This is a genomic window from Paragemmobacter straminiformis (assembly GCF_014243445.1).
Classification (GTDB): Bacteria; Pseudomonadota; Alphaproteobacteria; order Rhodobacterales; family Rhodobacteraceae; genus Paragemmobacter; species Paragemmobacter straminiformis.
The window spans coordinates 680,105-735,436 of the sequence record NZ_JACLQD010000002.1 but is presented as its reverse complement, the minus strand read 5'-3'; the positions used below and the strand labels follow the sequence as shown (position 1 = coordinate 735,436).

57 protein-coding genes and 2 tRNA genes (2 of these 59 only partly in view) are annotated in these 55,332 nt (G+C 65.3%); 26 read left to right on the top strand and 33 right to left on the bottom strand.

Translation table 11 applies throughout. The features are described from left to right. Both H7F16_RS09385 and H7F16_RS09380 read right to left on the bottom strand, forming a co-directional pair. Positions 1-19: the 5' end (the start) of a hypothetical protein gene (locus tag H7F16_RS09385; protein WP_185797292.1), read on the bottom strand. Its footprint begins 779 nt before the window's first position; the window shows 19 of its 798 coding nt (coding positions 1-19); its start codon is at positions 17-19; the stop codon falls past the left edge of the window. Positions 20-22: 3 nt separating this feature from the next. Then, entirely contained in the window at positions 23-445 is a 423-nt protein-coding gene (locus H7F16_RS09380) for an ABA4-like family protein (protein WP_185797291.1), read from the bottom strand. A gap of 101 nt (positions 446-546) precedes the next feature. Here H7F16_RS09380 and H7F16_RS09375 point away from each other — a divergent pair, with 101 nt between their 5' ends. Then, on the top strand, positions 547-1,134 hold the full coding sequence (locus H7F16_RS09375; protein WP_206682588.1) for a TetR/AcrR family transcriptional regulator: 588 nt from the start codon (positions 547-549) through the stop codon (positions 1,132-1,134). Between the two features lie 75 nt (positions 1,135-1,209). Next, positions 1,210-1,419 (top strand): hypothetical protein, encoded by a 210-nt coding sequence (locus H7F16_RS09370; RefSeq protein WP_185797290.1) that lies wholly within the window; start codon positions 1,210-1,212, stop codon positions 1,417-1,419. On the opposite strand, the gene H7F16_RS09365 is transcribed toward H7F16_RS09370, so the two are convergent. Then, positions 1,416-1,847 (bottom strand): Lrp/AsnC family transcriptional regulator, encoded by a 432-nt coding sequence (locus H7F16_RS09365; RefSeq protein WP_185797289.1) that lies wholly within the window; start codon positions 1,845-1,847, stop codon positions 1,416-1,418. The two genes, H7F16_RS09370 and H7F16_RS09365, sit on opposite strands and share 4 nt — an antisense overlap. A gap of 216 nt (positions 1,848-2,063) precedes the next feature. Between H7F16_RS09365 and H7F16_RS09360 the strand changes: the two genes are divergently transcribed. The 3 genes from H7F16_RS09360 to aguB all read left to right on the top strand — a co-directional run bounded on the left by H7F16_RS09360 (position 2,064) and on the right by aguB (position 6,458). Further along, positions 2,064-3,209, top strand: a complete 1,146-nt coding sequence (locus tag H7F16_RS09360) for a type III PLP-dependent enzyme (protein ID WP_185797288.1) — start codon at positions 2,064-2,066, stop codon at positions 3,207-3,209. A gap of 90 nt (positions 3,210-3,299) precedes the next feature. Beyond that, a complete protein-coding gene (locus tag H7F16_RS09355; RefSeq protein ID WP_185797287.1) occupies positions 3,300-5,573 on the top strand; it encodes a xanthine dehydrogenase family protein molybdopterin-binding subunit in 2,274 nt (757 codons plus the stop codon). 3 nt (positions 5,574-5,576) lie between these two features. Further along, positions 5,577-6,458, top strand: coding sequence for an N-carbamoylputrescine amidase (aguB, locus tag H7F16_RS09350; protein WP_185797286.1), 882 nt, complete (start codon positions 5,577-5,579; stop codon positions 6,456-6,458). Between the two features lie 45 nt (positions 6,459-6,503). On the opposite strand, the gene H7F16_RS09345 is transcribed toward aguB, so the two are convergent. Both H7F16_RS09345 and gltX read right to left on the bottom strand, forming a co-directional pair. Continuing rightward, complete coding sequence (locus tag H7F16_RS09345; protein ID WP_185797285.1) at positions 6,504-7,799, bottom strand: citrate synthase; 1,296 nt, start codon at positions 7,797-7,799, stop codon at positions 6,504-6,506. 84 nt (positions 7,800-7,883) lie between these two features. Further along, complete coding sequence (gene gltX, locus H7F16_RS09340) at positions 7,884-9,296, bottom strand: glutamate--tRNA ligase (RefSeq protein WP_185797284.1); 1,413 nt, start codon at positions 9,294-9,296, stop codon at positions 7,884-7,886. Between the two features lie 103 nt (positions 9,297-9,399). Here gltX and H7F16_RS09335 point away from each other — a divergent pair, with 103 nt between their 5' ends. Continuing rightward, positions 9,400-11,385 (top strand): ComEC/Rec2 family competence protein, encoded by a 1,986-nt coding sequence (locus tag H7F16_RS09335; protein WP_194308446.1) that lies wholly within the window; start codon positions 9,400-9,402, stop codon positions 11,383-11,385. On the opposite strand, the gene lexA is transcribed toward H7F16_RS09335, so the two are convergent. The 6 genes from lexA to H7F16_RS09305 form a co-directional block, all read right to left on the bottom strand. Continuing rightward, positions 11,382-12,068, bottom strand: coding sequence for a transcriptional repressor LexA (gene lexA / locus H7F16_RS09330; protein WP_185797282.1), 687 nt, complete (start codon positions 12,066-12,068; stop codon positions 11,382-11,384). The two genes, H7F16_RS09335 and lexA, sit on opposite strands and share 4 nt — an antisense overlap. Before the next feature lie 81 nt (positions 12,069-12,149). After that, on the bottom strand, positions 12,150-13,316 hold the full coding sequence (locus H7F16_RS09325; protein WP_185797281.1) for a molybdopterin molybdotransferase MoeA: 1,167 nt from the start codon (positions 13,314-13,316) through the stop codon (positions 12,150-12,152). Then, complete coding sequence (moaC, locus tag H7F16_RS09320; protein WP_185797280.1) at positions 13,316-13,789, bottom strand: cyclic pyranopterin monophosphate synthase MoaC; 474 nt, start codon at positions 13,787-13,789, stop codon at positions 13,316-13,318. Before moaC ends, H7F16_RS09325 begins: the two co-directional genes overlap by 1 nt. Continuing rightward, entirely contained in the window at positions 13,786-14,598 is an 813-nt protein-coding gene (gene trpC / locus H7F16_RS09315) for an indole-3-glycerol phosphate synthase TrpC (protein ID WP_185797279.1), read from the bottom strand. The genes moaC and trpC overlap by 4 nt, the downstream gene beginning before the upstream one ends. Positions 14,599-14,625: 27 nt before the next feature. Beyond that, on the bottom strand, positions 14,626-15,645 hold the full coding sequence (gene trpD / locus H7F16_RS09310; protein ID WP_185797278.1) for an anthranilate phosphoribosyltransferase: 1,020 nt from the start codon (positions 15,643-15,645) through the stop codon (positions 14,626-14,628). Continuing rightward, positions 15,642-16,235 (bottom strand): anthranilate synthase component II, encoded by a 594-nt coding sequence (locus H7F16_RS09305; protein ID WP_185797277.1) that lies wholly within the window; start codon positions 16,233-16,235, stop codon positions 15,642-15,644. Before H7F16_RS09305 ends, trpD begins: the two co-directional genes overlap by 4 nt. A 134-nt stretch (positions 16,236-16,369) precedes the next feature. Here H7F16_RS09305 and H7F16_RS19990 point away from each other — a divergent pair, with 134 nt between their 5' ends. Then, positions 16,370-17,743, top strand: coding sequence for a divergent polysaccharide deacetylase family protein (locus H7F16_RS19990; protein WP_185797276.1), 1,374 nt, complete (start codon positions 16,370-16,372; stop codon positions 17,741-17,743). A 106-nt stretch (positions 17,744-17,849) separates the two neighbouring features. Here H7F16_RS19990 and trpE read toward each other — a convergent pair whose 3' ends face one another. From trpE to fabI, 6 genes are all read right to left on the bottom strand, one after another. Continuing rightward, positions 17,850-19,358: an anthranilate synthase component I gene (gene trpE / locus H7F16_RS09295; RefSeq protein ID WP_185797275.1), complete on the bottom strand. Its 1,509-nt coding sequence runs from the start codon at positions 19,356-19,358 to the stop codon at positions 17,850-17,852. A 1-nt stretch (position 19,359) separates the two neighbouring features. Continuing rightward, on the bottom strand, positions 19,360-21,231 hold the full coding sequence (locus H7F16_RS09290) for a peptidylprolyl isomerase (protein WP_185797274.1): 1,872 nt from the start codon (positions 21,229-21,231) through the stop codon (positions 19,360-19,362). 69 nt (positions 21,232-21,300) lie between these two features. Further along, positions 21,301-22,479, bottom strand: coding sequence for an aminotransferase (locus H7F16_RS09285; RefSeq protein ID WP_185797273.1), 1,179 nt, complete (start codon positions 22,477-22,479; stop codon positions 21,301-21,303). Between the two features lie 192 nt (positions 22,480-22,671). Continuing rightward, positions 22,672-23,178 (bottom strand): xanthine phosphoribosyltransferase, encoded by a 507-nt coding sequence (gene gpt / locus H7F16_RS09280; RefSeq protein ID WP_185797272.1) that lies wholly within the window; start codon positions 23,176-23,178, stop codon positions 22,672-22,674. Between the two features lie 9 nt (positions 23,179-23,187). Then, positions 23,188-23,802 (bottom strand): LysE family transporter, encoded by a 615-nt coding sequence (locus H7F16_RS09275; protein WP_185797271.1) that lies wholly within the window; start codon positions 23,800-23,802, stop codon positions 23,188-23,190. Between the two features lie 4 nt (positions 23,803-23,806). Next, positions 23,807-24,634 (bottom strand): enoyl-ACP reductase FabI, encoded by an 828-nt coding sequence (fabI, locus tag H7F16_RS09270; RefSeq protein WP_185797270.1) that lies wholly within the window; start codon positions 24,632-24,634, stop codon positions 23,807-23,809. Between the two features lie 117 nt (positions 24,635-24,751). Here fabI and pdxH point away from each other — a divergent pair, with 117 nt between their 5' ends. The 4 genes from pdxH (at position 24,752) to H7F16_RS09250 (ending at position 26,616) form a co-directional block, all read left to right on the top strand. Beyond that, positions 24,752-25,354, top strand: a complete 603-nt coding sequence (gene pdxH, locus H7F16_RS09265; protein WP_185797269.1) for a pyridoxamine 5'-phosphate oxidase — start codon at positions 24,752-24,754, stop codon at positions 25,352-25,354. 117 nt (positions 25,355-25,471) lie between these two features. Continuing rightward, a complete protein-coding gene (locus H7F16_RS09260) occupies positions 25,472-26,005 on the top strand; it encodes a cold-shock protein (protein ID WP_185797268.1) in 534 nt (177 codons plus the stop codon). Then, positions 26,002-26,475: a DUF192 domain-containing protein gene (locus H7F16_RS09255; RefSeq protein WP_185797267.1), complete on the top strand. Its 474-nt coding sequence runs from the start codon at positions 26,002-26,004 to the stop codon at positions 26,473-26,475. The genes H7F16_RS09260 and H7F16_RS09255 overlap by 4 nt, the downstream gene beginning before the upstream one ends. A 64-nt stretch (positions 26,476-26,539) precedes the next feature. Next, a tRNA-Pro gene (locus H7F16_RS09250) sits at positions 26,540-26,616 on the top strand. Between the two features lie 209 nt (positions 26,617-26,825). On the opposite strand, the gene glnT is transcribed toward H7F16_RS09250, so the two are convergent. From glnT to H7F16_RS09230, 4 genes are read right to left on the bottom strand one after another with little or no spacing between them, the layout of a single operon-like run. After that, positions 26,826-28,133, bottom strand: a complete 1,308-nt coding sequence (gene glnT, locus H7F16_RS09245) for a type III glutamate--ammonia ligase (protein ID WP_185797266.1) — start codon at positions 28,131-28,133, stop codon at positions 26,826-26,828. Positions 28,134-28,193: 60 nt separating this feature from the next. Further along, entirely contained in the window at positions 28,194-29,519 is a 1,326-nt protein-coding gene (locus H7F16_RS09240) for an FMN-binding glutamate synthase family protein (RefSeq protein WP_185797265.1), read from the bottom strand. A gap of 13 nt (positions 29,520-29,532) precedes the next feature. After that, positions 29,533-30,222, bottom strand: coding sequence for a GltB/FmdC/FwdC-like GXGXG domain-containing protein (locus H7F16_RS09235; protein WP_185797264.1), 690 nt, complete (start codon positions 30,220-30,222; stop codon positions 29,533-29,535). A gap of 3 nt (positions 30,223-30,225) precedes the next feature. Beyond that, a complete protein-coding gene (locus tag H7F16_RS09230; RefSeq protein ID WP_185797263.1) occupies positions 30,226-31,122 on the bottom strand; it encodes a class II glutamine amidotransferase in 897 nt (298 codons plus the stop codon). 262 nt (positions 31,123-31,384) lie between these two features. Here H7F16_RS09230 and H7F16_RS09225 point away from each other — a divergent pair, with 262 nt between their 5' ends. Genes H7F16_RS09225 through H7F16_RS09200 form a run of 6 tightly spaced genes read left to right on the top strand, consistent with a single transcriptional unit; the run spans position 31,385 to position 34,685 of the window. Then, entirely contained in the window at positions 31,385-31,675 is a 291-nt protein-coding gene (locus H7F16_RS09225) for a hypothetical protein (RefSeq protein ID WP_338401986.1), read from the top strand. Between the two features lie 3 nt (positions 31,676-31,678). Beyond that, positions 31,679-32,059: a hypothetical protein gene (locus tag H7F16_RS09220; RefSeq protein WP_185797262.1), complete on the top strand. Its 381-nt coding sequence runs from the start codon at positions 31,679-31,681 to the stop codon at positions 32,057-32,059. A 12-nt stretch (positions 32,060-32,071) separates the two neighbouring features. Beyond that, positions 32,072-32,233, top strand: coding sequence for a hypothetical protein (locus H7F16_RS09215; RefSeq protein WP_185797261.1), 162 nt, complete (start codon positions 32,072-32,074; stop codon positions 32,231-32,233). Between the two features lie 10 nt (positions 32,234-32,243). Beyond that, positions 32,244-33,683, top strand: coding sequence for an APC family permease (locus H7F16_RS09210; protein ID WP_241741348.1), 1,440 nt, complete (start codon positions 32,244-32,246; stop codon positions 33,681-33,683). 58 nt (positions 33,684-33,741) lie between these two features. After that, a complete protein-coding gene (locus H7F16_RS09205; protein ID WP_185797260.1) occupies positions 33,742-34,419 on the top strand; it encodes a hypothetical protein in 678 nt (225 codons plus the stop codon). Then, the gene (locus H7F16_RS09200; protein ID WP_185797259.1) at positions 34,416-34,685 is read left to right on the top strand and encodes a hypothetical protein; all 270 of its coding nucleotides are present in this window, start codon (positions 34,416-34,418) and stop codon (positions 34,683-34,685) included. Before H7F16_RS09205 ends, H7F16_RS09200 begins: the two co-directional genes overlap by 4 nt. Here the strand turns inward: H7F16_RS09200 and H7F16_RS09195 are convergent. After that, positions 34,676-35,332: a helix-turn-helix domain-containing protein gene (locus H7F16_RS09195; RefSeq protein ID WP_185797258.1), complete on the bottom strand. Its 657-nt coding sequence runs from the start codon at positions 35,330-35,332 to the stop codon at positions 34,676-34,678. The genes H7F16_RS09200 and H7F16_RS09195 overlap by 10 nt on opposite strands. Positions 35,333-35,406: 74 nt before the next feature. Here H7F16_RS09195 and H7F16_RS09190 point away from each other — a divergent pair, with 74 nt between their 5' ends. Further along, the gene (locus H7F16_RS09190; RefSeq protein WP_185797257.1) at positions 35,407-36,417 is read left to right on the top strand and encodes a GlxA family transcriptional regulator; all 1,011 of its coding nucleotides are present in this window, start codon (positions 35,407-35,409) and stop codon (positions 36,415-36,417) included. Positions 36,418-36,508: 91 nt separating this feature from the next. Here H7F16_RS09190 and H7F16_RS09185 read toward each other — a convergent pair whose 3' ends face one another. The 5 genes from H7F16_RS09185 to H7F16_RS09165 form a co-directional block, all read right to left on the bottom strand. After that, positions 36,509-37,069, bottom strand: a complete 561-nt coding sequence (locus H7F16_RS09185; protein WP_185797256.1) for a sarcosine oxidase subunit gamma — start codon at positions 37,067-37,069, stop codon at positions 36,509-36,511. Continuing rightward, positions 37,062-40,007, bottom strand: a complete 2,946-nt coding sequence (locus tag H7F16_RS09180) for a sarcosine oxidase subunit alpha family protein (RefSeq protein WP_185797255.1) — start codon at positions 40,005-40,007, stop codon at positions 37,062-37,064. Before H7F16_RS09180 ends, H7F16_RS09185 begins: the two co-directional genes overlap by 8 nt. Beyond that, a complete protein-coding gene (locus tag H7F16_RS09175) occupies positions 40,004-40,303 on the bottom strand; it encodes a sarcosine oxidase subunit delta (protein ID WP_185797254.1) in 300 nt (99 codons plus the stop codon). The genes H7F16_RS09180 and H7F16_RS09175 overlap by 4 nt, the downstream gene beginning before the upstream one ends. 10 nt (positions 40,304-40,313) lie before the next feature. Beyond that, on the bottom strand, positions 40,314-41,564 hold the full coding sequence (locus H7F16_RS09170) for a sarcosine oxidase subunit beta family protein (RefSeq protein WP_185797253.1): 1,251 nt from the start codon (positions 41,562-41,564) through the stop codon (positions 40,314-40,316). Between the two features lie 152 nt (positions 41,565-41,716). Next, positions 41,717-42,577: a DMT family transporter gene (locus H7F16_RS09165; RefSeq protein ID WP_185797252.1), complete on the bottom strand. Its 861-nt coding sequence runs from the start codon at positions 42,575-42,577 to the stop codon at positions 41,717-41,719. 164 nt (positions 42,578-42,741) lie between these two features. On the opposite strand from H7F16_RS09165, the gene H7F16_RS09160 reads away from it, so the two are divergent. Beyond that, on the top strand, positions 42,742-43,137 hold the full coding sequence (locus tag H7F16_RS09160; RefSeq protein WP_185797251.1) for a response regulator: 396 nt from the start codon (positions 42,742-42,744) through the stop codon (positions 43,135-43,137). Here H7F16_RS09160 and H7F16_RS09155 read toward each other — a convergent pair. From H7F16_RS09155 to H7F16_RS09145, 3 genes are read right to left on the bottom strand one after another with little or no spacing between them, the layout of a single operon-like run. Then, positions 43,134-43,463, bottom strand: coding sequence for an Hpt domain-containing protein (locus H7F16_RS09155; protein WP_185797250.1), 330 nt, complete (start codon positions 43,461-43,463; stop codon positions 43,134-43,136). The genes H7F16_RS09160 and H7F16_RS09155 overlap by 4 nt on opposite strands. A 27-nt stretch (positions 43,464-43,490) precedes the next feature. Further along, positions 43,491-44,909, bottom strand: a complete 1,419-nt coding sequence (locus H7F16_RS09150) for a sensor histidine kinase (RefSeq protein WP_185797249.1) — start codon at positions 44,907-44,909, stop codon at positions 43,491-43,493. A 25-nt stretch (positions 44,910-44,934) separates the two neighbouring features. Further along, positions 44,935-45,342, bottom strand: coding sequence for a hypothetical protein (locus tag H7F16_RS09145; RefSeq protein WP_185797248.1), 408 nt, complete (start codon positions 45,340-45,342; stop codon positions 44,935-44,937). A 574-nt stretch (positions 45,343-45,916) separates the two neighbouring features. On the opposite strand from H7F16_RS09145, the gene H7F16_RS09140 reads away from it, so the two are divergent. Further along, positions 45,917-46,504 (top strand): acyl-homoserine-lactone synthase, encoded by a 588-nt coding sequence (locus H7F16_RS09140; protein ID WP_185797247.1) that lies wholly within the window; start codon positions 45,917-45,919, stop codon positions 46,502-46,504. Between the two features lie 63 nt (positions 46,505-46,567). Here the strand turns inward: H7F16_RS09140 and H7F16_RS09135 are convergent, their stop codons facing one another. Next, on the bottom strand, positions 46,568-47,623 hold the full coding sequence (locus tag H7F16_RS09135) for a response regulator (RefSeq protein WP_185797246.1): 1,056 nt from the start codon (positions 47,621-47,623) through the stop codon (positions 46,568-46,570). A gap of 521 nt (positions 47,624-48,144) precedes the next feature. Here H7F16_RS09135 and H7F16_RS09130 point away from each other — a divergent pair. The 5 genes from H7F16_RS09130 to H7F16_RS09110 all read left to right on the top strand — a co-directional run bounded on the left by H7F16_RS09130 (position 48,145) and on the right by H7F16_RS09110 (position 52,833). After that, the gene (locus tag H7F16_RS09130) at positions 48,145-49,281 is read left to right on the top strand and encodes an extracellular solute-binding protein (protein ID WP_185797245.1); all 1,137 of its coding nucleotides are present in this window, start codon (positions 48,145-48,147) and stop codon (positions 49,279-49,281) included. Positions 49,282-49,398: 117 nt separating this feature from the next. After that, a complete protein-coding gene (locus H7F16_RS09125; RefSeq protein ID WP_185797244.1) occupies positions 49,399-50,481 on the top strand; it encodes an ABC transporter ATP-binding protein in 1,083 nt (360 codons plus the stop codon). Between the two features lie 3 nt (positions 50,482-50,484). Continuing rightward, the gene (locus H7F16_RS09120) at positions 50,485-51,408 is read left to right on the top strand and encodes an ABC transporter permease (RefSeq protein ID WP_185797243.1); all 924 of its coding nucleotides are present in this window, start codon (positions 50,485-50,487) and stop codon (positions 51,406-51,408) included. Positions 51,409-51,420: 12 nt separating this feature from the next. Beyond that, positions 51,421-52,215: an ABC transporter permease gene (locus H7F16_RS09115; protein ID WP_185797242.1), complete on the top strand. Its 795-nt coding sequence runs from the start codon at positions 51,421-51,423 to the stop codon at positions 52,213-52,215. 96 nt (positions 52,216-52,311) lie between these two features. Next, the gene (locus H7F16_RS09110; protein WP_185797241.1) at positions 52,312-52,833 is read left to right on the top strand and encodes a prolyl-tRNA synthetase associated domain-containing protein; all 522 of its coding nucleotides are present in this window, start codon (positions 52,312-52,314) and stop codon (positions 52,831-52,833) included. Positions 52,834-52,888: 55 nt separating this feature from the next. Here H7F16_RS09110 and H7F16_RS09105 read toward each other — a convergent pair. Next, positions 52,889-52,963: transfer RNA gene (locus H7F16_RS09105), tRNA-Glu, on the bottom strand. 67 nt (positions 52,964-53,030) lie between these two features. Further along, positions 53,031-53,912 (bottom strand): LysR family transcriptional regulator, encoded by an 882-nt coding sequence (locus H7F16_RS09100; RefSeq protein WP_185797240.1) that lies wholly within the window; start codon positions 53,910-53,912, stop codon positions 53,031-53,033. 99 nt (positions 53,913-54,011) lie between these two features. Here H7F16_RS09100 and H7F16_RS09095 point away from each other — a divergent pair, with 99 nt between their 5' ends. Beyond that, positions 54,012-55,332: the 5' portion of a proton-conducting transporter transmembrane domain-containing protein gene (locus H7F16_RS09095; protein WP_185797239.1), read on the top strand. Its footprint extends 212 nt past the window's final position; the window shows 1,321 of its 1,533 coding nt (coding positions 1-1,321); it begins with the start codon at positions 54,012-54,014; the stop codon falls past the right edge of the window.

The following is a 55,332-nucleotide window of genomic DNA, read 5'->3' as shown; positions in this document are numbered from 1 at the left end:
GGGGCGTGTATACCGTCATGGTCTATCCTTTCATCCGCGAACGGGTCAGGCGCAACGCGCCAAAGCACAGGAACCCCGCAGGGCCGAACAGGAAGGTAAGCAGAAGGCAGGGCACAACCTGCCAATGCGGAATGCCCTCGGCCCGCGCCCTGCGCACCTCCCACGCCCCCACGAACAGATCGAAGGCAAGGTAATGCAGCCACCCCGCCAGCAAGAGCCACGGGTCCGAGAACAGCGCCGCCACTTCGGCCAGCGACCCGAAGCCGCCCGCCGTTCCCGCCCAGAAGGCCAGCACAAGGCCCGCATAGGCCACGGCAAAGACCAGCGGCACGACCAGCCCCGCCACCGTATCGGCGATGCGTGGCGCAAGGGGTGCTGCCAGCAGGGCGATCCAGCCCAGCAAGGCCAGCGGGCCCGACAGGGCAAAGAGGGAATCGGGTGTCATCGGCTGCGCTCCCTTATCTTGACAGTGACAAGTTGTGCGGATTCGGCCTGCCGGTCAAGAAAAATCTTTACACCGTCAAGATGGCGTCCTACCCAAGGCGCATGACCGATGAGAAACGATACCACCACGGCGACCTCCGCGCCGCCTTGCTTGACGCGGCCGAGGCCGAACTGGCCGAACGCGGCGTCGAAGGCTTTTCCCTGCGGCAGGTCGCGCGGCGGGCAGGGGTCTCCCACGCCGCACCTGCCCATCACTTCACCGATGCGAAGGGCCTGCTGACCGCGCTTGCGGCCGAAGGGTTCCACCGCTTCCTCGCCGCACAGGCATCGCGCGAGGCGCGGGCCGCGCCCGACCCGCGCGCCCAACTGCTTGCGGCGGGCCTTGGCTATGTCGATTTCGCGCTGGCCCGTCCGGCGCTGTTCCGCCTGATGTTCGGCTCTGACCGCGCCGATTTTTCCAACCCCGACCTCGACGCCGCCTCTGACGCCGCCTACGGCCACCTCATGGCGCAGGTCGCGGCCATCGGCGGCAACCAGACCGATGCCGCCGCCGTCTGGTCCTGTGCCCACGGCTTGGCCGACCTGCTCTCGGCAGGGCGCCTCAAGCCCCTCGGGGGGCTGTCAGCCGAAGCCCGCGACCTTGCCCTCAGCGCCATTCTTACGCGCAGCTTTCCCGCGCCTGCGGGCTAGGCTCCGCCCGGCCCTTGTGCCACCGCCACCGCTCTCCCATATGTCCATGGTGTAACCGGCCCCGTTCGGGCCCATATGAGTGTGCAGATGGCCATAGACATTCCCCCGATCCCCGACCTCGCCGCGATCCTCGAACCGCAGCAGACCGACCGCAACAAGCGCGGCAATTCCCGCAGGGCGGCCATCGTCCTGGGCACGATCCTCATCCTGTCCGACGGGTCGGAATGCGTGGTGGCCGGTTTCGACGCGCAGGGCAGGCCGCTCTGCCACCCGCCGCAAAACTAGACCGCGCGGTCGATCCGCGTCGACAGATGGATCAGGCTTTCCGACGATTTCACCCCCGTCATCTGCCCGATCTGGTCCAGCACCTGATCCAGCACCTGCGTGTTGGGGCAGGCGATCTGCATCAGCAGATCGAAGCGCCCGCTGGTGGTAAAGACCTTCTCCACCTCGGAAATCGACTTCAGCCGCTGCAAGACCCCGGCCTGCGCGCGCGGCTCGATCGACAGCAGAACCGAAGCCCGAAGCCGCCCCTGTTTCGCCCCTTCGCCCAGTTTCAGCGTGTATCCGGCGATCACCCCGCTGGTTTCCAGCCGCTCCAGCCGCGCCTGTATGGTCGAGCGCGCAACCTTTAGTCGCCGCGCCAGTGTCGCCACCGACATACGGGCATCGGCCCCCAGAAGCCCCAGAATGTTGCGATCAAGTTCATCCATACATTTTGCCCGCTTTTTTCGTCATTATAACGACGTTTCGCAGCATTTATACAGTTTTGTCCGGTGAAGTTGTAGCCCATATGCGGCATCCTACGTTGCAGGAAAAGGGCGGCTCATACGCACCTGGCCTGGTTGGAAAAAACCACGCAGGTGCTGCCGTCCCGTTACAGGCAACGGGGGAGGGCTTGCGTCTTGTTGGCAGAAAGGATCACGCCGATGGGACTGTCCAAAACGATCTGGACCAATCCGACCGAATTTCTCCGCAACCAGCAACCGGAAAATCCGGTGCTGTTCTTCTCGCCCTCGGCGCTGCAGGCCGCAGCCCGCCGTTTCATCGACGGATTCCCCGGCATGGTCACCTATGCCGTCAAGTCGAACCCCGGCGAAGAGGTGATCGAAAACCTCGCCGCCGCAGGGATTCGCGGCTATGACTGCGCCTCGGCTTTCGAGATCGACCTGATCCGCCGCCTCGCCCCCGATGCCGCGATCCACTACAACAACCCCGTGCGCGCACGGGCCGAAATCCTGCATGCCGTGGAAAAGGGCGTAAAGTCCTACTCGGTCGACTCGAAATCGGAACTGGCGAAGCTGATCGAACTCGTGCCCACCGCCGATACCGAAATCTCGGTGCGCTTCAAGCTGCCGGTCTCGGGCGCTGCCTATAACTTCGGCGCGAAATTCGGCGCGACCGTCGAACTTGCGACCGAGCTGCTGAAAACCGTGGCCGAAGCGGGCTTCATCCCCTCGATCACCTTCCACCCCGGCACGCAATGCACCGACCCCGCCGCGTGGGAGACCTATATCCGCACCGCAGCCGACATCGCGCGCGACGCGGGCGTCACCATCGCCCGGCTGAACGTGGGCGGCGGCTTCCCCTCGCACCGCCTGTCGGGCGTGCTGCCGCAGCTTGAAGCCACCTTCCAGCTGATCGACCGCGTCGCCACCGAATCCTTCGGCGACGAGCGCCCGCTTCTGGTCTGCGAACCCGGCCGCGCCCTCTGCGGCGATGCCTTCACGCTGGCCGCCCGCATCAAGGCCCTGCGCGACGACACCCATGTTTTCCTCAACGACGGTGTCTACGGCTCGCTCACCGAACTGCCGCTGATCGGCGTCATCGACCGGATCGAGGTTCTCTCCCCGAACGGCGACCGCCGCCAAGGCCCGACCGTGCCGCGCATCGTCTTTGGCCCCACCTGCGACTCGGTCGACCGTCTGCCCGGCGAGGTGCCGCTGCCTGCCGACATCCACGAAGGCGACTATGTCATCGTGCAGGGCATGGGGGCCTATTCGGTCGTCACCAACAGCCGCTTCAACGGCTTTGGCGAGCTTCAGATGGCCACTGTCCTGTCGCTGCGCGTCTGACACCGCAAAGATCCGACTAAATCGCGCCCCCGACTGGACATTTCCGGTCGGGGGCGTAGTTTTCCGTGGCAACGCCAGGGGAAACCATCCATGAAATTCGGCTCTGCCCAACCGCTCCGCCGCCGCGAAGACCTGCGCTTTCTGACCGGAACGGGCCGCTACGTCGATGATATCGCCCCAAGCGACGCGCTTTACGCCTGGTTCGTGCGGGCCGATGTCGCCCATGCCGAACTTGTCGGCCTCGACCTCTCGGCCGCGCGCGCGGCGCCGGGCGTGCATCTGGTGGTTTCGGCTGCGGACCTGATCGCCGCAGGCGTCAAGATCGGGATGAAATTCGAAACCGTCGAAAACCGTGACGGCAGCGAAGGCGCCGCCCCCGAACGCCCCGTGCTTGCGCACAAACGCATCCGCTTCGTCGGCGAGGCCGTGGCGATGATCGTGGCCGACAGCCTGCAAGCCGCCCGTGACGCGGCCGAGCTGATCGACATCGAAACCCGCGATCTGCCCGTGACCATCTCGCTCGATTTCGACGGCCCCGCCATCCACCCCGAAGCGCCCGCCAACCGCGCCTTCGACTGGGGCATCGGTCAGGAAGCGGCGGTCGAGGCCGCCTTTGCCGCCGCCGCCCACACCACCAGCACCGAGGTCATCCACAACCGCGTCATCGTCAACAGCCTTGAAACCCGCGGCGCATGGGCCGAATGGACAGACGGCCGCCTGCATCTTTGCGTGAACGGGCAGGGCGTCTGGGGCGAAAGGAAGGAACTCGCCCGCATGCTGGGCCTTCGGCGCGAAGCCGTCCGCGTCACCAACCCCGATGTCGGCGGCGGTTTCGGGATGAAATCCTTCAGCTACCCCGAATATCCCTGCATCGCCCATGCCGCGCGCACCCTTGGCCGCCCCGTCCGCTGGATGTCCGAACGGACCGAGGCGATGCTGACCGACAACGCAGGCCGCGACCTCGTCGCCGTGGCCGACCTCGCCTTTGACGCCGATCTGAAGATCACCGCCTACCGCGTGCGCCTGATCTCGAACCTTGGCGCCTACAACTCGGGCTATGCGCAGGCCATCCAGTCCGAGCTTTTCGCCAAGGTGCTGACCGGTCTTTACGACATCAAGACCGCATGGCTGAACGCGCTTGGCGTCTACACCAACACCGCCCCCGTCGATGCCTATCGCGGCGCGGGCCGCCCCGAAGCGATCCTGACCATCGAACGCGCGATGGACGATGCCGCGCGGCAGCTTGGCGTCGACCCGTTCGACCTGCGCCGCCGCAGCTTCATCCGCCAGTTCCCCTATGCCACCGCCACCGGCGAAACCGTCGATGTGGGCGATTTCGACCGCGTCCTCGATTCAGCCGTGGTGCAGGGCGATGTGGCAGGCTTTCCCGCCCGCAAAAAGGCGACCGAGGCCAAGGGCCTGCTGCGCGGCTTCGGCCTTGCGACCTATATCGAATCCATCCTCGGCGATGCCGACGAAACCGCGCGGTTGGTGCTTGATGATGACGGCGGCGCCACGCTTTACGTCGGCACCCAGTCGAACGGGCAGGGGCATGAAACCGTCTATGCCCGCATGGTCGCCGAACAGACCGGCATCGACGAAGATCTGATCCGCATCGTTCAGGGCGACAGCGACCGCATCGCCAAGGGCGGCGGCACCGGCGGGTCGCGGTCGGTCACCGTGCAGGGCACCGCCATCCGCGCCACCGTGCAACAGGTGGTCGCAGCCTTCGCGGCCTTCCTGCAAGAGACGCTCGACCTTCCCGCCGTCACCTTCAGCGATGACACTTTCGGCGCGGCGGGCAGCAACCTGCGCCTCACGCTGGCCGAAGCCGCCGCCCTTGCCCGCGAAAAGGGCCGCGCCGACCTTTGCGACCAATCCGCCACCATCACGCTGGAAGGGCGCTCCTTCCCCAACGGCGCCCATCTGGCCGAGGTCGAGATCGACCCCGAAACCGGCGCGCTCCGGCTTGACCGCTACACCGTGGTCGATGATTTCGGCACCCTGATCCAGCCCACGCTGGCGATGGGGCAGGTGCATGGCGGCGTGGCACAGGGTTTCGGTCAGGCCGTCACCGAAAACGGCGTCTATGACGCCTCCGGCCAGCTTCTCACCGCCAGCTTCATGGATTACGCCATGCCCCGCGCCACCGACCTGCCTTTCATCGCCTTTACCAGCGAACCCACGCCTTCGATCATGAACCCCTTGGGCATGAAAGGCTGCGGCGAGGCTGGCACCGTCGGCGCGCTTGGCGCGATCTCGAACGCGGTGCGCGATGCGCTCGCGCCAAGGGGTGTCAGCCGCGTCGACATGCCCTTCACGCCGCTGCGCATCTGGCAATGGCTGCAAGAGGCGCGGGGCTGAACCATGCGCAACGTCACACTCGCCGCCACCCAGTTCGCCTGCTCGTGGGATCTGCCCGCGAATGCCGACAAGGCCGAAGAGCTGATCCGCCGCGCTGCAAAGAACGGCGCGCAACTTGTTCTGATACAAGAGCTTTTCGCCGCACCCTACTTCTGCATCACCCAGCGGGCCGAGTATTTCGATCTGGCCCTGCCTGCCGAAAACCACCCGCTCATCGCCCGCTTCTCGACGCTTGCGCGCGAACTCGGGGTGGTGCTTCCGCTGTCCTTCTTCGAAAAGGCGGGGCAGGCGCATTACAATTCCCTCGCCATGATCGACGCCGACGGCGCGGTGCAGGGCATCTACCGCAAAAGCCACATCCCGCAGGGGCCGGGCTATGAAGAGAAGTATTACTTCTCGCCGGGCGATACGGGTTTCCGCGTCTGGGATACGGCCGTCGGCCGCATCGGTGTCGGCATCTGCTGGGACCAGTGGTTCCCCGAGGCCGCGCGCGCGATGGCCCTGCAAGGGGCCGAGATGCTGCTTTACCCCACCGCCATCGGGTCCGAACCCCCGGCACCGGGCTATGACAGCCAGCCGCATTGGGAGATGGTGATGCGCGGCCATGCCGCCGCCAACATCATGCCCGTGATCGCCTCGAACCGCATCGGCACCGAAACCGCACCCGAAGGCACCGCCGTTACCTTCTACGGCTCGTCCTTCATCACCGACCACACAGGCCAGCTTGCCGCCAAAGCCACGCGCGACGGGGAAGAGGTGCTTCTCGCCACCCTCGATCTGGACGCCATAGCCCTGCTCCGCCGCAGCTGGGGCCTGTTCCGCGACCGCAGGACCGATCTTTACGCCCCCGTCACCACGCTTGACGGCACCACGCGGCCCGAATGAAAACGGCGGCCCGATGGGCCGCCGCTTTCCATTCCAACCGACCGCTCAGCGGTGACGGATATCCACATAGTCGCGCTGCTTCTCGCCGATGTAAAGCTGACGCGGGCGGCCGATCTTCTGGTTCGCCTCGCCGATCATCTCTTTCCACTGCGAAATCCACCCCACCGTGCGCGAAATCGCAAAGATCGGGGTGAACATCGAGGTCGGGAACCCCATCGCTTCCAGAATGATCCCCGAGTAGAAGTCGACGTTCGGATAAAGCTTCTTCGAGATGAAGTAATCGTCCGACAGGGCGATCCGCTCCAGCTCCTTGGCCACCTGCAACAGCGGGTTGTTATGCGCGCCCAAAAGGTCAAGCACCTCGTCGGCCGATTCCTTCATCACCGTCGCGCGCGGGTCGAAGTTCTTGTAGACGCGGTGGCCAAAGCCCATCAGGCGGAAGCCGGAATTCTTGTCCTTCGCCTTGGCGACATATTCCGGAATACGGTCGACCGTCCCGATTTCCTTGAGCATTTCAAGACAGGCCTGGTTCGCGCCGCCATGCGCCGGACCCCACAGGCAGGCAATCCCCGCCGCGATGCAGGCAAAGGGGTTCGCACCCGAAGACCCCGCAAGGCGCACGGTGCTGGTCGATGCGTTCTGCTCGTGGTCGGCATGAAGCATCATGATCCGGTCCATCGCCTTTTCCAGCACCGGATTGACGACATAATCCTCGGCCGGAACCGCAAAGCACATGTGCAGGAAGTTGCCCGCATAGCTATGCGCGTTCTTGGGGTAAACAAAGGGCTGGCCGACCGAATACTTGTAGGCCATCGCCGCGATCGTCGGCAGCTTGGCCACCATGCGGATCGCCGCGACCTCGCGCTGCCACGGGTCATTGATGTCAAGGCTGTCGTGGTAAAAGGCCGACATCGCGCCGACCACGCCCACCATCGTCGCCATCGGGTGGCTGTCACGGCGGAAACCGCGGAAGAAGTTGTGCATCTGCTCATGCACCATCGTGTGGCGCGTCACGCGGCCCTTGAAATCGGCAAGCTGCGACGCATTCGGCAATTCGCCGTACAGCAGCAGGTAGCACACCTCGAGATAGGTCGACTGCTTGGCCAGTTGCTCGATCGGATAGCCACGGTGCAGCAGCTCGCCCTTGTCGCCGTCGATATAGGTGATGGCGCTTTCGCAAGCCGCGGTCGAGGTGAAGCCGGGGTCAAAGGTAAAGACATCCGCCTCGGCGTAAAGCTTGCGGATATCCAGCACATCGGGGCCGAGCGTCGGCGAATGGATCGGCAGGTCGTATGACTTGCCGTCGAGCGTCAGTGTCGCGGATCTTTTGGCGTCGGCCATCTCTCAACTTCCCCTTGAAAACCGCAGACCGGAGCAGACCGGGTGCGGCATATGCAGCCAAGCGGTCGGGGGAAGGTGCCGGAATCAGCCGGCGGCATCCTCCAGCCGCGCAATCGTCTCGTCCCGGCCTATGACAAGCATCATGTCATAGACGCTGGGTGTCGCGGTTCGCCCCGCAAGGGCGGCGCGCAGTGGTGCAGCCAATTTGCCAAAACCGATGCCGTGGGCCGCGGCGATTTCGGTCAGGATCGGCTCCAGAGTCTCTTTCGTCCAGCTACCAGTTTGCAGGCGCGGCGTCAACGATTTCAGTATACCACGGGATACCGTATCCAGTGCGGCCGCCGCCGCCTCATCGGCCACGACGGGGCGGGAAATCAGCGCGAAATGTGCCTTTTCAAGCAGTTCGGGGAAGGTTTTGGCCCGGTCCTTGACGCAATACATCGCGCGGGACAGAAGGTCGCGCTGTGCGTCGGTAAGCAAGTCCCTGTGCGCTGCGACAAGATAGGCCTCCAATTCATGCAGCAGCGCAGCATCGTCGGCCGCCGCGATGTGCTGGCCGCAGATGTTTTCCAGCTTCTTGAAATCAAGCCGCGCGGGCGAGCGACCGATTCCCCCCAGATCGAACCATTCCATCGCCTGCGCGCTGGTGAAGAATTCGTCATTGCCATGCGCCCAGCCAAGCCGCGTCAGGTAATTCCGCATCCCCGCCGCCGGATAGCCCTGCGCCTGATAATCGCCCACCGCCGTCGCCCCGTGGCGCTTGGACAGCTTCTTGCCGTCGGGTCCGTGAATCAGCGGGATATGCGCCCAGACCGGAATATCCCAGCCCATCGCGTCATAGACCATCTGCTGGCGCGCGGCGTTGTTCAGGTGGTCGTCGCCACGGATCACATGCGTGACCCCCATGTCATGGTCATCGACCACAACCGCCAGCATATAGGTCGGCGTGCCGTCGGATCGCAGCACGATCATATCGTCAAGCGTGGCATTCTGGATCACCACGCGCCCCTGCACCTGATCGTCGATCACCGTCTCGCCGTCGCGCGGGGCCTTCATGCGGATGACATAGGGCAGATCGGGGTAATCGGCGGGCGCCACATCGCGCCACGGGCTTTGGAACACCGCATAGCTTGCCCCCGCCGCTTCCTGCGCGGCGCGATAGGCGGCAATTTCCTCTTGCGTCGAAAAGCACTTGTAGGCCGTGCCGCGCCCCAGCATCTGGTGCGCCACCTCGGCATGGCGGTCCTTGCGTTCGAACTGGCTCACCGCCTCGCCGTCCCAGTCAAGGCCAAGCCAGCGCAACCCTTGCAGGATCGCTTCCGTCGCCTCGGGGGTCGACCGCTCGCGGTCGGTATCCTCGATCCGCAGCAGGAACTTGCCGCCACGGCCACGGGCGTAAAGCCAGTTGAACAGCGCGGTCCGCCCGCCGCCGATATGCAGATACCCCGTGGGCGAGGGCGCGAAGCGGGTGACGACAGGCTTTGCGGCAGCGCTCATCGGGAATTAACCTTTCGGAAACCATCGGGGACATAGGGTCGGCGCATCTCTAGGCAATCGCGGGGCGCAAAACAAGGTGGGCGGGGCTTGGATCACATGGCCTTTGCAGCGCCTGCTTGCGGCACGCGGCCATCTCTTTCCCTTTGCCCCCGTGGGGGTTGGCACGGGGGTCGGTCTCTGGTTCTCTTTGCCGGTGGAACCCGCGCCTTCTGCCTACCTGCTCTGCCTCGCGGGTCTGGTGGCACTGCTTCCGCTGGCCCGCCGCGATCTTGCCCAAGCTCCCGCCCTGTTCCTTGCCTGCCTGCTTGCCGGTGTCATTGCCGCCGGATTGCGCGCCCATCTCGTGCAGGGTCCGATGCTGCAAGGCAGGTATTACGGCCCCGTCACCGGCCGCGTGGTCGAGGTGGACCGTTCGCAAACCGATGCCCTGCGCGTCACCCTCGACCGCGTGGCACTCGACCGCGTGCCCCCGGGCCGCACCCCCCTTCGCGCCCGCATCTCGCTGCACGGCGACCAATCGGTCTTTACCCCGAAACCGGGGCAGGTGGTCATGGTCACGGCCAATCTTGCCGCCCCCGAAGGCCCGGTCGAACCCGGCAGCTTCGATTTCCGCCAGATGGCCTATTTCGAAGGGCTTGGCGCCGTCGGCTACACCCGCAGCCCCATGCTCCTGTGGCAGGAACCGGCAGCGGGCGAGCAGTGGATCGGCCAGCTCCGCAGCCGCCTTACCCTTGCCATCCAGTCGCGCATAGCGGGCGATGCCGGGGCCTTTGCCGCCGGGGCGATGACAGGCGACCGCTCGGGCCTGTCGCTCGACGCGGTGCAGGCGCTGCGCGATTCCAGCCTTGCCCATCTTCTTGCCATTTCCGGCATGAACCTCGCCTTCCTGATCGGCTTCGTCTTTTCCCTGCTGCGCTACGGCCTTGCGCTGCTGCCCTATGTCGCCCTGCGCATCGACACGCGCAAACTCGCCGCCCTCGTCTCGCTGGGGGTGGCCAGCTTCTACCTGCTGCTCTCCGGCGCCAATGTCGCGACCGAGCGCGCGTTCATCATGGTGCTGGTGATGCTGGGCGCGGTGCTCTTCGACCGCCGCGCCATCACGCTGCGTTCGGTCTCTCTCGCCGCGCTCATCCTGCTTCTCTGGCAGCCCGAGGCGCTTCTCGCCCCCGGTTTCCAGATGAGCTTTGCCGCCACCATCGCCCTGATCGCGGGGTTCGAGGCGATCAACGCCCGCTTGCCGGCGGGCCTGTCACGCCTCAGGCGCGAGGCGCTGGTTCTGGTCGTCTCCTCGCTCATCGGCGGGCTGGCGACCGCGCCTTATGCGGCGGCACATTTCAACCGTTTCGCGGATTACGGCTTTCTTGCCAATCTGCTCACCGTTCCCGTCATGGGTGCCGTCGTCATGCCCGCAGGCGCGATGGCCGCCCTGCTGGCCCCCGTCGGCCTTGCCGATGCGCCGCTCTGGGTGATGGGGCAGGGGGCGGGGTGGATCCTCTACGTCGCCCGTCTGGTGGCCGGCATCGAAGGCGCGGTCACCGCCATTCCCGCGCCCCCGCCCTGGGTGCTGCCGGTCCTGACACTTGGCCTCCTTTGGGCGATGCTCTGGCGCGGCGGCGGGCGGTTCGCGGGGCTGCCGCTCGTCGCGCTCGCGCTTGTCTTCTGGGCCAAGTCAGGGCGTCCGGCGCTGCTTGTCACCCCTGATGCCCGCCTTGCCGGCCTGCTTGGCCCCGAGGGGCGCGCCCTGTCGAAACCCAAGGGCGGCGGCTTTGCCGCAAAGACATGGCTTGAAAACGATGGCGATCTTGCGCCGCAGGATCAGGCCGCAGCACGCGCGGGCTTCGTTCCGGATCCGCTCGGCCTGCGCTTCACCCTGAACGGCCAACGCGGGCTGATGCTGGTGCCAAAGGCCGATCTCGCGGGCCGCGATCCCTGCACCCTTGCCGATATCGTCATCCTTCCGGCCGAAGCGACGGGCAAGGGCTGTCTGCTGATCGACCTTACGCTTCTTTCGCGCACAGGCGCCGTGGCCGTCTACGACGACCTGCGCCTCGTGCCGACCCGTTCGGCACGGCGGCTCTGGTCGCCCTAATAGGTGCGGATCAGCCCGACCAGACGGCCCTGCACCCGCACCGCATGGTCGGGAAACACCCGCGTCTCGTAGGCGGGGTTTGCCGCCTCGAGCGCGATCATGTTGCCCTTGCGGCGGAACCGCTTCAGCGTGGCTTCCTGCTCTTCCACCAATGCGACCACGATATCGCCGTTGTCCGCTGTCGATTGCTCGCGGATCACCACGATGTCGCCATCGTTGATCCCGGCCTCGATCATGGAATCGCCCTTCACCTCGAGCGCATAGTGATGCCCGCGCCCCGACAGCATCGACCCCGGCACCGCGATGTGGTGCGAAATCTCGGCAATCGCCTCGATCGGCACACCCGCCGCGATCCGCCCCATCACGGGCAGTTCCAGCGCATCGACCGACGAAACGGGAAGCGCCGCTTTCGGCGTTTCCGGCTTCGATCCGGCGATGACGCGCGGGGTGAACCCCGGCCGCTCCATCACTTCGGGCAGCTTGACGATTTCCAGCGCCCGCGCACGATGGGCCAGCCTGCGGATGAACCCCCGCTCCTCGAGCGCGGTGATCAGCCGGTGGATCCCCGATTTCGACCGCAAATCCAGCGCCTCTTTCATCTCGTCGAACGAGGGCGGATATCCGTCGCGGTCCAGCCGCCCCTTGATGAATTCCAGCAGTTCGAGCTGCTTCTTCGTCAACATGGTTTTGGCCCCTGCCGGTGGATGTTGGTATAATGTTCTGCCAGCGTTCCCGTTTTGTGTCAAGCGTAAGCAGGGCCCGCGTCACAGGGCGATGTAATCCACCACATCGCCCGCCGCGGCAGGAGGGGCCGAAACGGGGCGCACCAGCAGCGCATCGGCCTCGGTCAGAATGGTGATCAGCGCCGAATCCTGCCGCTCGAACGGCGCGATCCGGTCGCCCGACAGCCGCGCCCGCATGTAATGGGCGCGCGGCCCGTTGGCGGGCAGGGCCTCGGCCAGCAGCGCCTGCCGCACCTCTGGTCCCGCCGCCCCCAGCCCCAGCATCGCCCGCATCATCGGCAGCAGGAACAGATGGCCGCAGACGATGGACGATACCGGATTGCCCGGCAGCCCCAGCATCGGCACCCCGCGCAGGCGCCCCGCCATCAGCGGCTTTCCCGGACGCATGGCGATCTTGTAGAAGGCCCGCGCCAGCCCCATGCTTTCCGCCACCCGACCGACCAGATCATGGTCCCCGACCGAGGCCCCGCCGATGGTCACGATCAGATCGCAACTCCCGGCCATCGACAGCACGGTGAACAGTTCCGCCTCGGTGTCGCGCGCGATGGGCAAAAGCCGCGCCTCTCCCCCCGCCGCCTCGACCATCGCGGCAAGCGCGAAACTGTTCGAGGCGATGATCTGGTCAGGCGCGGGGTCTTCCCCCGGCATCACCAACTCGTCCCCCGTGGCGATGATCGCCACCACCGGACGCCGCGTCACCTGCACCTCGGCCACGTTCATCGCCGCCAGAAGCGCCAGATCGTTGGGCCGCAGCAGGCGCGGCGCAATCGTGGCCCCGGCGCGGAAATCCTGCCCCTTGGGGCGGATATGCGTGCCCGTATCGGCATCGGGCTTCAGCGTGATCCGCGCCCCCTCGCGCGTCACATCTTCCTGAATGACGACCCGCGTCGCCCCTTGGGGCACCGGCGCTCCGGTGAAGATGCGCACCGCTTGCCCCGCGCCCACGGCGCCGTGAAACGCATGGCCCGCACCCGCCTCGCCGATCACGTCAAAGCTGTCGCCCGCGACCGGATCGCCCGCCACCGCATAGCCGTCCATCGCGCTTGCGGCAAAGGGCGGTTGGTCCCGCCGCGCCACGGCCGGCACCGCCATGACGCGCTCCGCCGCATGGCGCAGCGCCACCGTCTCGGTCGGCAAGACCGCGACAAGGTCAAAGCAGCGGGCAAGGGCCTCTTCGACGGAAATCATCAAGTCGCCTCGTAACGCCCTGATTTTCCTCCATCTTTCAGCACAAGGCGAATGCCCTCGATCCGCATCGATTTCTCGACCGCCTTGACCATGTCATAGATCGTCAGGCAGGCCACCGACACCGCCGTCAGCGCCTCCATCTCGACCCCGGTCTGCCCGCCCGTCTTGACCGTGGCCTCAACCACGATCCCCGGCAGGCTTGCATCCGGCGTCAGTTCCAGCGCGACCTTGGTGATCGGCAAAGGATGGCACAGCGGGATCAGGTCGGCGGTCTTTTTTGCCGCCATGATACCGGCCAGACGCGCCACGCCCAGAACGTCGCCCTTCTTGGCGCGCCCCTCGGTGATCATCGCCAGCGTCTCGGCCCCCATCACCACGGCCCCCCGCGCCACGGCAATGCGGTCGGTCACGGGCTTGGCCGAAACATCGACCATATGCGCATGCCCCTTGTCGTCGAAATGCGTCAGGCTCATGTGCCACCTTGCGATTTCAGCGGGGCCGACAGGATCGCCCGCGTCGCGGCCTCGACATCCTTCTGGCGCATCAGGCTTTCCCCGATCAGGAAGCAGCGCGCGCCATAGCGGGCCATGTCGGCAAGGTCATCGGGCGTGTAAAGCCCGCTTTCCGAAACGATCAGCCGGTCCTCGGGCACCAGTCGCGCCAGATCGCGCGTGGTCTGCAAGGTCACCTCGAACGTATGCAGATTGCGGTTGTTGATCCCGATCAGCCCGCTTTTCAGCTTTGCCGCCCGCTCCAGTTCGGGGCGGTCATGCACCTCGATCAGAACGTCCATCTTCCAGTCAAAGGCCACCGCTTCCAGTTCCGCCGCCTGGCTGTCGCTCAGCGAGGCCATGATCAGCAGGATGCAATCGGCATTCAGTCCCCGCGCCTCGACGATCTGGTAGGGATCATAGATGAAATCCTTGCGCAGGCAGGGCAGGTCGGTCGCCTCGCTGCATTGCGTCAGGAAGGCGTCGGCCCCCTGAAAGCTCGGCCCGTCCGTCAGCACCGAAAGACAGGTCGCCCCGCCCGCCTCATAGGCTTTCGCCAGCGCCGGAGGGTCGAAATCGGGCCGGATCAGCCCCTTGGACGGTGACGCCTTCTTCACCTCGGCAATCAGACCGTAGCCGGTGCCCGCCGCCTCGTGCAGCGCGCGCGAAAAGCCGCGCGGGGCAGGGGCGGCATTCGCCGCCTCTTCCAGATCGGCCAGCGAGCGTTTCGCCTTGCGGGCGGCCACTTCTTCCAGCTTGTAGGTCTTGATGCGGTCCAGAATCGTGCTCATTGGGTCTTTCCGGCCTTGGGCCAATTGTCAGGCAGGCGCCGAGGTGATGCGCGCCAGCGCCGCCACCTTGGCAAGTGCCGCTTTGCTATCTATCGCCGCGCGGGCCAGTTCCACACCTTCGGGCAGGGTCTTTACCTTTTCCGCCACCACCAGCGCAGCCGCCGCGTTCAGCAGCACCGCATCGCGATAGGCCCCCGTCGCCCCCTCGAGCAGCGCACGGAACGCCACGGCATTCTCTGCCGGTGTCCCGCCAAGGATCGATTCGAACGGGTGATAGGGCAGCCCCGCATCTTCCGGCCCGATCTCGAACTCGCGGATGAACCCGCCTTCCACCGCGCAAATCTTGCTGCGGGCCGCGATGGAAATCTCGTCGGTGCCATCGCCGCCATGCACCAGCCACGCCTTTTCCGAGCCGAGTTTCAACAGCGTCTCGGCCATCGGCCGGATCAGCCGGTCGGTAAAGGCGCCGGTCAACTGCCGCGTCACCCCCGCCGGATTGGTCAGCGGGCCAAGGATGTTGAAGATCGTCCGCGTCCCAAGCTCCGCCCGGACCGGGCCGACATGGCGCATCGCGGGGTGGTGCATGGGCGCCATCATGAAGCCGATGCCCGCTTCCGACAGGCAGCGTTCCACCACCTCGGGGCCGACCATCACGTTCAGCCCCATTTCCGTCAGCGCATCGGCCGAACCCGATTTCGACGACAGGTTGCGGTTGCCATGCTTGGCCACCGCCACCCCGCAGGCCGCCACGACAAAGGCCGTCGCGGTCGAGATGTTCAGCGTGCCCTTGCCATCGCCGCCCGTACCGACGATGTCGATCGCTCCGGCGGGCGCCCTGACCTTGTGGCACTTCGACCGCATCACCGTCGCGGCGGCGGTGTATTCGTCCACCGTCTCGCCCCGCGTCCGCAGGGCCATCAGAAAGCCGCCCATCTGCGCGGGCGTGCCCTCGCCGTTGAACAGCGCCTCAAAGGCCGTCTCGGCCTCGGCGCGGGTCAGCGGGCGCTCGGCGGCAAGGCCGATCAGGGGGCGCAGAACGTCGCTCATGCCATCACCTTGGCGGCGGCATCCGCCTCATCAAGGAAATTGCGCAACAACTGGTGCCCATGTTCCGAGGCGATGCTTTCGGGATGGAACTGCACCCCCTCGATCAGCGCCGACTTGTGCCGCAGCCCCATGATCGTCCCGTCCTCAAGCCATGCGGTGACGTCCAGACAGTCGGGCAAGGTCGCACGGTCCACGATCAGCGAGTGGTAGCGCGTGGCCTGGAACGGCGAGGGCAGGCCCCGGAACACGCCTTTGCCCGCATGGTGCATCGTGCCCATCTTGCCATGCACGATCTCGTGGCAGCGCACGACATTTCCGCCAAAGGCCTGCCCGATGGTCTGATGGCCAAGGCACACGCCCAGCAGGGGGATTCGCGCCTCGAAGGCGGCAAGCGTCAGCGGCAGGCAAATGCCCGCCGCCGCAGGGTCGCAAGGGCCGGGCGACAGCACGATCGACGAAGGTTTCATCGCCATGACCGCCTGCACATCCAGCGCATCGTTGCGCTTCACGACGATATCGGCCCCCAACTCGCCCAAGTAATGGACAAGGTTGTAGGTGAAGCTGTCATAGTTATCGATCAGAAGCAGCATCTTGCAGGGCCTTGCCGAAGGGGGGTGAAGCCGGGAACGGGTCGGGCTATACATGGGCAGAGCGTGGGCGCAAGGTCAAGGTGACCTTCGCGCGACAGGGCCGGTAAACGGCTTGCAGCGAAAGGGGGCAGTGCGTGATCCGTGGCTTTGTGAATGGGGTGGTCTGGGGTGGCGTGGTGGCCGTGGCGGGACTCGCCGTGATCTCGCAGGTGGCCCCTTTGCCGCAATCCGCAGCCCCCGACCCGTCGCAGATCGCAGCCCCCGAACCGACAGCCACCCCCGAACCCGTGGCTGCCCCCGAACCCGTGGCAACGCCTGATCCTGCGGCCCCGGCGGATGCCAAATCCCCCGCGCCCCAACCCGCGACGCCCGAACCCGCGACGCCCGAACCCGCGAAAACGCCCGCCCCGTCGCCCGAATTCGCGTCGCCAGAATCCCCGTCACCCGCCCCCGCGCCGCAGGTCGGGGGCGATGCCGCCCCGGACAGCCCCGCGCAGCCCGAGGCATCGGCCGATGCCGCAACGCTTCCCGCCAGCGACAGCGCCGCCCTTCCTGCCGCCGGACCCGTGGCCACTCCGGCCCCCGCCACGGCCGAGGATGCGCCTTCCGCCACCGAACCGCTGCCCAGCCCGCCGCAAGAGGTGCTGCTCGAACCCCTGCCGGTCCCGCCCGCCGCGCCAAAGATCCTGCGGCCCGAGGGCAAGGCCATGCCCGGCGATGCCCCGCGCCTGATCCAGCCCGATACCGCGCCGCTCGCCGGAACGCCCGCGCCCGATCTGCCGCGCATCGGGGATGCAACCGCACCCGCCGAACCCGCGCCGACACCCGCGACAGCGCTCGAACTTTTCGCGCGCCCCTTCGACAATCCCGAAGCCAAGCCGCTCTTCGCCATCCTGCTGCGCGATGACGGGGCCGCAGGCACCGACCGCGAAACCCTCGCCGCGCTGCCCTTTCCGGTGACCTTCGTCCTCGACCCGCTTGCCCCCGGCGCGGCCGATGCCGCCGCCATCTATCGCGCGGCGGGGCAAGAGGTGGTGATGCTCGCCAACGCCATCCCCGCCAACGCCCGCCCCGGCGATATCGAGCAAAGCCTGCAAGCCCTCGACCTCGCCCTGCCGGATGCCGTGGCCGTCATGGGCGGCGCCAACTTTCCGCAAGACAGCCAGCAACTCGCCGCCGCCGTCGTGCCGATCATCGGCGCGCAGGGCCGTGGGCTCGTGACACTGGACAAGGGCCTGAACGCGCTGGATCAGGTGGCCCGGCGCGAAGGCGTGCCGCATGCCGCCATCTTCCGCATGCTCGACGGGGGCAACGAAACCGTCCCCGTGATCCGCCGCTATCTTGACCGTGCGGCCTTTCGCGCGGCGCAGGAAGGCGCGGTCGTGGTCATGGGCAGCACCAACCCCGACACGATCGCCGCCATCCTGCAATGGAACGTCGAGGGACGGGCGGCCTCGGTCGCCCTCGCCCCGATCAGCGCGGTGATGCAGGCGCCTGCGGGCGACTGACAGGAGCGCGGGCGCGTGACAGGAAAAAGGGGGGCTGTCTGCCCCCCACGCCGCGTGCCGCGGCTCCCCCCGAGGATATTTCGGGCAAGAGGAAGCCGCAGCCCGTTCAGCCGTTGCCGCGCCTTGTGAACATGCCCGCATCTTCCGCCGCGCGGCGCAGGGCGCGGGATTTGTTCACCGTTTCCTGATATTCGGCCTCGGGGTCGCTGTCATAGACCACGCCGCCGCCTGCCTGGATGTAAAGCGTCTCGTCCTTCAGCACCGCCGTCCGCAGCGCGATGCAGAAATCCATCTCGCCATTGGCCGCGAAATAGCCCACGCCGCCGCCATAGACGCCGCGCTTTTCCGGCTCCAGCTCGTCGATGATCTCCATCGCCCGCACCTTGGGCGCCCCCGAGACCGTGCCGGCAGGCAGCCCGGCGAGCAGCGCCGAAAGCGCATCCTCGCCATCGGCGATCTGGCCCACCACGTTCGAGACGATGTGCATCACATGGCTGTAGCGCTCGATGATGAACTGTTCGGTCGGCCGCACCGTGCCGAGTTTCGCCACGCGGCCCACATCGTTGCGGCCAAGGTCCAGCAGCATCAGATGTTCGGCCAGTTCCTTCTGGTCCGACAACAGGTCAAGCTCGAGCGCCTTGTCCTCTTCCGGCGTGGCCCCGCGCTTGCGCGTGCCCGCTATGGGGCGCACCGTCACCTCGCCCTCGCGCAGGCGCACAAGGATTTCGGGGCTGGCCCCGATCACCTGAAACCCGCCGAAGTTGAAGAAGAACATGAAGGGCGACGGATTGGTCCGCCGCAGCGACCGGTAAAGCGCAAAGGGCGGCAATTCGAAGCGCTGCGCCCAACGCTGGCTCGGGACGACCTGAAAGATGTCGCCCGCGCGGATGTAATCCTTGGCCTTCTCGACCGCGGCCTTGTAGCCCTCGTGGGTAAAGTTGGACCGGGCCTCGCCCACGGGCCGCGCCTCGCCCAGATCGCGTTGCGCGGGGGGGGCGCGGTCCAGATCGCGCAGCGCGTCCATCACCCGTTCGGCGGCCTGCGCATAGGCGGCCCGCGCCGAAAGGCCCGACGCGGCAAAGGCCGGGGCGACGATGGTGACCTCTCCCTTCACCCCGTCCAGCACGGCCACGACCGAAGGCCGCATCAGCACCGCATCGGGCAGCCCCAGCGGGTCGGGGTTCACATCGGGCAGATGCTCGACCAGACGGATCATGTCATAGCCGAGGTATCCGAACAGCCCCGCCGCAATCGCGGGCAGGCCCTCGGGCAGGTCGATCCGGCTTTCCGCGATCAGCGCCCGCAGCGTGGTCAGCGGGTCACCCGTCTGCGCGACAAAGGCCGCAGGGTCGAAGCGCGCCTCGCGGTTGATGCGGCTTTGCTGCCCGTGGCACTGCCAGATCAGGTCGGGCTTCATCCCCACGACCGAATAGCGCCCGCGCACCTCGCCCCCCGTCACGCTTTCCAGCATGAAAGTGTCGGTCCGCGCCTCGCCCAGCTTGAGCATCAGCGAAACGGGCGTGTCGAGATCGGCCGCAAGCCGCGCAAAGACCACCTGATTGCGCCCCGCAGCCCAGCCGCGCTCGAACTCCTCGTAGGACGGATCGAGCTTCATGTCACTGAAGCCGCGCGTTGACCGCATTGATCGCGGTCTGGTCCAGAACGATCCCTGCCTCGGCCCCCAGCGCGTCCGAGAACAGGCTGAACGCGTCCTGCGCAATGTCGCGCCGCGCCGAAACCGCGATGGAATCGCGCAAGGCCTCGGCATCATCGCCCGTGGTCGGGGCCGGCGTGATGGCATCCAGACGGATCAGCCCGCTGAAGCCCGGCACCGAAAGGGTCGTCACCGCCCCCTCCTTCATGCCAAAGGCCGTGCGGATCACATCCGGCGGCAGCCCCTCGGGGCTGGCGTCACGCAGCAGGTTCCGGCTGGCCGAGACGATGCCGAAGCTGCCCAGCGAGGCCCCCCCCTCGACGGCGGTCTTGATCTCTTCGGCCCGTGCCGCCAGCGCCTTGGCCAACGCGTCCTTGCGCCATGCCTCGGTCACCTTGTCCTTGGCCTCGGCCAGCGGGATGGGGGCTGCGGGGATCACCTCGTCCAGACGCAGGGCAACGATGGTGCCATCGTCGAGGCCGATGGCCTCGGGGAAGTCGCCTTCCTGCACCGCTTCCGCAGCCTTGCGGAAGCCTTCGAAGGCGGCAATCCCTTCAGACGCCGTCTCGGCGGAATAATCCAGCGTCGCGATTTCCATGCCCGCTTCCTTGGCGGCTTCCTCGAGTTCGGCCCCCGAGGCGAGAAGATCGTTGATCTGCTCGAACTTGTCCGAAATCTGCTTGCGCGCCGCGACCAGCTGCAATTCGGCCTTCAGCGCGTCCTTGGCCGCGTCGAAGGTGGTTTCCTGCGCCGCGATCACCGCGTTCATGCGGAACAGCGCAGGTCCGAAATCGGTCGTCACCGGACCCACGACACCCGGTTCGGTCAGGCCGAACACCGCATCGCCCGCAGCTCCCAGCTCCTCCTTGGACACATCGCCAAGGTCGATGTCGGTCAGCGCCAGTTTCCGCTCGGCAACCAGATCCTCGAAACTCGCCTCGCCCGCGTCGAGCTTTGCCTTGGCGGCCTTGGCCTCGTCCTCGGAGGGATAGACCAGCCGTTCGACCAGACGCTTTTCCGGCACGACATATTCGGCGATCTTGGCGTCATAGGCGGCCTTCACCTCGGCGTCGTCGACGGTGATCGACGGGGCCAGCATCTCGGGCCGCAGGGCGGCATAGGTGATGCGCTTGGCCTCGGGCTTGGTGAAGCTGTCGATCTGCGCGTCATAGACCGCCTGCAATTCGGCATCGGTCGGGGCGGGCAGGGGGGAGGTCAGATCGGCCTCGGCCAGCGCCAGAACCGAAAAGGACCGCTTCTCGTCCTGCCAGGCGGCCAGCGTGTCGACATAGGCCTTGGGCGCCGCGAAACCGCCGACGACCGCGCCTTGCAGCACCGACCGCGCGATATCGGCCCGCATTCCGGCTTCGAACTTCGCTTCCGTCAGGTTGTTGCGGTCCAGCGCAAAGCGATAGGTCTCGCGGTCGAAAGCGCCCGAGGCCCCCTTGAACGCGTCCATCTTCTGGATTTCCGCAGCCAGCGTCGCATCGCCCGCCGAAATCCCGATCCGCGCGGTTTCGTTGTCGAGTGCGGTCTTGGCGACAAGGCTGCGCAACACCTGCTGGTCCAGCCCGAAGGCGCGCGCCTGTTCCAGCGTGAGCTGCATCCCGAACTGGCGCGACATCTGGTCGACCTGCTGGCGCAGGGCGCGGGCATATTCGTCAACCTCGATCTCGCGCTCTCCGACGCGCCCGATGCTTTGCACCCCGCCGCCGAAATTCGTTACGCCAAAGCCGCCAAGGCCCAGCATGATCAGGACCAGAAGCCCCCAGACAAGGGTCGATCCGACCTTGCGCTTTTTCTTCGGGGCGTCGTCGTCGTCGTGCTTTGCCATCGTCTCGCCTTACGGGCTGAAAAACCATCCGCGTCTGTCTATGCGGTCACGCCGCAGGGGGCAAGCGGGCTAGAGCCGCAGCGCGGCGAGACGGCGGAACATCTCGGCGATTCCGGCGGCATCGACATTGGCAAAGGCGATGCGGATCTGCCGCTTGCCGGCTTCGGACCCCGCGGGCTGGAACATGGTGCCGGGCAGCATGAGCAGCGACGCCTCATGCACCAGACGGCGGCACAATTCGTCCGAGGGCATCGGATAGGGGTGTTCCACATAGGCGAAATAGGCCCCGCACCCCAGCAGCTTCCAGTCGGGCAGGGCGGCAAAGCCCCCGACCATCGCCGCACGGCGGGCAAGGATTTCAGCCCTCTCCCCCGCCACCCATTGCGACAGGTTCCGCATCCCCCAAAGCGCGCCGATCTGGCCAAGCTGGCTCGGGCAGATCGCCACGCAATCAAGGAATTTCTCCACCTCGGCCAGCCGCGCCACGCTGGCGACAATGGCCCCGACGCGATGCCCCGTCAGCCGGTAGGCCTTTGAGAATGAATAGAGGTGGATGAAGCTCTCGTCCCAATCGGGATCGGTGAACAGCTCATGCGGCCGCCCCGTGCGGCTGTCGAAATCGCGGTAGGTCTCGTCCACGATCAGGGCGATGCCCTTCGCGCGGGCCAGATCGCGGAAGGCGGCAAGCGTCGCGGCCGGATACTCGCTGCCGCCGGGGTTGTTCGGCGAGACCAGCACGATCGCCTTGGTCCGCTCTGTAATCAGCCCTTCGGCGTCACCGGCGCGCGGGATCAACCCTTCGCCCGAGGCAAGCGGCACGGTGGTCACACCCGCCATATCAAGCCACATCTTGTGGTTGAAGTACCACGGGGTCGGCAAGATCACCTCGTCCCCATGCCCTGCAAGGGTCGACAGGATCGCGGTAAAGGCCTGATTGCAGCCTTGGGTAATGGCCACCTGTCCGGGCAGGATCGTGCCGCCATAGGCCGCCGACCATTGGCTTGCAATCTCGGCCCGCAATTCGGGCATGCCCAGCACGGGTCCGTATAGATGCGCCGCATCGTCATGCAGCGCCGCATCCGCCAGCGCCTGCCGCAACCCGAGCGGCGGCGGCTCGACGGGGGCGGCCTGGCTTACGTTGATCAGCGGGCGGTCGGGCGGAAAGACGGCCCCCTGCAACCAGCGCCGCGCCTCCATCACCGGCGGCGGATCGGTTGCGGCCATCGCGGGGTTCAGCGGCAGGGTCATCGGGCGCGTCCTTTGCAAGCAGGTCGCCCGATATGATCCGCTTGGGGCGTGGAGTTCAAGCCATCACCCGAAGCGCGGAAAATGACGCATTTTCCGCGACGATTTCTGACGCAGAAATCGGGGGCGCACCGCCCGCCACCGGAAATTGCGTCAATTTCCGGCGCGAAGTCTGCGTCAGACTTCGCCTTGCCGTCAGTCGGTGCCGCGGAAGGGCTGGACGTATTGCAGCGCCATGTCCCACGGAAAGAAGATCCACGTATCCTGGCTCACCTCGGTCACATAGGTATCGACCTGCGGCTTGCCATGCGGCTTGGCATAGACCGTGGCGAACTGCGCCTTGGGGTAAAGCTTGCGCACCAGTTCCAGCGTCTTGCCCGAGTCGACAAGATCATCGACGATCAGGATGCCCGTGCCGTCGCCCATCAGCTCTTCCTGCGGCGATTTCGTCACGCGGGATTCGGTCTGGGTCTGGTGGTTGTAGGACTTGACGCTGATCGTATCGACGATGCGGATATCAAGCTCGCGGCTGACGATCATCGCAGGCACCAGCCCCCCCCGCGTGATCCCGACGACCGCCTTCCACGCGCCATTCTCGCCCGGACCCTTGCCGTCCAGACGCCATGCCAGCGCCCGCGCATCGCGGTGAAGCTGGTCCCAGCTGACGTGAAAGCCCTTTTCATGTGGCAAACGGTCGTTCATGGCATCCCCTCAGGTGGCAATGATCTTGAGGCCGAGCAAGCCCAGCATGGCCCCGAAGCTGCGGTCGATCACGGTCTTCAGGCTGATATAACGCGCGCGCGTCCGGTCAAGCGAGAAGATGCGCGCAACCAGAGTATTCCAGCAGGTTTCCGACAGGAAGATCACCCCGAGCAGCAGGCCAAGCACCCAATAGGGTGTCTCCGCTTCAAGCGTGCCGAGGAAGATCGAAGAGAACATCACCGCAGCCTTCGGGTTGGACAGGTTGGTCCACAGCCCCAGCCGGTAGGCGGCAAAGGCCGACCGCGGCAGCGGGCGCGTGTCCTCGGTGCGGAACGGCACCTTGGCATCGCGCCACAGATGCCAGGCCATCCAGCCCAGATAGCAGGCCCCGCCGATCTTCAGCGCCCAAAGCAGCGACGGGGCGGCGGCAAAGACCACGCTCAGCCCGAAAACGGCGGCCAGCGCCCAGATCACCGCGCCGCTGGCGATGCCCATCGCAAGCATCACGCCGGTCCGGAACCCTTCTGTCAATCCCGTCCGCGCCGCCATCAGCACGGCAGGGCCGGGGCTTATGGCGGCAAAGACCACAAGTCCGGCAAAGGTGGCAAAGGCGGCGGGGGTCACGCGCTCATTCCTTGCCGTTCCGCCCCGTCACCGCGTCGATGTCGGGCGCATCGACGGCCTTCATGCCCACGACATGGTAGCCCGCATCCACATGCAGGTTCTCGCCCGTGGTGCCCGAACCAAGGTCCGACAGCAGGTAAAGCGCGGCCTTGCCCACCTCTTCCTGCGTCACGTTGCGCCGCAGGGGCGAATTCAGCTCGTTCCACTTCATGATGTAGCGGAAATCGCCGATCCCGCTGGCGGCCAGCGTCTTGATCGGCCCGGCCGAGATCGCGTTGACGCGGATGCCGTCCTTGCCAAGATCCTCGGCGATGTATTTCACGCTCGCCTCGAGCGCCGCCTTGGCAAGCCCCATCACGTTGTAATGCGGCATCACCTTTTCCGCGCCGTAATAGGTCAGCGTCAAAAGGCTGCCTCCGGCGGGCATCATCGCCGCAGCCCGCTGGCAGATGGCGGTAAAGGAATAGACCGAGATGTCCATGGTCATCAGAAAATTGGCGCGCCCCGTGTCCACGTAGCGCCCGCGCAATTCGTTCTTGTCGGAAAAGCCGATGGCATGGACCACGAAATCGATCGTTCCCCAGGCCTCTTTCAGCCCCGCGAACAGGGCGTCCATCGACGCCTCGTCCGTCACGTCGCATTCGAACAGCATCGGCGTCCCGATCGAGGCGGCCAGCGGCTCGACCCGTTTCTTCAAGGCTTCGCCCTGATACGAAAAAGCCATTTCCGCCCCGTGGTCGGCCAATGCTTTCGCAATGCCCCAAGCGATGGATTTGTCATTGGCAAGCCCCATGATGAGGCCGCGTTTTCCTGCCATAAGTCCGGTTGACATTACTTGTCCCTCGCCCACCCTTAGTGTTGTCGCACGGGTTTAGGCGATCCCTTCGCCTGCATCAAGGGCAGGGCAGGGTGGAAGGGCGGGCACAGGTCCCGCCATGACGAGGGAAAGATGGACAGAACCGGAATTTTCGAGGGCGACGATCCTTTCGCCATCGCGCGCCGCTGGCTTGCCGAGGCCGAACCGCAGGAACCCAACGACCCCAACGCCATCGCGCTGGCAACGGTCGACGAACAGGGCATGCCCAACGCCCGCATGGTGCTTCTGAAGGATATCGAGGCCGACGCCTTCGTGTTCTATACCAATTACTCCAGCCGCAAGGGGCAAGAGATCGCCGCCTCCGGCAAGGCGGCCTTCGTGCTGCACTGGAAATCGCTGCGCCGCCAGATCCGCGTCCGCGGCGTGACCGAACGCGAGGAAGGCCCGCAGGCCGATGCCTATTACGCCAGCCGCAGCCTCAAAAGCCGCCTCGGCGCATGGGCCTCGGCCCAGTCGCAACCGCTCTCCTCGCGCACGGCCCTCATGGCCGAGGTCGCCAAAATCACCGCGACCCACGGGGCCAGCCCCAAACGGCCGCCGTTCTGGGGCGGAATACGCATCCGCCCGACCGAGATCGAGTTCTGGGCCGACGGCGCTTTCCGCCTGCACGACCGATTTAGATGGACACGGAATGGTAACGATGAACCTTGGGAAATTCAGAGACTTAACCCTTGACCGCCTTTCAAACCGGGGAAATGCCTTAGGGAAAATTAACGAATTGCCCTTGATATCCTGTGGAAATTCACGTCTTGTTCTCTGCGATGGGGCTGGCTCTGGGGAATGGCTCTCGCTATGACAGATGAAGAAAAGACCATGCATGTTGTGCATGGTCGGGTGAAATGGTTTGATCCGGGCAAGGGTTTCGGGTTCATAGTTGCCGACGAGGGTGGTGCGGATATCCTTCTGCATGCCAACGTGTTGCGGAACTACGGGCAGAATTCCGTTGCCGATGGTGCTGGTATTTCGGTGAATGTGCAAATGACGCAACGTGGCGTTCAGGCTGTGGAAGTGCTTTCGATCGAGCCTCCCCAAGGCGCAACCTTCCCCCTCGGGGACGAAGACGCGCCCGCATCACTCGAGGAAATCGCCGCCCTGCCGATGGAACCCGCACGGGTGAAATGGTTCGACAAGGCCAAGGGCTTCGGCTTTGCCAATGTCTTCGGCCGCCCCGAGGATGTGTTCATCCATATCGAAGTGTTGCGCATCTCGGGATTTGCCGACCTTCAGGCGGGCGAGGCGATCTGCCTCCGCATCGTCGAGGGCAAGCGCGGCCGCATGGCCATGCAGGTGCTCTCGTGGGAAGCAGCAACCCGCCATCCCGGATGAAGCCCGCGCTTGCGGCGCTCGGCCTGACCCTTGCCCTCGCTTCGGGTCAGGCGGCACGGGCGGGGTGCGCGCCGGGCGGCGCCGACCTGCGCAGCCCCGCCGGCACCGTGCATTTCAGCGTCGAGATCGCCGATACCGGCGCCGAACGCGCCAAGGGTCTGATGTTCCGCGACAGCATGGCGACGATGGCCGGGATGCTGTTCGTCTACGACTCCCCGCGCCCGGTCTCGTTCTGGATGAAGAACACGCTGATCCCTCTCGACATGATCTTCATCGATCCGACAGGCACCGTCACCCGCGTGCATGAAAACGCCGTGCCGGGCGACCTGCGGCCGGTCGACGGCGGCAACGGGGTGCAATTTGTGCTCGAGGTCAACGGCGGCCTGACCCGCAAGCTCGGCATCGCCAAAGGCAGCGTCCTGCGCCACCCCGCCATCGCGCAGGACCGCGCCGCCTGGCGCTGCGACTAGCGGCCCGCCCCAACTTGCCGCTTGTGTCCGCCAATGCGGGCGATTATGTCCATCCCATCCCGGTCGGGGTGTAGCGCAGTCTGGTAGCGCATCTGCTTTGGGTGCAGAGGGTCGTGAGTTCGAATCCCACCGCCCCGACCATTTTTTCCCGCTGAACCGTCACAGCCGGGGGGCTGTCTGCCCCCCGCGGCTCGCAAGCGAGCCTCCCCCCGAGGATATTTGTCCGAGCATGAAAGCAGGGTCTCCCCGCTTCACATTCGCCGAAATATCCTCGGGGGGATGAATGCCTGAAAGGCAGAAGGGGGGCGGAAAGCCCCCCTTTGCGGAATTTTCGCAGAAAATTCGTGGTTTCAGATGTCGAGCGTGTTCTCGTGCTCCCAGCGCGAGAAATGCGACACGAAGCTGTCCCATTCCTTCTGCTTCAGCTTGATATAGGCCGACGAGAACTCTTCGCCCATCATCGCCTTCAACGTCTTGTCCTTGTCGTATTCGCGCAAGGCGTCAAGCAGGTTCAGCGGCAGCTTGGGCGCGCCTTTCACGGTATGGCCCTGGCTGTACATGTCGATGTCATAGCGCCGCCCCGGATCGGCATTGGTGCGCACTCCGTCCAGACCCGCCGCGATGATGACGGCCTGCAGCAGATAGGGGTTCGCCGCGCCATCGGGCAGGCGCAGCTCGAACCGCCCCGGTCCGGGCACGCGCACCATGTGGGTGCGGTTGTTGCCGGTCCAGGTGACCGTATTCGGCGCCCATGTCGCCCCCGACGAGGTGCGCGGCGCGTTGATGCGCTTGTAGCTGTTCACCGTCGGGTTGCAGATCGCGGCCAGGGCCGAGGCGTGCTTCATGATCCCGCCAAGGAAGGCGCGGCCACGGTCCGACAGCGACAGCTCCTTCGACGGGTCCGAGAAGGCGTTCGACTTGCCATCCATCGACCAGACCGAGATATGCGCATGGCATCCCGAACCGGTCAGCCCCTTGAAGGGCTTGGGCATGAAGGTCGCGCGGAAGCCGTGCTTTTCCGAGACCGACTTGACCATGAACTTGAAGAAGCTGTGCTTGTCGGCGGTCTGCAGGGCGTCGTCATATTTCCAGTTCATCTCGAACTGGCCGATCGCGTCCTCGTGGTCGTTCTGATAGGCCTCCCAGCCCAGCTCGAGCATGTAGTCGCAGATCTCGCTGATCACATCATAACGCCGCATGATCGCCTGCTGGTCATAGCAGGGCTTCTCGGCGGTGTCGTAGATGTCCGAACAGGCATTGCCCTCGGCGTTGAGGATGAAGAACTCGGGCTCGACCCCGGTCTTGACGCGCAGGCCCTCTTTCGCGGCCTCGCCCACCAGACGTTCCAGCACGTTGCGCGGGGCCTGTGCCAGCAGCTTGCCATCCATCACGCAGCGGGCGGCGACCCAGGCCACATCCTTCTTCCACGGCAGCTGGATGACCGAGGTCGGGTCCGGCACCGCCATCATGTCCGGATGGGCGGGCGTCAGGTCAAGCCATGTGGCAAACCCGGCGAAGCCCGCGCCATCCTCGGACATGTCGTTGATCGCCTGTGTCGGCACCAGCTTGGCGCGCTGGCCACCGAACAGGTCGGTGTACGAGATCATGAAGTATTTGACGCCCCGTTCGGCGGCCCAAGCGGCAAGATCGATTGCCATAGTGAAACTCCCTGTCCTGTCTTTTGTCCGGCTTTGCACCGGTGTTTGTAACGGATGCGGTCAGAAACCGTTGCGGCCCGGTATCCAGCTCGTGCCTGCCAGCGGAACGCCCGCCATCGCGGCCCCTTCGATCGTCAGCGCGCAAAGATCCTCGGGTTCCAGATTGTGCAGGTGGTTCTTGCCGCAGGCCCGCGCGATGGTCTGCGCTTCCAGTGTCATCACCTTGAGGTAGTTTTTCAAGCGCCGCCCCCCGAGGATCGGGTCGAAGCGCTTGTAAAGCTCGGGGTCCTGCGTGGTGATGCCTGCGGGGTCGCGGCCTTCGTGCCAGTCGTCATAGGCGCCCGCGGTGGTGCCGAGCTTGTTGTATTCGGCCTCGAGCGCGGGGTCGTTGTCGCCCAGCGCGATCAGCGCCGCCGTGCCGATGGCCACGGCATCCGCGCCCAGCGCCATCGCCTTGGCCACATCGGCCCCCGACCGGATCCCGCCCGAGACGATCAGCTGCACCTTGCGATGCATCCCGAGGTCCTGCAGCGCCTTCACCGCCAGCGGGATACAGGCAAGGATCGGCATGCCGACGTTCTCGATGAACACATCCTGCGTCGCCGCCGTGCCGCCCTGCATCCCGTCAAGCACGACCACATCGGCCCCGGCCTTCACCGCAAGCGCCGTGTCGTAATAGGGGCGGGCGCCCCCGACCTTGACGTAGATCGGCTTTTCCCAATCCGTGATCTCGCGGATTTCGAGGATCTTGATTTCCAGATCATCGGGACCGGTCCAGTCGGGGTGGCGGCAGGCGGAACGCTGGTCGATGCCTTTGGGCAGGTTGCGCATCATGGCGACGCGGTCGGAAATCTTCTGCCCCAGCAGCATCCCGCCGCCGCCCGGTTTCGCGCCTTGGCCCACTACGACTTCGATCGCATCGGCGCGGCGCAGGTCATCGGGGTTCATCCCGTAGCGGCTGGGCAGGTATTGGTAGACCAGCGTCTTGGAATGGCCGCGTTCCTCTTCGGTCATCCCCCCGTCACCCGTGGTGGTCGAGGTGCCCGCCGCCGATGCGCCACGGCCAAGCGCCTCTTTCGCGGGGCCGGACAGCGCGCCAAAGGACATGCCGGCAATCGTCACCGGAATATCCAGATGGATCGGCTTTTTCGCATAGCGCGTGCCAAGCCAGACGTCGGTGGCGCATTTCTCGCGGTAGCCTTCCAGCGGATAGCGGCTGATCGAGGCGCCAAGGAACAGCAGGTCGTCGAAATGCGGCAGCTTGCGCTTCGAGCCGCCACCGCGGATGTCATAGATGCCTGTCGCGGCAGCGCGCCGGATTTCGGCGTTGATGTCGTTGGAAAAGGTCCACGACTGCTTCGGCGGCGTATGGGGAAAATCGGTCATGTGAAGGTGGACCTCAGTAAGACGACGCGTTGTCGATATTGAAGGTGTAAAGCTTGCGGGCCGAACCGTAGCGCTTGAACTCCTCGGGCTTGGCCAGATGGTCGGCCTCGCCGCGCTTCAGAAGATCGGCCAGAATGGCGATATGCTCGGGGCGCATCTCTTTCTCGATGCAGTCGGCCCCCAGCGATTTCACCGAACCGCGCACGAAAAGCCGCGCCTCGTAAAGGGAATCGCCCAGCGCCTCGCCGGCATCGCCAAGCACGACCATGTTGCCCGATTGCGCCATGAAGGCCGACATATGGCCGATGTTGCCATGCACGACGATGTCGATGCCCTTCATCGAAATGCCGCAACGGCTCGACGCATTGCCCTTGATGACCAGAAGCCCGCCGCGCCCCGTGGCGCCCGCATACTGGCTGGCGTCCCCGTCGATGATGACGGTGCCCGACATCATGTTCTCGGCAACCCCCGGACCGGCCGAGCCCTTGACCCGGACGGTCGCCTGCTTGTTCATGCCCGCGCAATAGTAGCCCGTCGAGCCGCGCACCGTCACATCGACCGGCGCATCCAGACCCACGGCGATGGCATGCGCGCCCTTGGGGTTCACGATTTCCCACGCGGTCTCGTTGGTCTGGCCCTTCAGGGCGTGCAAGGTCGTGTTCAGTTGGCGCAGGCCCTGCGCCTCGAGGTCGAATGTTTGCATGACTCAGCGTTCCCAGAAGTAAACAGTGGCAGGTTCCGGTTCCCAGACGCGGGCCGAGTCGATCCCCGGCAGGTTCACCATCGCGCGGTATTCCGAGCCAAAGGCGACATACTGGTCCGTCTCGGCCATCACGGCGGGCTTGCAGGCGATCGGGTCGCGCACCACGCCGAACCCGTTCTTGGTGCCCACGACAAAGGTGAAGAACCCGTCAAGGTCGGTCAGCGTGGCCTCCATCGCCTCGCCCAGTTTGGCACCCTCCTGCAGCTTGTGGCTGATGAAGGCGGCGGCGACTTCGGTGTCGTTTTCCGTCTCGAAGGTCATGCCCGCCTGCCGCAGCACGCGGCGCACCGAATTGTGGTTCGACAGCGATCCGTTATGCACAAGGCACTGGTCCGACCCGGTCGAGAAGGGGTGCGCCCCCATCGTCGTCACGGCCGATTCCGTGGCCATGCGGGTGTGTCCGATCCCGTGGGTGCCCGACATGCGCGCCACTTCGAAACGCGCGGCCACATCCTTGGGAAGCCCGACTTCCTTATAGATCTCAATGCCTTCTCCGGCGCTCATCACCTTGGCGGCGGGGCGCAGGGACTTCAGCGCATGGCGCGCGGCGTCCAGCCGGTCCTCGGGCAGCTCCAGCACCATATGGGTGTCCTTGACCACACCCGTCACCTTGCCCGCCACCGCCTTGCCAAGGTCCTCGGCCAGCGAGGCGAAATCGGCATCGGGGTTGGCCGACTGCACCGTCAGCTTGGCCTTGCCCTTCTCGGGGCGACCGTAAATCGCGATTCCGGCGCTGTCCGGTCCGCGGTCGGTCATGGTGATCAGCATATCCGTCAGCATCTCGCCGAGCTTCGGCTCGAGCTTGGGGTCCTTCAGGAACAGACCGACGATTCCGCACATGGCGTCGACTCCTTTGTTCGTCTCTCGCGATCACGCTAGCAAACCTGTTTTGGCCTTTCAACTGAGAAGAAACATTTTTTACCACGGGTAAGCCGGCCCGGCCAAAGTCGGAAAGTTTTCAAACCGCACGGAATGTAGGCAAATCTTTTGACAGACGGAAAGGGGTGTGTTTCCCTTCAGAAAATAAAGTTCACGCACAGCGAACTCCCCCCGCGCATCGGCCCGTCGCGGCAAGGGAATAAAGGGCCAAAGGGAGGAAACTGTGAACGACCTGAATGCAAGGATCGAATCCATGCACCGGCGCGACGTCACCGTCGCCTGGGCTTTCATCATCGGACTCTGGATCGCCATGTTCTTCGTCGCCATCGCCACATGGGGTCTTGCCCCCAACGGCGCGGCGCGAATCCTGCTGCTCATCGGCGGTGTGATCGTCCTGACCTTCAACACCGCCGCGATCATGGCGATGCTGAGCCACTACCGCGAGGACCGCGACTTCATCTACGGGCTGGACATCAAGTTCCTCGATGAAGCCCGCGCGGCGAAAAGGGGCTGACCGATGGCAAGATATATCCCCCCGCCGCAAAGCAAGCTGGGTCAGGTGATCGACGTGATCGTGCTGCTCGTGCTGTCCATCGGCGCGCTCTACATCCCGCTGTGGATGGGCCTCGCCGGGTCGGCCAAGGCCCCGATCGTCGTCGACAATCCCACATGGGAAAGCCTCGGCCAGAACCCGACGATGGTGGAACGCTGGAACCAGCTCGGCTTTGCCGATCCCGCCTCGGCGCATGACATGATCACCGCGCGGTTCGACTATTCCTTCACCTGGGGCGCGATGGCGCTGATGGTCGTGGTCATCGTGGGCTACTTCGCCCTGATGCTGCGCCTGTCGGAAAAGGAATACCGCGAAGTGATCGCCGAAAAATTCGAACGGCGCTAAGGGGGCAGGGACATGTGGACACTGATCGAATACGGCGCCTGGGCGCTGTCGGCGCTCTTCGCGCTGCATATGATCTACGACTGGTATCGCACCGACACGACCTATTCCGAAGAGGTCCTGACCTCGTCCCGCGAAGGCGAGATCGAGGCCATGACCGAAGAACACAGGATCTGAGGGGCGCATCATGGCAGATTTCGACATCACATCCAAATCCATGGACGGCATCGCCTCGCATGGAACCAAGGTCGGGCTCGCCCGCGTTCTCGGGCCTGCCCATGTCTGGGCGCTCGGCGTGGGCATCGTCCTCGTGGGCGAATACATGGGCTGGAACTTCGCCGTCGGCAAAGGCGGGGCCTATGCCGCGCTGATCGCCTGCTGGTTTGCGGGCATCCTCTACTCCTGCGTCGCCATGATCGACTCCGAGGTGACATCGACCGTCGCCGCGGCAGGCGGGCAATACACGCAGGCCAAGCATATCGTTGGCCCCCTCATGGCCTTCAACGTGGGGCTTTACCTCGTCTTCGCCTACACCATGCTCGAAGCGGGCAATGCCATCACGCTGGGCTACCTGATCTCGGTCGCCGCCGACATGACGGGGGCGACACAGGCGCTCGACCAGCGCCCCTTCATCATCCTCTCCATCGTCTTTCTGGCATGGCTCAACTACCGCGGGGTGCTGGCAACGCTGACCTTCAACCTTGTCATCACCGCCTTTGCCTTCTGCGCCATCCTCGTCCTCTTCGTGGCCTCGGCCCCGTGGAGCGCGGACAGCCCCCTTGCCCATGCCGAACTGATGTCCGGTCAGGCGGCACTGCCCTATGGCTGGCTCGGCGTGCTTGCGGCCATGCACTTCGGCCTCTGGTTCTACCTCGGCATCGAAGGCACGACACAGGCCGCCGAAGAGGTGCGCTCGCCCGCCCGCTCGCTGCCCTTCGGCACCTTGGCGGGGATCATGACCCTGCTCATCGCCGCCACGCTGACATGGTACATCTGCGTGGGCTTCCTGCCGTGGGAATATCTGGGTGACGGTGTGAACGGCGCCGTGGCTCCGCTCTTCTCGGCGGCGCAGATGACCGGATCGAACGCGCTGGTCATCATCCTCGGCTTCGGGACGCTCTTTGCCACGCTGGCCTCGGCCAACGGCTGCATCAACGATGCCTCGCGGGCGTGGTTCTCGATGGGGCGCGACCACTACCTGCCGCAATGGTTCGGGGCCGTGCATCCGACCTATCGCACCCCGTACCGGTCGATCATCTTCCTCGTGCCCATCGCGCTGATCTTCGCACTGGGCGCACCGCTCGATCAGGTGATCACCTTCTCGATCCTGTCCGGCCTGCTCGGCTATACTTTCATGCCGATCAACATCATCCTGTTCCGCCGCAAATGGCCGCTCGACACGATCAAGCGCGGCTATGTGCATCCGTTCCACCCGATCCCGGCGCTGGTGCTGCTGGCCCTCTGCTCGCTGACCTACTTCGCCGTGTTCCTCGGCTATGGCACGCAGCTCATCGCGATGGTCAGCTTCTACATCGTGGTGTCGCTCTGGTTCCACTTCTGGCGCTACCGTTTCGTCAAGCGCGCCGACCAGTTCACCATGCCTTGGCCGAAACCGCGCGGCTACTGAACCACCCCTCCGGCCCGCCCGAAACGGCGGGCCGGACCTTTCCCGAAAGCCGACCATCATGGCCGAAGCCTTCGTCCTTGCCGCCTTTGCCGCCCTGCTCGGGGCGGTGCTGCTTTTGTCGCGGCGCAGACAGGGCAGGGTGCTTGCCCGCCGCGCGGCCCTGCTCGACCCGTGCCGCAGGCTTTTTGCCGATACGCGCCTGCGCTGCGATGCTTTCGGTTTTCCCCGCATGGCAGGCACCCGCGACGGCCTCTCCTATGACATCCAGATTGTCCCCGATGCGCTGGCGGTGCGCAAACTGCCCGCACTCTGGCTGCTCGTGTCGCTGCCTCAATCCATGCCCGTCGCCTTTACCCTGCATCTGATGCTGCGCCCCACCGGGGCCGAGGGCTTTACCCGCTTCCGCAGCCTGCCCAACCAGCATGACCTGCCCGCAGGCTTCCCCGCCGATGCCGCCCTGCGCAGCGACGACCCGGTCGCCCTGGCGCTGGCCCCGCTGCTGCAACCGCTCGTCACCCTCTGGGGCGACACGCTCAAGGAAATCATCCTCTCGCCCAAGGGCCTGCGCCTGACGCTCCTGCTGGAAGAGGCCGACCGCAAGACCTACCTGATCCTGCGCGAAACCGACCTTGGCCAAACCCCCGTGAACCCCGCGGCCCTGTCCCGCGCGCTTGACGCGCTGGCCGGCCTGCGCGCGGCCCTGCACGCCCCAGCCCCCGAAAGACAGGTCGCATGAAAGCCCCGATGCACCCCTATGCCGTCGCCGCCCTGGCGTTCATCCTTCCCGGAATGGGGCAGGTCGCCAACGGCCAGCCCAGGCGCGGCCTCGTCTTTCTGTTCTTCATGCTGCTTCTGGGCGCGATCACCGCCAAGACGGCCGCCCCCGATGTCTCGGTCATCGGCCGCTACGCCGGAGGGCTGTTCATCTACGCCCTCTCGCTTTTCGACGCCTACCGCCTTGCCCGCCTGCGCTACGAAATCGCCCGCCGTGGTCAGGCCTGAGGATAGGAGATGATCGACAGATACCGCGCCGGCAGCTTCAGCAACACCTCGGGCCCGTGCTGCGCATCGGCATCGAACAGCAGGCTGTCGCCCGGTTCCAGATGGAACAGCTTGTCGCCATGCCGGTATTGAACCTCGCCCTCGAGCATGAAAAGCAACTCGATCCCATCGTGCTGGAAGGTCGGGAACACATCCGAATCCGCCGTCAGCGTGATCAGATAGGGCTCGACCACCACCCCCGAATTGTTCGACCCGATATGGCCGAGCAGATGGTACTGGTGCCCCGCCCGCGTTCCGCGCCGCTCGATCTCGAGATGCTCGCCCGCCTTCACATGCTGCACCTCGCGTCGTTCCTCGAACCCGCGGAAGAAACTGGTGATCGGCGTGGAAAAGGCATGGCTCAGGATTTGCAGCGTCGTCAGCGAGGGCGAGGTGATGCCGTTCTCGATCTTCGACAGCATCCCGATCGAAAGCCCCGTGACCGCGGCCAGATCGGCCACCGTCATTCCCTGCTGGCGGCGAAAGGCGCGCACCGATCGGCCGATGGCAAGCTCAAGGTTCCGTTCCGACAATTCCCGCACGCGGTGCGGGTCCTGGTCGAATGCGGGCTTCGAACGGGGCAGGGATGTGTCGTCGAAATCTTCCATGTGCCGTTTCTTCGTTGCGTTCCACCAATAGGATTACCAATTTATTCACCACGGGGAAAGAAGGGATAGATTCGATGGCCAACGGATCGAACGCCGAGATGGTTCTGGGGTTTCTGCTCTTTCCGGGCTTTCCGATGGCCTGCCTGACATCGGCCATCGAACCCCTGCGCGCGGCCAATGAAATCACCGGCCGCAAGGTCTTTGGCTGGAAACTGGTGGGCGAGGAGAAATCCCCCGTCCAGTCCAGCGCCGAGGTCCGCTTCGACCCCGACATGGCGCTGGCCGATGCCTCGGGCCTCGACTGCCTGTTCCTGCTGTCCATGCCGCAATCGCATTTCGCCAAGCCCCGCGCCTCGATGGCACAGATCCGCTGGATGGACCGCTGCGGCGTGACCTTGGGCGGCTTTTCGGGCGGCGTCTTTCCGCTCGTGCGGTCGGGCGTGATGACCGGGCGCTCGGTTTCGGTCCACTGGTGCTACGAGGCCGCCTTCCGCGCCGAATTCCCCAATGTCGAGGCAAGCCAGGCCGTGATCCTGCGCGAACGCCGCCGCGCCACGGCCTCGGGGGCGGGGGCGGTGTTCGACATGATGCTGCACCTGATCGAGGAAAAGCTCGGCCGCGAAACCATGACCGAGGTGGCCTGCTGGTTCCAGCATCCCTTTGTCCGCTCGGACGACACGACGCAGAAAGTGCCGGCGCAAAAGATCGGCGGCACCGACGACATGCTGCCCGAACCGGTGCGGCTGGCGGTGCAGGTGTTCTCCGACCATATCGAAGACCCCGTCCGCATCGCCGATGTGGCCGAAGCCGTGGGCATGTCGGAACGGCATCTGGAACGGGTGTTCAAACTGGCGACAGGGCAAAGCCCGCTGCAATATTACCGCCTGATGCGCCTGAAGAAGGCGCGGCAGAAGGTGCTTTACTCCACCCAGAGCATCACCCAGATCGCGCTTTCGGTGGGCTATGCCTCGTCCACCCCGATGACGCGCCACTACGCCGAGGCCTTCGGCGTCTACCCCGCCGATGAACGCCGCCGTCTGGTCGGAATGCGCGGGCTGGGCGGGGCCCTGCCGCCCTCGGAATAAGAATTTTCGGCGAAAATTCTTAGGGGGGCTGTCTGCCCCCCTCGGCGCTGCCGCGCCTTACCCCCCGAGAGTATTTCGGCAAGGCTGAAGGTCAAAAGACCGAATGCGCCGCCGTCTCCAGCGCATGGAACAGGCTTTGCGCCGACGAGCGCGGCCCCAGCACCGAGATGTGGTCCGCAGCGCGGATCACCACATAGCAGCCGAGATGTTCCATCATCGTCCGGCTGGCCGACCCCGCGCCATGCCGCGCGATGTCGTAATTGCACAGCAGTTCGAACAGGCGGGGCAGCGAGGCGCCCGTCACATCGAACCGCGCCCAGGCGTCGGTCTGTTCGGTGATGCTTGCCGCCTCGCCGAAGACGGGCTTCAGATGCGCCACGATATCCTCGTGGCTGGCAAAGGGGGCCTCGATCATCCACATCTCGGGCGACAGCCAGAAGGCGGCACAGGTCGCGCCCTGTTCCCAGCGCCCCGCAGGCGGAAGCGGGATGCCCGCGCCCTTGGCGGCTGCCGTGATGTCCTGCCCCATGCGCTGCGCGAGCGAGGCGAGGGCCGTGTCCACCACTTCGGAAATCGTGACGGGGCCGATGCTGATGCGGACGGGCAGGTCATTCCCGAGCGGGGTGATCGGTTTGAGCGAAAGGTCAGCCACGCAGACGCACTCCTTCGGGGTCGACGAAATGGGCCGAGACGATCTCGACCTCTACCTCGGTCTTGGCAAGCAGGTTCACCGCGCGCAGGCGCTGGCCCTTCCGCGCCTCGCCGTTCTTGAGATAGCCGAGCGCGATCGACGATCCGACATGGGGCGAATAGACGACCGAGGTGAGCCAGCCAAGGTCATTGGCCGCCACCGCCGCCGCCCCCGGTTCGAGGAAATGGCTGCCCGCCGTCAGCGGCTGCGCCGGATCGACAGGCTTGACGCCCACGATGCGAAGCCCGCCTTCAGCCACCAGCCCCTCGCGCTGCGACAGCACCATGCCGATGGCGTCCTTCTTCTTCGACACCATCTTGCCAAGGCCCATGTTCAGCGCCGTGGTCTGGCCGTTCAGCTCGTTGCCGGCCACATGGCCCTTTTCGACCCGCATGACACCCAGCGATTCCGTGCCATAGGCCACCGCGTCGAATTCGCGCCCCGCCTCCATCAGCGCGCGGATCATCGCATCGCCATAGCGCGTGGGAACCGCGATCTCATAGGCCAGCTCGCCCGAGAACGAGATGCGGAACAGCCGCGCGCGCACACCTTTTACGGTGATCGCGCCGCAGGCCATATAGGGGAAGGCCGCGTCGGAAATATCCTGATCCACCAGCTTTTCCAGCAGCTTGCGCGCATTGGGTCCGGCAACCGAATATTGCGCCCAGGCCTCGGTGGTGGAAATCAGCTGCACATCCATGTCGGGGCAAAGGCACTGGCGCACATATTCCAGATGGCGGAACACCGGCACGGCATTGGCCGTGGTCGTTGTCATCACCCATTCGTTCTGGCCCATCCGCGCGGTGGTGCCGTCATCCATGACGATCCCGTCCTCGCGCAGCATCAGCCCGTAACGCACCTTGCCGACCCCGAGCGTGGAGAAGGTGTTGGCATAGACCTTGTCAAGGAAGGCCCCCGCATCGGTGCCCTGGATGTCGATCTTGCCAAGCGTCGTGACATCGCAGATCCCGACCGAGGCGCGGGTGGCCAGAACCTCGCGGTCGACCGATTGCCGCCATGTCGTCTCGCCCGCCTTGGGGAACCACTGGGCGCGCAGCCACATGCCCACCTCGACGAAAACAGCGCCCTGTTCGTTGGCCCATTTGTGGCTGGGTGTCAGGCGGGTGGGCTTGAATTCATGCCCGCGCGAACGGCCGCCCAACGCGCCCATCGCCACGGGCGTATAGGGCGGGCGATAGATCGTCGTGCCCGTTTCGGGGATCGTGCGTCCCGTCAGTTCGGCCATGACCGCAAGGCCGAGGATATTGCCCGTCTTGCCCTGATCGGTTGCCATGCCCAGCGTGGTGTAGCGTTTCAGGTGTTCGACCGAGACGAAGTTTTCCTGATGCGCCAGCTTCACATCCTTGACAGTGACGTCGTTCTGCTGGTCCACCCAGGCGCGGCCCTTGCCCTGCACATACCACTTGGGCGCGATGGCAACGGGCGCATCCTCGGCGCGGGGCAGGTCGGGCAGGGTGGCCTTCACCCCCAGATCATCCAGCGCCGCGACCGCAGCGCCTGCCCCCGATTGCAGCGCCGCATGGGTCGAGAAAAGGCCCGCCGCAGCCCCCGCCGCCGACAGTCCCGCAGGCCCGTCCTTGGGCGGCACGAAAGCCGCGATGGCGTCCTGCCACACCGGCCGTCCACGGTGGTGGCTGGCGATGTTGAGGTTGGGGTTCCACCCGCCCGACACGCCAAGCGCCGTCACGGGCAGGCTTTCCACCTTGCCATTGGCATGGCGGATGCTGATTGCGGACAGGCCAAGCCGCCCTGCGCTGCCGGTCACCTCGGCCCCTTGCAGGTGGCGGATGCCGGGCAAAAGCGGCCCGCCCGTGCGTGTGTCGATCACGGCGGCCACGTCGATGCCCTTGGCGGCAAGGTCGGTCGCGGTGCGCAGCCCGTCATCGTTGTTGGTGAAGACGGCGACACGCTCGCCCACCGCCACGCCCCAGCGGTTGGCATAGGCGCGCAGCGCACCGGCCAGCATGATGCCGGGGCGGTCGTTGTTCTCGAATGCGATGGGGCGTTCGATGGCACCCGCCGTCAGAAGCGCGCGGCGCGAATAGATGCGCCACAGGATCTGGCGCGGCTTTCCCGCTGCCGGAACGGGCAGATGGTCGCTCACGCGTTCGACCGCCGAATAGATGCCGTGGTCCATCGCCCCCAGCGTGGTGGTGCGCGGCATCAGCCGCACATTGGGCAGGCTGGCAAGCTCGGCCACCACGCCCGCGGCCCAATCGGCACCGCTCGCCTCGCCCAAGGCATGGGTTTCGGCATTCAGCCGCCCGCCCATGCGGAAATCCTCGTCCGTCACGATGACGCGGGCACCCGCGCGGCCTGCCGTCAGGGCGGCGGCAAGCCCCGCAGGACCGGCGCCGATGACCAGAAGATCGCAATGCAGGAACCCTTTGTCATAGGCGTCGGGGTCGTCCTGCCTTGACAGAGCGCCAAGCCCCGCGGCGCGGCGGATGATCGGCTCGTAGATGCTTTCCCAGAACTTCGCGGGCCACATGAAGGTCTTGTAATAGAACCCCGCCGCGAAAAAGGGCGACAGCAGGTCGTTGACCCCCATCATGTCGAAGGAAAGCGAGGGGAAGCGGTTCTGGCTCGTGGCGGTCAGCCCGTCGAACAGCTCGGCCACCGTGGCGCGGGTGTTCGGCTCCTGCCGCGCCCCCTCGCGCAGTTGCACGATGGCATTCGGCTCTTCCGACCCCGCCGAAAGCGGGCCGCGCGGGCGGTGGTATTTGAAGCTGCGCCCCATCAGCCGCACGCCATTGGCAAGCAGCGCCGAGGCGAGCGTATCGCCGGGGTGGCCCTGATAGCTCTTGCCGTCGAAGCGGAACGACAGCGTCCGGCTGCGGTCGATCTGGCCGCCCGTGATGCGGTTCTTCTGCGTCATTTGCTGCGCCCCCTCATGCGTGCCACATCGCGGGCGAGTTCGACCTTCAGGATCTCATGCGTGACGGTGTTGCGCGTCACCACCAGCCACGACCGGTCACCCTGTTCGTGGAACCACAATTCGCGATGTTCCCCCGCAGGATTGCTGCGCTGATAAAGATAGTCGTGCATCGCATCCATCGCCGCATCGGCCGAGGGAAATGACAGCCCGTCAGGCCGGTCGATCAGCGTGGCATCGCCGAGATAGGTGAATTCCTGCGCGTCGCGCGGGCCAAGCAGCGGGTGGTTGATGATCATGTCTTGGCCCTCAATGCAGGTTCGGCTGGGCGCCCTGGCCCTTTTCGTCGATCATCAACCCCTTGCGGAAGCGGTCGAAGCGATAGGCCGTCGCGGTGGGATGCGGGTTGCCCGTGGCCAGCAGATGCGCAAAGCACCAGCCCGAAGCAGGCGTCGCCTTGAACCCGCCATAACACCAGCCACCGTTGAAATAGAGACCCTCGATATCCGTCTTGTCGATGATCGGGCTGCCGTCCATCGACATGTCCATGATCCCGCCCCATGACCGCAGCAGGCGCGCCCGCCCGATCATCGGCATCAGGCTCATGCCGCCTTCGGCCACATCCTCGACCACGGGCATGTTGCCGCGTTGGGCGTATGAATTGTAGCCGTCGATGTCGCCGCCAAAAACCAGACCGCCCTTGTCCGACTGGCTCACATAGAAATGCCCCGCGCCATAGGTCATGACGCCGTCGATCACCGGCTTCAACCCTTCCGACACAAAGGCCTGCAACACATGGCTTTCCATCGGCAGGCGCATATCCGCCGCCGCCATCACCTTCGACGAAGACCCCGCGACCGCGACGCCGATCTTCTTTGCCCCGATGAACCCGCGCGAGGTCTCGATCCCCGTGACGCGCCCGCCCTCGCGGCGGAAGCCCGTCACCTCGCAATTCTGGATGATGTCGACTCCGCGGTCGCTGGCGCCGCGCGCATAGCCCCATGCCACCGCGTCATGCCGCACGGTCCCGCCACGGCGCTGCATCAAGGCCCCCTTGATCGGGAAACGCGCATTGTCGAAGTTCAGGAAAGGATACATCGCCCGCACCTGATCGCGGTTCAGCAGTTCCGCATCCGCCCCGTGCAGGATCATCGCATTGCCGCGACGGGTATAGGCATCGCGCTGCGCATCGGTGTGATACAGGTTGATGATCCCGCGCTGGCTGACCATCGCATTGTAGTTGAAGTCCTGCTCCAACCCCTCCCACAGCTTCAGCGAGAATTCGTAGAAGGGCTCGTTCCCGTCGAGCAGATAGTTCGACCGGATGATCGTGGTGTTCCGCCCCACGTTCCCGCCGCCGATCCAGCCCTTTTCCACCAGCGCGATCCGCGCCTGTTTGAACTCTTTGGCCAGATAATAGGCCGTCGCAAGCCCGTGCCCGCCACCGCCGACGATGATGTAATCATAGCTCGCCTGCGGCGTGGCGTCCCGCCATGCCGGACCCCAGCCCTTGTGGCCGGTCAACGCCTCGCGGATCACGCGGAAGCCGGAATATCGCATCTTGGAACCTGCTTGCCCAAGCGCCCTGTGGCGCGTCATTGCCTGCCAATATGGCGCAACGCTGTTTCCGCCATACCATCCGTTTCCGACATGGCCGCTTCCGTTTCAGCCATGCCCCGCCGCGGCATGCCACACATATCCGCGATCACCGCTCAGCCATGCCCGCCGTGGCCGGTCAGCCCCAGTGCCACGATCCCCGCAAAGACCAGCCCGCAGCCCAGCCATTGCACCGGCCCCAACCGCTCGCCCAGAAAGCGCCACGCCAACAGGATCGTCACCATCCCGAAGATCGACGCCGCGACCGAGGCATATTCCGCATTGCGCATCCCCCCCGCCAGCGTGACCGAGGTCAGCGCCCCGACATCCAGAAGCCCCATCAGCAGCATCGGCTTCCACGCCCGCAGCGTCGGCGCGACCTCGGGCCGGAAAACCGCGATCAGCACCACGACCAGCGCGGCGGCCGAAACCCGCGCGACCAGCGCCACCGGCAAATGCCCCCCGCCTTCCGACGCCCATTGCGACAGCGCGAAGGTAAAGGAAAACCCCAGACAGGCCAGCACGGCCCAGCCGATGGCCTCGGCCCGTCCGCCCCCCGCCGCCCCCTCTTCGGAACTGCGCGCGACCAGCGCGATTCCCCCAAGGACGACCAGCGCCCCGACCCACGCCACCATCCCCGCCGGATTGCCCCGCGCCCCTTCCAGCGCCACCGAAATCATCGGAAAGGCGCCGCAGATCGGCGCGACAAGATAGACCGGCCCGATGCCGAAGGCGCGGTAAAGCCCATAGGCCGCCCCCGTATAGGTCACCCCCGCCAGCACCGCCAAACCCCATGCCCGCGCGTCCAGCGCCACCCAGTCGCCGCCCGCCGCAACCGGTGCAAGAACCACCGCGCCCGACAGCAAAACCCCGAGCAGCAGCACCAGCGGCTCGACCCGCCCGCCGACCACCCGCACGGTGAAATCGTGCAGCCCCCACAACAGGGCCGCGAGCAATCCCAGAAACAGCGCTTCCATCTTCGGCCTCTCTCTTTGGGGCCAAGTGATACCGGCTTTTGCCCCCCGGGCAACCCGCGCGCGTTGCCGCCGCTTGTAAAACTTGATTAACTCCAGTGAACGTGGAACACTCTTTCGTCAGACGGGCTATGCGCGCCCCCGGCGCGGAAAAGGACGCTTCTTCGATGCAAAGCCCTGCAAAACTTCTCCATGTCGAGGATGACGAAGACATCCTGATGATCGCACGGATGGTGCTGGTCGATCTGGGCGGCTACGATCTCATGCAATGCGCGTCCGGCGCGGAAGCGGTTGAAAAGGCGGCTGATTTCGGCCCCGACATGATGATCCTCGACTATATGATGCCGGGGATGAACGGGCTTGCCACGCTGCGGGCGCTGCGCGGCTTGCCCGGTCTGGCCGATGTGCCGGCGGCCTTCATGACCGCCAAGGTTCTCGACGTGCCACCCGACGAGCTGAAATCCCTCGGCGTGGTGGGCGTGATCCCGAAACCCTTCGATCCGGTCAGCCTTCCGGCGCAGGTCAACAAGCTCTGGCTCGCGGCGAAAGGGCAGGGCGCCTAGCCCAGCGTGGCCGTGATTTCGGCATGCAGCGCCTGCAAACAGTCGCGCACCTCCTCGGGAATGTGCATGTCCTGCGGGGCTGCCGCGATGGCGGCCGAAACCCAGGGTTCCAGACGGTCCTCGGCCTCGGCGGCAAGCGCGCCCAGACCGGCCATGCCCAGCATCGGGGCCACGCCCCTGATCTTGTGGATGTCGTCAAGCAGGCGGTCCGGCTGATGCAGCGGCGCCTGTGTCAGGGCCGCGCGCATCCGGGCCTCGCGGTCGCGAAGTGCATCGATGAACCTCTGGCGGATAGGGGCAAGGGCTTCTGCGGAAAGACTGGTCATATGCATCTCTGTTCTCGTGTCCGGAAATCAGCTTGGGGGAAATGTGATGGTGAATTTCGTGCCGCGCCCGACTTCGCTCTCGTAGTCGATGCCGCCGCCGTGGGCCTGCATGATCTCTTGCGCGATGGCCAGCCCAAGCCCCGTGCCGCCATGCGCGCGGCGGTCGGAACTGTCGACTTGGGTGAACTTGCCGAACACCTTCTCGCGCGCGCCTTCGGGAATGCCGGTGCCGTGGTCGCGCACATGGGCGCGCACGCCCTCGTCGGTCACCTCGACCGTCACATCGACATGCCCGCCCCGATGCGAGAATTTGACCGCGTTCGACAACAGGTTGTCCATCACCTGCTGGATGCGCGCGCGATCCGCGCTCACCAGCGCCACGGCCTCGGGCGCGTCAAAGCGCAGCGACACGCCATAGGTCTGGGCAAAGCCCGCGATGCCCTCGATCGAATCCTCGACCAGCGACGACAGATCGACCTGCTCGAAGGCATAGGACATATGTCCCGCCTCAAGCTTCTGAAGGTCGAGCAGATCGTTGATCAGCGCCGAAAGCCGCATCGAATTCTTGTGCGCCACCTCTAGGATGCTGCGCGCCTTTTCCGGATCGTTGGCATAGGCCCCGGTCCTGAGCAGCCCCAGCGCCCCGTTGATAGACGTAAGCGGCGTGCGCAACTCGTGGCTCACCACCGAAACGAACTGCGATTTCACCTCGTAGGCGGCCTGCACGCGGTCACGCTCAAGGCGCAGCTGGTCAAGCTGGTCCAGACCGCTGCGATAGAGCCCCAGATAGATGATCGCGCATTCCACCACGAAGAACAGCACGAACAGGCAGGTGAAAAGCTGCAACCACAGCACCGAGGACAGCGGCGGCCAGACCACCCACAGATCCTTGATCGGGATGGAAAGAAAGATGACCACATACATCGCCAGCCGCAGAAACAGGATCTGCGGGATCTGGTGGTTGTTGATCGCCGCGAACAGCCCGGCCGAGAACAGGAAGAACAGCGGCATGAAGTGGTTGCCCACCCCCTCCATCCGCGCCACCAGCGAGATGAAGACGCAGATCGTCACCGACGAGAAGATCGAACTGACCACCAGCAGGTTGCGATAGTGCCGCGCCTCGCGCAGGCTGCCGCCCTTCCACGACCGGATGCGCAGGGCGAGCGAGTTTTCAAAGGTCTCTGCCGCCTGGATGAACAGGTAGCACATGACCGAGATCTGCCAGCTGTAGTAGCAGCTCGTCAGAAAGGCCGCGCCGGCATAGATGCCCTGCCGTTTCCAGAACAGCGCAAGCCCGCCGCCCGAATAGTCGCGCACCTGTTTTTCCAGCCGGGTCGCGCCGCTTTCGAAGCGCAGCTTCTGCCGCCCCACGCGGCGCATCCACAACCCCAGCGCCATCCGGGCGCTGCGGGCTGCCGTCATATCCGACTCGGACATCAAACTCATCTGGCCTCGCCCCCCGGCCTTGCCTTCAGTGCAGCAGCGCAGTGCTGGCCGCCCGCAGAACCGACGGCATCTCGACCGAGGGCAAAGCCGGCTCGGCCGCAACCTGACCCGTCCGCGCCGGACGCGACAGCCGCCGGTAGCCCAGCAGCGTGAAGGTCGTGTCGATATAGGTGGTCCGGTGCGGCAGGTAATCGCCCTGCGCAAAGCTGCCCTCGGCCTCGAACACGTCGCCCACCGCCATCTCGGCAAGGAAGCGCCGGATCAGCTCGGGGTCGGTGACGGTAAAGCTCGCCCTCGGTGTATGGCGGCGCTTGCCCGTGTCGTCGAACACCGGCTCGACCGACAGATCGACCAGCAGACGCGGCTCCTCTCCCGACAGAAGCAGCATCTCGGCCACTTCGCCACGGGCGCGGAAGGTCATGAAATAGGTCATCGGCTCGTCCTTCAGGCTGGCCACCCTCCCGGCGAAACCGGGACTGCGACTCTGTTCACCTGTCTTAATGCCGCTCCACTTGGGCTGATCTGTGGCCCGCCCGCGGTGATTTGCTGCCAAGTGCGGCGGGCGTGGGGCATCCTTTTGGCAAAGCCTGTCCCGATCCGCCGCCATCCCCCCAGCGGCCGGCCGCAGTTGCGACCCGTGGTGCCGGAATTTCAGGCGCAACCCGCCGCGCCATCAGCGGTGCAAGTGTCTGCCCTGCCTACAATATCTTGTATCGGCACCTTCCTTCCGTGCGCATTTGCCACAGTTACGCCGCAATTCCGGCGCCGCGCCGAGAAAGTTTCTGGATTTTCGAACGGTTTGGTTCATCTTCGCGTTGTTAACAAAGATTAAAAAAATACAAGACCGAGGCAGGACGAACTATGCTGAATGTACCGTCGGGGGGGACGGAAAACGCCGGTTTCACCGGCGGTTGGGGGTTTGCCTACATTGCGCGCTGCCTGTGCACTGACCAATGGCGCATGCCCTATCCCGGGCGCGTTGCCGAACCGCACATGCGAGCAGAACAATGCTGACAACCACCCTGTCTTTCCAGAACATGCACCATCACGGTGATCTCTTCGTGAACCTGCTCAAGGCGCGTCGCGAATGCTTCATCCTGCGCCACAACTGGAATCTGCCGCAGGCCGAAGGGATGGAGTTCGACCAGTACGATACCCCCGCCAGCCGCTGGATCGCCGTCCACGAGGGCGGCGAGGTTCTGGCCGGTGTCCGCCTCACACCCACCACCGCCCGCGTCGGCATGTACACCTACATGATCCGCGACGCCCAGCGCGGCATGCTCGACTCGATCCCCTCGAACCTTCTCGACTTCGAGGCACCCGTCGATCCGACCATCTGGGAAGGCAGCCGCGTTTTCGTCTCGCAGCGCGTTCCGGCGCATCTGCGCACCAAGGTCCAGACCGACCTCATGTATGAAATGATCCGCGCCGCGCGCGAACTCGGCGCGCAGACCATGCTCGGCCTTGTGCCTTCGGTATGGCCGCGCTGGATCTCGCGCCTGCATCTCGACGCCGAACCCGCAGGTCCGGTGCTGATGATCGACGGCATGTCGGTTCAGGTCGCGATGATGAAACTGGCGCGCGGTCTGCACTAGCGGCCCGCCCCCTGACGGGGCGCAGCCTGCCTTTTGCTGCCCGTGCCTTACGCCTGTGTCCGGTCAGTGCCGCAGATAGGCGACTTCCTCGGTCAGCACGTCGCGCAACATTGCCTCATAGGGGTTGCGGTCCGGCTCGACCGACGACCGGTGGAACAGCCGCCGCACGGTCGAGGGCGTGTTCAGCGCCTTTTCGGCCCGCTTCAGTCCGGCGGCATCTCCGGCCGAAACCACCGCCCGATGCACGGCCTGAATCGCGCCGTAGCGGGTAAAGGCCCCCAGCGAATGCCGCTGCCCCGCCGCCAGCCGCAAGACCATGCCCTGATCGGTCAGATCGGGAAGCTGCGCGTTCACCGTCTCTTCCAGCTCTTCCGGCGTCTGTGCCGTGCGCCCTTGCGACAGCATCAAAAAGGTTCCGTTGCCGCGATAGGACAGGATCGCCGCATCCGCCGCGGTCGCCCCCGACAGGGCCTCGGCCACCAGTCCCAGCCGCGCCACGAAATCCGTCGGACGCGACCGCTCGAACAGCGTGTTCACCTCTTGCAACTGGAACGCCGTCACCGACGAGGTGAACATCTTCCCCCGCCCGAGCGACAGCACGAAGTTTTCAAAGGCAATGTATCCGATCATCCGCTCAAGCCCGGAAATCTCGACCGGATCGGGCAGCTTCAGCCGTGGCGCGGTCTTGATCGTGCGCTTCAGCCCTTCGATCGTCGCCTTGCTTTCGGCGACAAGGCATTGCTCCTCGACCAGCCGCCGCGCGACCGAAAGCCGCGTGCCCAGCTCCAGAAAGTCGAAAGGCTTGGTGATGTAATCGGTCGCCCCCGCCTGAAACGCGCGTTCGATATAGTCCCGCTGCGACATCGCCGTCAGCATCAGGATGGGCGAGCGCGCATAGGCCGGAATCGAGCGGATGGTGGCGCACAGCGTGATTCCGTCGATTCCGGGCATCTGGATGTCCAGCAGCACGCAATCGAAAGGCTCGGTCGCATTGGCGATGATGTCCAGCGCCTTCCGTCCGGACGAGGCCTTGGTCATGCTGCCATGCCCGCTGACCCGCAGCGACTCGGCCAGAAGGTCAAGGATGGTTTCGTCGTCGTCCACAGCCAGAATACGCATGCAGCCGCCCCAATTGTTGCGAAGCTTCCCCAGATCCATCGCACTCGGTACGGCACTACAGGCGGGATTCGCGTGGCAAGCGGAACGCGCACCTGTCTGTGATACGTTCTGTAGGGCATTTGCGGGCAATTTTAGTCCGGTATGGGGCCAGATTCGGGCCGTGCGTCGCCCCTCGCTCCACAATCGGACCTCCGGTGCCGCATTATTCGTTAACTTTGCACAATGGCCGGTTTTTGCCCTCCCTTCGTCAGGATCGGCCCACCGTTTCGTGGCCCCCGATCCTGTCGCAAGTCTTGGCGGGCGCGGCGCTTTCGCCTCTGGGTAGAGCATCTGCCCGAAACGGCGGCAGAACCCCGCGAATCCCTTCAAATCCCTGTGCGCCCCGCGGTTGCGGCGATCTGGCATCGAAAACAATGTTGACCTATCCGCTTTTCGTGTCACGAATGTTCCACCAAAGCGGATGACAACAAAGACGCTTGGCAGCGCCCCCATCAGGGCGTGGCAAAATCAGGGGAGCTAACATGACACTGAAATCGAACCTCGACCGTCGCACGGTCCTCAAAGGCACGGCCCTCGGACTCGGCGCGATGGCCGCGCCGTCGATCATCTCGAGCAAGGCTCTGGCCTCCTCGGGCGAGCTGAACTTCATGGGCTGGGCCGGCTATCCGGCGCTGGCCGAAACCGTTTTCCCGAAATTCGAAGCCGCGACCGGCATCAAGATCAACTTCACCGAACAGCCCGGTCAGGATGACATGATGACCGCCGCCAAGCTGGCGCTCGAAGCCGGCGGCGTCGACGTCATCGAACCCACCGTCGACCGCGTCGGCGCATGGGCCTCGAACGGCCTTGTCCAGGGCTGGGACATGACCAAGCTGAACGTCGACAACTACCTGCCCGGTCTCGCCGATGGCGCGATGGGCGAAATGGCCACCGTCGACGGCCAGCGCATGATCGTCCTCTCGGTCTGGGGCACCGAAGCCCTCGTGTTCGACAAGGACGTGCTGCCGCTGGAATACGGCACCGCCTCGCTGGGCGACCTGTTCAACCCGGCCAACACCGGCAAGGTCGTGGGCCGTCCGCACTCGACCCTCGCCGCGATGGGCCGCTGGCTCGACGCCGAGGGCAAGCTGCCCAAGCCGTGGCTCGACGGCTACAAGGACGAAGCCACGATGGTCGAGCTGTGGGATATCGCCCTCGCCGAAGCCATCAAGGTCAAGTCGAACTTCGTCCAGTGGTGGACCGGCGAGAACGAGGCGCAGGCCGGCTTCCTCGTCAACGGCGGGGCCGTGGGCCTGTGCTGGGACTCGACCGGCTACAACCTCGGCAAGCAGGGCAACTACGGCTACGTGCCGCCGAAAGAGGGTGCCTTCGCCTGGAACCAGGGCTTCGTTCTGATGAAGAACGCCGCCAACGTCGAACAGGCCCATGCCTTCGCCAAGTGGGTTTCCGAACCCGAAGGATCGGCCGCCTGGGCCACCGCCTTCTCGGCCAACCCCGTCGGCAAGGGCGCCGTCGACCTTCTCGACCCGGCAGTCGCGGCCTACTACACCTCGGCCTTCAACGATGACGCCCTGTCGAAACTGTGGTGGTGGCCCGCGCAAGAGGCGTGGTTCATCGCCAAGCGCGGCGAATACGCCGACAAGTTCAAGAGCGCCTGATCGCCTCGACGCAACGGCGGCTCGCCGGGGGAAACTCCGGCGGGCCGTCTTTTTCCATCAAGGCACTGCCGTCAGAGCGGGCCATAAAACCGGATATTCAGGGGAGTTTGCACCATCATGAGTGCAGGGATCGATCTTGACGACGTGTGCTGTGACTTCGGCTCGTTCCGCGCCGTCGACCATGTGAACGTCGCCATCCAGCCGGGCGAATTCTTTTCCTTTCTCGGGCCGTCGGGCTGCGGCAAGACCACGATCCTGCGCATGATCTCGGGCTTCACCGAACCTTCCTCGGGCGTCGTCCGAATCGGCGGCAAGGACATGCGCGGCCAGCGCCCCAACCAGCGCCCCACCGCGCTGATCTTCCAGAACCTCGCCCTGTTCCCGCTGATGTCCGTCGCCGACAACATCGCCTTCGGGCTCGAGGTGCGCGGCATCGACAAGGCAAAGCGCCGCGCCCGCGCCGACGAACTGCTGCGCCTAGTCGACCTGCCCGGCGCGGGCGACAAGATGGTCAGCCAGCTTTCCGGCGGCCAGAAACAGCGCGTCGCCATCGCCCGCGCGCTTGCCGTCGAACCCGCCGTGATGCTGCTTGACGAACCGCTCTCCGCGCTCGACCTCAAGCTGCGCCAGCACATGCGCGCCGAATTGCGCGCCATCCAGAAGCGCACGGGCGTCACCTTCATCTACATCACCCACGATCAGGGCGAGGCGCTCGCCATGTCCGACCGCGTCGGCGTGATGAGTCATGGCCGCCTGCAACAGGTCGCCAACCCGCGCGACATCTACGACAACCCCGCCAACGGTTTCGTCGCCTCCTTCGTGGGCGAGAACAACATCCTCGCCGGATCGGTCGGCGCCGTGGGGCAGGGCTTTGCCAGCTATGACACCCCGCTGGGCAGCTTCCGCGCCCGCATGGCCCCGAACACCGGCGGCGCGGTCAAGCTTTACGTCCGCCCCGAACACATGCGCTTCACCGCCGAGGCGCAGGCCGAAAACTCGGTCCCCGTCACCGTGACCGACGTCGCCTTCGAGGGGAACTTCATCTCGGTCCACGCGCTTTCGGAAAACGGCACCAACCTCGTGGCCGAACTCCGCAACGACGGTCTGGGCAACACCCCGGCCCCCGGCGCAAAGCTGCACATCTCGTTCGATGCCGCCCGCGCCGCCATCCTTCCCGACGAAACCGCGGCGGAGGCCTGATCCATGCAAGACCTTCTGCGCCGCTACGGCACGGGTCTGACAGGCGCCTTCGTGCTGCTCACGGCCTTCTGGCTGCTCGTCCTGATCGTGCTGCCCAACTTCTACCTGCTGGAAAACTCGTTCCGCCCCTATCTGCCCCGCGTCGACATGGGCGGCCCGCTCGACACCTACTCTTTCGACAATTACGCCAAGATCCTCACAGGCTCGTCACCGACCGAAGTCTTCGGCCTGACCGTCACGCTGCCCGTGCATGTGAAATCCTTCCTGCTGACAGTGGGCTATTCCGCCTTCGTGACGGTCCTGTCCTTCGCGCTGGCCTATCCCTTGGCCTATTACCTTGCAAAGATCGTGCAGCCGAAATCGCTGCCCACGCTCTTTCTTCTTCTCTTCGTCCCCCTCTGGGTGTCCGAGGTGCTGCGCTCCTTCGCGTGGTTCATCATCCTGTCGCTCAAGGGACCGCTCAACTTCTCGCTTCTCGGCCTCGGCATCATCGAGGCGCCGATCCGCTGGATCGCGGGCTACCGGTCGATCATCATCGGCCTTGTCTACACCTATGTGCTGTTCATGCTCTTCCCGATCTACAACGCCATCCAGTCGCTCGACACCAACCAGATCGAAGCGGCCGAAGACCTTGGCAGCCCGTGGTGGCGCACGCATTGGCGGGTGATCCTGCCGCACGCCAAACCGGGCATCGCCTCGGGTGCCGTGATGGTGTTCATGCTCTCGGCAGGTTCGCTTCTGGTGCCTGTCCTGCTCGGCTCGACCGAATCGAACTGGTTCACCCAGGTCATCCAGCAATGGATGTTCGAAGCCGCCGACTGGAACACGGGGTCGGCCTATGCCTTCATCCTGCTGGTCCTCTGCACGGTGTTCGTCAGCCTCGTGATGCGGGTTTTCCGCGTCAAACTCTCCGACATCGCGAAATAAGGGGGCAGGACCATGCACAAGACACGCAACTACCTGTTCCACCTCTATATGGCGCTGTTCCTCTTCTACCTTCTGGCGCCCTTGGTCGTCATGGGGGGCGCGGCCTTCAACGACAGCCGCTTCCCCTCGATCCTGCCGTGGCGCGGCTTCACCACCCAATGGTTCACCGAACTGGCCGCCGACGGCCGCATGTGGGTCGCCTTCCGCAATACGGTGCTGGTCGCGGTGGCCGTGGTGGTGCTGGCCGTTCCCATCGGCACGGCGGCGGCGATCCTGATCAACTCGATCACCGGTCGCGTCCGCACCGTGCTTTACGGCGTGATGGTCGCCCCGATCCTTGCCCCCGGCGCGGTCATCGGGATTTCGACCCTGCTGTTCTGGAACCAGTTTTCCGTGCCCGCGGGCCTGCACCTGTCGGTCTTCGGTCAGGTCAGCTATATCGCGGCTTTCGTGATGCTGCTGGTCCTCGCCCGGCTGCAAAGCTTTGACGTCGCACTGGAAGAGGCGGCGCTCGATCTTGGCGCGGGCCACGGCATGGTGCTGCGCCGCATCCTGCTGCCCCATCTCTATCCGGCCATCGGGGCAGGGGCCGCCATCGCCTTCTTCCAGTCGATCGAGAACTTCAACGTCACACTCTTCACCCGTGGCAATGCCGATACGCTGACGGTCTATGTTTTCTCCAAGGTCCGCACCGGCATTACCCCCACGATCAACGCGCTGGCCCTGATCATGATCACCGTCACGCTGGCGGGGGCGGTCCTTTACGAACTCCGCCGCCGCAGGCTCGAACGGATCTACGGCGAATGAAGCCCAAGGCCCGCCCCCGTGGCGGGCCTTTTGCTGCGGGCCTTGCACCCGCCCCGCCGCTGGTGTCTCTGGCACCCGCACCAACCGGAGCCGCCCATGGACGCCTCATCCGCCTTTCAGGACAGTCTGCCCACCACCTCCGATGCGCTGCTGGCGCAGATGGATGCCCTCGGCATTCCCTACCGCCGCTATGACCACGTTCCCTTGCGCACCGTGACCGACAGCAAAGAGGTGCAGGGCATGATGGGGGCGGGCCTGCATGTGAAGAACCTCTACCTGCGCGACCGCAAGAAGCGGAACCTTCTGGTCACGCTGGAACAGGACCGCGACATCGACCTCAAGCTGCTCGGCGAACGCCTCGGCGCGCCCGGCCTGTCCTTCGGCTCGGAAGAGCGGCTGATGGAAAATCTCGGCATCCGTCCCGGCGCCGTCTCGCCCTTGGCGATGGTGAACGGCGTCAAGACAGGTGTACGACTGGTTATCGACGCCGCATTCGCCCGTGCATCGGTTGTGCATGTCCACCCGCTCGTGAACGACCGCACCTTGGCAATGGCCCCCGCCGACCTGATCCGCTGGTTCACCGCCATCGGCTGCACCCCCGAATGGCTCGAGGTATAGGACAGCAAGGCGCGTAAGGAACGCGCCGTATCTGTCTGGTGTGCAAGGGGAAAAGTGGCAGCCCGTAGGGGAGTCGAACCCCTCTTACCTGGTTGAAAACCAGGTGTCCTAACCGATAGACGAACGGGCCACGCTGTCGGTGACGGGCAGATAGCCCGACCGCAAAAGCGGTGCAAGGGGGAAAGCGAAAAATTCCCTTAACCCGCCGCACGATCCCCGCGCAGCAACTCGGCGACCAAGGGGTTGGGAAAGCGCCGGGTCAGGGTAATGGCGTAGAAACTCTCGACCACCCCCTCAAGCCGCGCATGTTCGACCAGCGTTCCCGCTGCCAGCTCGTCGGTGACCGCGATGGGCGGCAACAGGGCCAGTCCGACCCCCTCGCGCGCCAAAAGTCGCATCATTGCAATGTCATCCACCTCGGCCGCGATCTGCGGCACCACATCGAAGGTCGAGGCCAGACCGTCAAAGGCCGCCCGCAGGCCGCTTTCCGCCGTGGGCAGAATCAGCGGCTCCCGCGCCAGCAGGATGCCAAGGTCATCCCCCGCCCGCTGCCGCTCGGGCCTGCCGATCAGGCTGACGGGCTGCCCCGCGATCCGCCGCGACAGAAACGGCGTCGCCGCATCCCGCGGCACGGATTCGTTGCTCAGCACCACATCCAGCGCAAGCCCCTCGAGCCCGCGAAGAAGTTCCGCCATCCCCGCGGAACGCAACACGATTTCCACATCCGCCCGCCCCAGCAAAGGCCGCAGGAACGCAAGCTGGAAGTTCCGCGACAGCGTGGCCAGCGCACCCACCCTGATGGCACTGCGCGCCCGCCCCGACTGGCGCAACACCGCCATCAGCTCGTCACCCGTCTTGAAGATCGTCTCGGCATGATCCAGCGCGATCCGCCCCGCCTCGGTCAACTCGAGCCGCCGCCCGATCCGGTCGAACAGCGGATGGCCCAACCGGTCCTCCAGCGCCTTGATCTGCACGGACAAAGCCGATTGCGACAGGTTCAGATGCGCCGCTGCCCGGGTCAGATTCCCCTCGAGTGCGACGGCCCTGAAATAGCGCAGATGGTTGTAGTTCAGTTCCATATGTTCGTTTTAATAGAATGATAACCTCGTAACAATGTATTTTTTATTGGACCTTCGCGCTGCTAACTGGTCGGTCGTCCTGGAAAGTCGGAGACCGCCATGCCGATCCTGCTCGTCTACCTTGCTCCCCTCTCGCTCGCCCTTGCTGCGGCTTTCGCCTTTGCCGGCCCCGCGCTTCGCCCGCGCCGCAGCCTGCTTGTTGCTGAAATCACGGCACTTTTCGCCATTGTCGTGGCCATAGCCGCTGCCCTTCTGCTTGCCACCCAAGGCGCCGGCACCTCGCCGCTGCTCGGCCTGTCGGGGGTTGGCCTTTCGGTCCGGCTCGATGCGGTCAGCGTGACGATGCTCTTGCTGGTGGCCTTCATCGGTTGGGTCGTGCTGCGCTATTCGGCCACCTATCTTGACGGCGAGGCGCGGCAGGGGGCCTTTACCGGCTGGATGGCGCTGGTCCTTGCTGCCGTCATGCTGCTGGTCACGGCCGGAAACCTTGGCCAACTGGTCGCGGCATGGGTCGGCGTGGCGCTCGGGCTGCACAAACTCTTGCTGTTCTACCCCGACCGGATCCAGGCCCGCCGCGCCGCCCGCAAAAAGGCGATCACCGCCCGCATGGGCGACGCCGCCGTGATCGCGGCCTCGGTCACGCTGGTTGCGGCCTTCGGCACGGGCGATATCGCCACGCTGAACGCCACCGCCGCCGGCCCCTGGGCCATGCTTGCCGCCGCCCTTCTGGCCATCGCCGCCATGCTGAAATCGGCGCTCTTCCCGCTCAACGGCTGGCTGGTCGAGATGATGGAGACACCCACCCCCGTCTCGGCCCTGCTTCATGCCGGGGTTGTCAATGCAGGCGGTTTCCTCTTGATCCGCATGGCCGATGTCATGCTGTCGGCACCCGGAGTTCTGGCGGTGCTGGTTGCGGTGGGCGGCTTCTCGGCGCTTGTCGCGGGGCTTGTGATGCTCACCCAGCCCGCCGTCAAGACCGCGCTGGCATGGTCGACCGTGGCGCAGATGGGCTTTATGATCCTGCAATGCGGCTTGGCGCTGTTCCCGCTGGCGCTGCTGCACATCGTCGCCCATTCGCTTTACAAGGCGCATGCCTTCCTCGCCTCGGGCAATGCCGTGGCCGAGGTGCGGGCGAACCGCCGCCCCGGCCCCGTGGCGATCCCTTCGGCCCGCGCCGTGTTCCGCGCCTTTGCGCTGGCGCTGGCGGTCTATGCAACGGTCGCCCTTGCCTTCGGCATCGACGGCAAGTCGCCGCAGGCCCTCGCACTTGGCGCGATGCTGATCTTCGGTGTCGCCTATCTGATCGCCCAAGGTCTGGCCGATGCCGCGCCCCGCGCGCTGATGTGGCGGGTCCTCCTTGCCTCGGGTCTGTCGGCCGTCAGCTACTTCGCCCTGCAAATCGGGGCCGAGGCGCTGACCC

Coding starts and splice junctions, on each gene's coding strand:
- H7F16_RS09380 (WP_185797291.1), bottom strand. CDS start 445: ATGACACCCGATTCCCTCTTTGCCCTGTCGGGCCCGCTGGCCTTGCTG.
- H7F16_RS09375 (WP_206682588.1), top strand. CDS start 547: ATGACCGATGAGAAACGATACCACCACGGCGACCTCCGCGCCGCCTTG.
- H7F16_RS09370 (WP_185797290.1), top strand. CDS start 1,210: ATGAGTGTGCAGATGGCCATAGACATTCCCCCGATCCCCGACCTCGCC.
- H7F16_RS09365 (WP_185797289.1), bottom strand. CDS start 1,847: ATGGATGAACTTGATCGCAACATTCTGGGGCTTCTGGGGGCCGATGCC.
- H7F16_RS09360 (WP_185797288.1), top strand. CDS start 2,064: ATGGGACTGTCCAAAACGATCTGGACCAATCCGACCGAATTTCTCCGC.
- H7F16_RS09355 (WP_185797287.1), top strand. CDS start 3,300: ATGAAATTCGGCTCTGCCCAACCGCTCCGCCGCCGCGAAGACCTGCGC.
- aguB (WP_185797286.1), top strand. CDS start 5,577: ATGCGCAACGTCACACTCGCCGCCACCCAGTTCGCCTGCTCGTGGGAT.
- H7F16_RS09345 (WP_185797285.1), bottom strand. CDS start 7,799: ATGGCCGACGCCAAAAGATCCGCGACACTGACGCTCGACGGCAAGTCA.
- gltX (WP_185797284.1), bottom strand. CDS start 9,296: ATGAGCGCTGCCGCAAAGCCTGTCGTCACCCGCTTCGCGCCCTCGCCC.
- lexA (WP_185797282.1), bottom strand. CDS start 12,068: ATGTTGACGAAGAAGCAGCTCGAACTGCTGGAATTCATCAAGGGGCGG.
- H7F16_RS09325 (WP_185797281.1), bottom strand. CDS start 13,316: ATGATTTCCGTCGAAGAGGCCCTTGCCCGCTGCTTTGACCTTGTCGCG.
- moaC (WP_185797280.1), bottom strand. CDS start 13,789: ATGAGCCTGACGCATTTCGACGACAAGGGGCATGCGCATATGGTCGAT.
- trpC (WP_185797279.1), bottom strand. CDS start 14,598: ATGAGCACGATTCTGGACCGCATCAAGACCTACAAGCTGGAAGAAGTG.
- trpD (WP_185797278.1), bottom strand. CDS start 15,645: ATGAGCGACGTTCTGCGCCCCCTGATCGGCCTTGCCGCCGAGCGCCCG.
- H7F16_RS09305 (WP_185797277.1), bottom strand. CDS start 16,235: ATGCTGCTTCTGATCGATAACTATGACAGCTTCACCTACAACCTTGTC.
- trpE (WP_185797275.1), bottom strand. CDS start 19,358: ATGAAGCTCGATCCGTCCTACGAGGAGTTCGAGCGCGGCTGGGCTGCG.
- H7F16_RS09290 (WP_185797274.1), bottom strand. CDS start 21,231: ATGGCAAAGCACGACGACGACGACGCCCCGAAGAAAAAGCGCAAGGTC.
- H7F16_RS09285 (WP_185797273.1), bottom strand. CDS start 22,479: ATGACCCTGCCGCTGAACCCCGCGATGGCCGCAACCGATCCGCCGCCG.
- gpt (WP_185797272.1), bottom strand. CDS start 23,178: ATGAACGACCGTTTGCCACATGAAAAGGGCTTTCACGTCAGCTGGGAC.
- fabI (WP_185797270.1), bottom strand. CDS start 24,634: ATGTCAACCGGACTTATGGCAGGAAAACGCGGCCTCATCATGGGGCTT.
- pdxH (WP_185797269.1), top strand. CDS start 24,752: ATGGACAGAACCGGAATTTTCGAGGGCGACGATCCTTTCGCCATCGCG.
- H7F16_RS09260 (WP_185797268.1), top strand. CDS start 25,472: ATGACAGATGAAGAAAAGACCATGCATGTTGTGCATGGTCGGGTGAAA.
- H7F16_RS09255 (WP_185797267.1), top strand. CDS start 26,002: ATGAAGCCCGCGCTTGCGGCGCTCGGCCTGACCCTTGCCCTCGCTTCG.
- glnT (WP_185797266.1), bottom strand. CDS start 28,133: ATGGCAATCGATCTTGCCGCTTGGGCCGCCGAACGGGGCGTCAAATAC.
- H7F16_RS09240 (WP_185797265.1), bottom strand. CDS start 29,519: ATGACCGATTTTCCCCATACGCCGCCGAAGCAGTCGTGGACCTTTTCC.
- H7F16_RS09235 (WP_185797264.1), bottom strand. CDS start 30,222: ATGCAAACATTCGACCTCGAGGCGCAGGGCCTGCGCCAACTGAACACG.
- H7F16_RS09230 (WP_185797263.1), bottom strand. CDS start 31,122: ATGTGCGGAATCGTCGGTCTGTTCCTGAAGGACCCCAAGCTCGAGCCG.
- H7F16_RS09220 (WP_185797262.1), top strand. CDS start 31,679: ATGGCAAGATATATCCCCCCGCCGCAAAGCAAGCTGGGTCAGGTGATC.
- H7F16_RS09215 (WP_185797261.1), top strand. CDS start 32,072: ATGTGGACACTGATCGAATACGGCGCCTGGGCGCTGTCGGCGCTCTTC.
- H7F16_RS09210 (WP_241741348.1), top strand. CDS start 32,244: ATGGCAGATTTCGACATCACATCCAAATCCATGGACGGCATCGCCTCG.
- H7F16_RS09205 (WP_185797260.1), top strand. CDS start 33,742: ATGGCCGAAGCCTTCGTCCTTGCCGCCTTTGCCGCCCTGCTCGGGGCG.
- H7F16_RS09200 (WP_185797259.1), top strand. CDS start 34,416: ATGAAAGCCCCGATGCACCCCTATGCCGTCGCCGCCCTGGCGTTCATC.
- H7F16_RS09195 (WP_185797258.1), bottom strand. CDS start 35,332: ATGGAAGATTTCGACGACACATCCCTGCCCCGTTCGAAGCCCGCATTC.
- H7F16_RS09190 (WP_185797257.1), top strand. CDS start 35,407: ATGGCCAACGGATCGAACGCCGAGATGGTTCTGGGGTTTCTGCTCTTT.
- H7F16_RS09180 (WP_185797255.1), bottom strand. CDS start 40,007: ATGACGCAGAAGAACCGCATCACGGGCGGCCAGATCGACCGCAGCCGG.
- H7F16_RS09175 (WP_185797254.1), bottom strand. CDS start 40,303: ATGATCATCAACCACCCGCTGCTTGGCCCGCGCGACGCGCAGGAATTC.
- H7F16_RS09170 (WP_185797253.1), bottom strand. CDS start 41,564: ATGCGATATTCCGGCTTCCGCGTGATCCGCGAGGCGTTGACCGGCCAC.
- H7F16_RS09165 (WP_185797252.1), bottom strand. CDS start 42,577: ATGGAAGCGCTGTTTCTGGGATTGCTCGCGGCCCTGTTGTGGGGGCTG.
- H7F16_RS09160 (WP_185797251.1), top strand. CDS start 42,742: ATGCAAAGCCCTGCAAAACTTCTCCATGTCGAGGATGACGAAGACATC.
- H7F16_RS09155 (WP_185797250.1), bottom strand. CDS start 43,463: ATGACCAGTCTTTCCGCAGAAGCCCTTGCCCCTATCCGCCAGAGGTTC.
- H7F16_RS09150 (WP_185797249.1), bottom strand. CDS start 44,909: ATGAGTTTGATGTCCGAGTCGGATATGACGGCAGCCCGCAGCGCCCGG.
- H7F16_RS09145 (WP_185797248.1), bottom strand. CDS start 45,342: ATGACCTATTTCATGACCTTCCGCGCCCGTGGCGAAGTGGCCGAGATG.
- H7F16_RS09140 (WP_185797247.1), top strand. CDS start 45,917: ATGCTGACAACCACCCTGTCTTTCCAGAACATGCACCATCACGGTGAT.
- H7F16_RS09135 (WP_185797246.1), bottom strand. CDS start 47,623: ATGCGTATTCTGGCTGTGGACGACGACGAAACCATCCTTGACCTTCTG.
- H7F16_RS09130 (WP_185797245.1), top strand. CDS start 48,145: ATGACACTGAAATCGAACCTCGACCGTCGCACGGTCCTCAAAGGCACG.
- H7F16_RS09125 (WP_185797244.1), top strand. CDS start 49,399: ATGAGTGCAGGGATCGATCTTGACGACGTGTGCTGTGACTTCGGCTCG.
- H7F16_RS09120 (WP_185797243.1), top strand. CDS start 50,485: ATGCAAGACCTTCTGCGCCGCTACGGCACGGGTCTGACAGGCGCCTTC.
- H7F16_RS09115 (WP_185797242.1), top strand. CDS start 51,421: ATGCACAAGACACGCAACTACCTGTTCCACCTCTATATGGCGCTGTTC.
- H7F16_RS09110 (WP_185797241.1), top strand. CDS start 52,312: ATGGACGCCTCATCCGCCTTTCAGGACAGTCTGCCCACCACCTCCGAT.
- H7F16_RS09100 (WP_185797240.1), bottom strand. CDS start 53,912: ATGGAACTGAACTACAACCATCTGCGCTATTTCAGGGCCGTCGCACTC.